At 38.5% G+C, this 57,671-nt stretch carries 48 protein-coding genes and 4 pseudogenes (1 of these 52 running past the window's edge); 25 read left to right on the top strand and 27 right to left on the bottom strand.

Going from position 1 to position 57,671, the window contains the following annotated elements; all coding sequences use genetic code 11:
* Positions 1-580, top strand: a pseudogene (locus tag BIV60_RS03475) (NADPH-dependent FMN reductase); it begins 21 nt to the left of the window's first position.
* An 85-nt stretch (positions 581-665) separates the two neighbouring features.
* On the opposite strand, the gene BIV60_RS03470 reads toward BIV60_RS03475, so the two are convergent.
* On the bottom strand, positions 666-1,118 hold the full coding sequence (locus tag BIV60_RS03470) for an Rrf2 family transcriptional regulator (protein WP_071354323.1): 453 nt from the start codon (positions 1,116-1,118) through the stop codon (positions 666-668).
* Positions 1,119-1,327: 209 nt separating this feature from the next.
* Between BIV60_RS03470 and BIV60_RS03465 the strand changes: the two genes are divergently transcribed.
* Both BIV60_RS03465 and BIV60_RS03460 read left to right on the top strand, forming a co-directional pair.
* Positions 1,328-1,966, top strand: a complete 639-nt coding sequence (locus tag BIV60_RS03465; RefSeq protein WP_071354322.1) for an NAD(P)-dependent oxidoreductase — start codon at positions 1,328-1,330, stop codon at positions 1,964-1,966.
* A gap of 363 nt (positions 1,967-2,329) precedes the next feature.
* Complete coding sequence (locus tag BIV60_RS03460; RefSeq protein ID WP_071354321.1) at positions 2,330-3,520, top strand: pyridoxal phosphate-dependent aminotransferase; 1,191 nt, start codon at positions 2,330-2,332, stop codon at positions 3,518-3,520.
* A gap of 250 nt (positions 3,521-3,770) precedes the next feature.
* On the opposite strand, the gene BIV60_RS03455 is transcribed toward BIV60_RS03460, so the two are convergent.
* The 4 genes and pseudogenes from BIV60_RS03455 to BIV60_RS03440 form a co-directional block, all read right to left on the bottom strand.
* Complete coding sequence (locus tag BIV60_RS03455) at positions 3,771-4,568, bottom strand: AIM24 family protein (RefSeq protein WP_141770394.1); 798 nt, start codon at positions 4,566-4,568, stop codon at positions 3,771-3,773.
* 143 nt (positions 4,569-4,711) lie between these two features.
* A pseudogene (locus BIV60_RS03450) lies at positions 4,712-5,189 on the bottom strand (Uma2 family endonuclease).
* A gap of 247 nt (positions 5,190-5,436) precedes the next feature.
* Entirely contained in the window at positions 5,437-6,765 is a 1,329-nt protein-coding gene (locus tag BIV60_RS03445; protein WP_071354319.1) for a hypothetical protein, read from the bottom strand.
* Positions 6,766-7,265: 500 nt separating this feature from the next.
* A complete protein-coding gene (locus tag BIV60_RS03440; protein WP_071354318.1) occupies positions 7,266-7,757 on the bottom strand; it encodes a hypothetical protein in 492 nt (163 codons plus the stop codon).
* 213 nt (positions 7,758-7,970) lie between these two features.
* On the opposite strand from BIV60_RS03440, the gene BIV60_RS03435 reads away from it, so the two are divergent.
* Positions 7,971-9,161, top strand: a complete 1,191-nt coding sequence (locus tag BIV60_RS03435) for a macrolide family glycosyltransferase (RefSeq protein WP_071354317.1) — start codon at positions 7,971-7,973, stop codon at positions 9,159-9,161.
* A gap of 97 nt (positions 9,162-9,258) precedes the next feature.
* On the opposite strand, the gene BIV60_RS03430 is transcribed toward BIV60_RS03435, so the two are convergent.
* The 7 genes from BIV60_RS03430 to BIV60_RS03400 form a co-directional block, all read right to left on the bottom strand.
* The gene (locus BIV60_RS03430) at positions 9,259-10,824 is read right to left on the bottom strand and encodes an APC family permease (RefSeq protein WP_071354316.1); all 1,566 of its coding nucleotides are present in this window, start codon (positions 10,822-10,824) and stop codon (positions 9,259-9,261) included.
* A 264-nt stretch (positions 10,825-11,088) separates the two neighbouring features.
* Positions 11,089-12,585 carry an aldehyde dehydrogenase family protein gene (locus tag BIV60_RS03425; RefSeq protein WP_071354315.1) on the bottom strand — a complete coding sequence of 499 codons (1,497 nt, stop codon included), beginning with the start codon at positions 12,583-12,585 and terminating at the stop codon, positions 11,089-11,091.
* Positions 12,586-12,689: 104 nt separating this feature from the next.
* On the bottom strand, positions 12,690-13,664 hold the full coding sequence (locus BIV60_RS03420) for a PDR/VanB family oxidoreductase (protein WP_071354314.1): 975 nt from the start codon (positions 13,662-13,664) through the stop codon (positions 12,690-12,692).
* Between the two features lie 56 nt (positions 13,665-13,720).
* Positions 13,721-14,239 carry a dimethylamine monooxygenase subunit DmmA family protein gene (locus tag BIV60_RS03415; RefSeq protein ID WP_071354313.1) on the bottom strand — a complete coding sequence of 173 codons (519 nt, stop codon included), beginning with the start codon at positions 14,237-14,239 and terminating at the stop codon, positions 13,721-13,723.
* A 26-nt stretch (positions 14,240-14,265) separates the two neighbouring features.
* Entirely contained in the window at positions 14,266-15,252 is a 987-nt protein-coding gene (locus BIV60_RS03410) for a heme-dependent oxidative N-demethylase family protein (protein ID WP_071354312.1), read from the bottom strand.
* Between the two features lie 150 nt (positions 15,253-15,402).
* Positions 15,403-16,833, bottom strand: coding sequence for a purine-cytosine permease family protein (locus BIV60_RS03405; protein ID WP_071354311.1), 1,431 nt, complete (start codon positions 16,831-16,833; stop codon positions 15,403-15,405).
* 25 nt (positions 16,834-16,858) lie between these two features.
* Positions 16,859-17,062: a hypothetical protein gene (locus tag BIV60_RS03400; RefSeq protein ID WP_071354310.1), complete on the bottom strand. Its 204-nt coding sequence runs from the start codon at positions 17,060-17,062 to the stop codon at positions 16,859-16,861.
* A gap of 196 nt (positions 17,063-17,258) precedes the next feature.
* Here BIV60_RS03400 and BIV60_RS03395 point away from each other — a divergent pair, with 196 nt between their 5' ends.
* Positions 17,259-19,121: a sigma-54 interaction domain-containing protein gene (locus BIV60_RS03395; RefSeq protein ID WP_071354309.1), complete on the top strand. Its 1,863-nt coding sequence runs from the start codon at positions 17,259-17,261 to the stop codon at positions 19,119-19,121.
* 105 nt (positions 19,122-19,226) lie between these two features.
* Here the strand turns inward: BIV60_RS03395 and BIV60_RS03390 are convergent, their stop codons facing one another.
* From BIV60_RS03390 to xsc, 5 genes are all read right to left on the bottom strand, one after another.
* The gene (locus BIV60_RS03390) at positions 19,227-19,823 is read right to left on the bottom strand and encodes a YitT family protein (RefSeq protein WP_071354308.1); all 597 of its coding nucleotides are present in this window, start codon (positions 19,821-19,823) and stop codon (positions 19,227-19,229) included.
* A gap of 117 nt (positions 19,824-19,940) precedes the next feature.
* Entirely contained in the window at positions 19,941-21,359 is a 1,419-nt protein-coding gene (locus BIV60_RS03385) for an amino acid permease (RefSeq protein ID WP_071354307.1), read from the bottom strand.
* 218 nt (positions 21,360-21,577) lie between these two features.
* On the bottom strand, positions 21,578-22,936 hold the full coding sequence (locus tag BIV60_RS03380; protein ID WP_071354306.1) for an aspartate aminotransferase family protein: 1,359 nt from the start codon (positions 22,934-22,936) through the stop codon (positions 21,578-21,580).
* Positions 22,937-22,974: 38 nt separating this feature from the next.
* Positions 22,975-24,108, bottom strand: a complete 1,134-nt coding sequence (gene ald / locus BIV60_RS03375) for an alanine dehydrogenase (RefSeq protein ID WP_071354305.1) — start codon at positions 24,106-24,108, stop codon at positions 22,975-22,977.
* A 559-nt stretch (positions 24,109-24,667) separates the two neighbouring features.
* Entirely contained in the window at positions 24,668-26,440 is a 1,773-nt protein-coding gene (gene xsc, locus BIV60_RS03370) for a sulfoacetaldehyde acetyltransferase (RefSeq protein ID WP_071354304.1), read from the bottom strand.
* A gap of 521 nt (positions 26,441-26,961) precedes the next feature.
* On the opposite strand from xsc, the gene BIV60_RS03365 reads away from it, so the two are divergent.
* The 4 genes from BIV60_RS03365 to BIV60_RS03350 all read left to right on the top strand — a co-directional run bounded on the left by BIV60_RS03365 (position 26,962) and on the right by BIV60_RS03350 (position 29,667).
* Entirely contained in the window at positions 26,962-27,705 is a 744-nt protein-coding gene (locus BIV60_RS03365; RefSeq protein ID WP_071354303.1) for a GntR family transcriptional regulator, read from the top strand.
* Between the two features lie 254 nt (positions 27,706-27,959).
* Positions 27,960-28,457: a YehS family protein gene (locus BIV60_RS03360; protein ID WP_071354302.1), complete on the top strand. Its 498-nt coding sequence runs from the start codon at positions 27,960-27,962 to the stop codon at positions 28,455-28,457.
* A gap of 421 nt (positions 28,458-28,878) precedes the next feature.
* On the top strand, positions 28,879-29,274 hold the full coding sequence (locus tag BIV60_RS03355; protein WP_071354301.1) for a VOC family protein: 396 nt from the start codon (positions 28,879-28,881) through the stop codon (positions 29,272-29,274).
* 24 nt (positions 29,275-29,298) lie between these two features.
* A complete protein-coding gene (locus BIV60_RS03350) occupies positions 29,299-29,667 on the top strand; it encodes an MmcQ/YjbR family DNA-binding protein (protein ID WP_071354300.1) in 369 nt (122 codons plus the stop codon).
* Between the two features lie 93 nt (positions 29,668-29,760).
* Here the strand turns inward: BIV60_RS03350 and BIV60_RS03345 are convergent, their stop codons facing one another.
* Together BIV60_RS03345 and BIV60_RS03340 are read right to left on the bottom strand one after the other, a co-directional pair.
* Complete coding sequence (locus tag BIV60_RS03345) at positions 29,761-31,152, bottom strand: MFS transporter (protein WP_256218291.1); 1,392 nt, start codon at positions 31,150-31,152, stop codon at positions 29,761-29,763.
* 108 nt (positions 31,153-31,260) lie between these two features.
* Complete coding sequence (locus BIV60_RS03340) at positions 31,261-31,830, bottom strand: cysteine hydrolase family protein (protein WP_071354298.1); 570 nt, start codon at positions 31,828-31,830, stop codon at positions 31,261-31,263.
* Between the two features lie 117 nt (positions 31,831-31,947).
* Here BIV60_RS03340 and BIV60_RS03335 point away from each other — a divergent pair, with 117 nt between their 5' ends.
* The 8 genes from BIV60_RS03335 (at position 31,948) to BIV60_RS30170 (ending at position 39,945) form a co-directional block, all read left to right on the top strand.
* Positions 31,948-32,550, top strand: a complete 603-nt coding sequence (locus BIV60_RS03335; protein ID WP_071354297.1) for a TetR/AcrR family transcriptional regulator — start codon at positions 31,948-31,950, stop codon at positions 32,548-32,550.
* An 856-nt stretch (positions 32,551-33,406) separates the two neighbouring features.
* Positions 33,407-34,204 (top strand): DUF4046 domain-containing protein, encoded by a 798-nt coding sequence (locus BIV60_RS03330; protein ID WP_083402075.1) that lies wholly within the window; start codon positions 33,407-33,409, stop codon positions 34,202-34,204.
* A 105-nt stretch (positions 34,205-34,309) separates the two neighbouring features.
* The gene (locus tag BIV60_RS03325) at positions 34,310-35,875 is read left to right on the top strand and encodes a spore germination protein (RefSeq protein ID WP_071354296.1); all 1,566 of its coding nucleotides are present in this window, start codon (positions 34,310-34,312) and stop codon (positions 35,873-35,875) included.
* 22 nt (positions 35,876-35,897) lie between these two features.
* A complete protein-coding gene (locus BIV60_RS03320) occupies positions 35,898-37,106 on the top strand; it encodes a Ger(x)C family spore germination protein (protein WP_071354328.1) in 1,209 nt (402 codons plus the stop codon).
* Positions 37,103-37,330: a hypothetical protein gene (locus BIV60_RS03315; RefSeq protein ID WP_071354295.1), complete on the top strand. Its 228-nt coding sequence runs from the start codon at positions 37,103-37,105 to the stop codon at positions 37,328-37,330. Before BIV60_RS03320 ends, BIV60_RS03315 begins: the two co-directional genes overlap by 4 nt.
* 126 nt (positions 37,331-37,456) lie before the next feature.
* On the top strand, positions 37,457-38,572 hold the full coding sequence (locus BIV60_RS03310) for a GerAB/ArcD/ProY family transporter (RefSeq protein ID WP_177177208.1): 1,116 nt from the start codon (positions 37,457-37,459) through the stop codon (positions 38,570-38,572).
* A 90-nt stretch (positions 38,573-38,662) separates the two neighbouring features.
* Positions 38,663-39,736 carry a GerAB/ArcD/ProY family transporter gene (locus BIV60_RS03305; RefSeq protein ID WP_083402074.1) on the top strand — a complete coding sequence of 358 codons (1,074 nt, stop codon included), beginning with the start codon at positions 38,663-38,665 and terminating at the stop codon, positions 39,734-39,736.
* Positions 39,737-39,777: 41 nt separating this feature from the next.
* Positions 39,778-39,945: a hypothetical protein gene (locus tag BIV60_RS30170; RefSeq protein ID WP_256218292.1), complete on the top strand. Its 168-nt coding sequence runs from the start codon at positions 39,778-39,780 to the stop codon at positions 39,943-39,945.
* On the opposite strand, the pseudogene BIV60_RS28120 reads toward BIV60_RS30170, so the two are convergent.
* From BIV60_RS28120 to BIV60_RS03275, 6 genes and pseudogenes are all read right to left on the bottom strand, one after another.
* Positions 39,870-40,222, bottom strand: a pseudogene (locus tag BIV60_RS28120) (YeeE/YedE thiosulfate transporter family protein); the annotation flags it as partial. The gene BIV60_RS30170 and the pseudogene BIV60_RS28120 overlap by 76 nt on opposite strands.
* Before the next feature lie 94 nt (positions 40,223-40,316).
* Positions 40,317-41,735, bottom strand: a complete 1,419-nt coding sequence (locus BIV60_RS03295; RefSeq protein WP_071354293.1) for a YVTN family beta-propeller repeat protein — start codon at positions 41,733-41,735, stop codon at positions 40,317-40,319.
* Positions 41,736-41,851: 116 nt separating this feature from the next.
* Entirely contained in the window at positions 41,852-42,586 is a 735-nt protein-coding gene (locus tag BIV60_RS03290; protein WP_071354292.1) for an anti-sigma factor, read from the bottom strand.
* Positions 42,576-43,160: an RNA polymerase sigma factor gene (locus tag BIV60_RS03285; protein WP_071354291.1), complete on the bottom strand. Its 585-nt coding sequence runs from the start codon at positions 43,158-43,160 to the stop codon at positions 42,576-42,578. Before BIV60_RS03285 ends, BIV60_RS03290 begins: the two co-directional genes overlap by 11 nt.
* Positions 43,161-43,274: 114 nt before the next feature.
* Entirely contained in the window at positions 43,275-43,751 is a 477-nt protein-coding gene (locus BIV60_RS03280) for a hypothetical protein (RefSeq protein WP_071354290.1), read from the bottom strand.
* 118 nt (positions 43,752-43,869) lie between these two features.
* Positions 43,870-45,108: a MerR family transcriptional regulator gene (locus BIV60_RS03275; protein WP_071354289.1), complete on the bottom strand. Its 1,239-nt coding sequence runs from the start codon at positions 45,106-45,108 to the stop codon at positions 43,870-43,872.
* 292 nt (positions 45,109-45,400) lie between these two features.
* Here BIV60_RS03275 and BIV60_RS03270 point away from each other — a divergent pair, with 292 nt between their 5' ends.
* The 3 genes from BIV60_RS03270 to BIV60_RS03260 are packed head-to-tail and all read left to right on the top strand — an operon-like array spanning position 45,401 to position 48,278.
* Entirely contained in the window at positions 45,401-45,595 is a 195-nt protein-coding gene (locus tag BIV60_RS03270) for a DUF3311 domain-containing protein (protein ID WP_071354288.1), read from the top strand.
* Positions 45,592-47,064, top strand: coding sequence for a sodium:solute symporter family protein (locus BIV60_RS03265; protein WP_071354287.1), 1,473 nt, complete (start codon positions 45,592-45,594; stop codon positions 47,062-47,064). The genes BIV60_RS03270 and BIV60_RS03265 overlap by 4 nt, the downstream gene beginning before the upstream one ends.
* 38 nt (positions 47,065-47,102) lie before the next feature.
* Positions 47,103-48,278, top strand: a complete 1,176-nt coding sequence (locus tag BIV60_RS03260; RefSeq protein WP_071354286.1) for a M20 metallopeptidase family protein — start codon at positions 47,103-47,105, stop codon at positions 48,276-48,278.
* Between the two features lie 306 nt (positions 48,279-48,584).
* Here BIV60_RS03260 and BIV60_RS03255 read toward each other — a convergent pair whose 3' ends face one another.
* On the bottom strand, positions 48,585-48,977 hold the full coding sequence (locus BIV60_RS03255) for an acyl-CoA thioesterase (RefSeq protein ID WP_071354285.1): 393 nt from the start codon (positions 48,975-48,977) through the stop codon (positions 48,585-48,587).
* 245 nt (positions 48,978-49,222) lie between these two features.
* Here BIV60_RS03255 and BIV60_RS03250 point away from each other — a divergent pair, with 245 nt between their 5' ends.
* A complete protein-coding gene (locus tag BIV60_RS03250; RefSeq protein ID WP_071354284.1) occupies positions 49,223-51,166 on the top strand; it encodes a GTP-binding protein in 1,944 nt (647 codons plus the stop codon).
* Positions 51,167-51,410: 244 nt separating this feature from the next.
* Entirely contained in the window at positions 51,411-53,465 is a 2,055-nt protein-coding gene (locus BIV60_RS03245) for a molybdopterin-containing oxidoreductase family protein (RefSeq protein WP_071354283.1), read from the top strand.
* A 163-nt stretch (positions 53,466-53,628) separates the two neighbouring features.
* Here BIV60_RS03245 and BIV60_RS03240 read toward each other — a convergent pair whose 3' ends face one another.
* The gene (locus tag BIV60_RS03240) at positions 53,629-54,993 is read right to left on the bottom strand and encodes a TrkH family potassium uptake protein (RefSeq protein WP_071354282.1); all 1,365 of its coding nucleotides are present in this window, start codon (positions 54,991-54,993) and stop codon (positions 53,629-53,631) included.
* A 411-nt stretch (positions 54,994-55,404) separates the two neighbouring features.
* Between BIV60_RS03240 and BIV60_RS03235 the strand changes: the two genes are divergently transcribed.
* The 3 genes and pseudogenes from BIV60_RS03235 (at position 55,405) to glsA (ending at position 57,479) form a co-directional block, all read left to right on the top strand.
* Positions 55,405-56,292, top strand: a complete 888-nt coding sequence (locus tag BIV60_RS03235; RefSeq protein ID WP_071354281.1) for a YARHG domain-containing protein — start codon at positions 55,405-55,407, stop codon at positions 56,290-56,292.
* Between the two features lie 31 nt (positions 56,293-56,323).
* Positions 56,324-56,503 (top strand): annotated as a pseudogene (locus BIV60_RS03230) (N-acetylmuramoyl-L-alanine amidase); the annotation flags it as partial.
* Positions 56,504-56,549: 46 nt separating this feature from the next.
* Positions 56,550-57,479, top strand: coding sequence for a glutaminase A (glsA, locus tag BIV60_RS03225; RefSeq protein ID WP_071354279.1), 930 nt, complete (start codon positions 56,550-56,552; stop codon positions 57,477-57,479).
* The last annotated feature ends 192 nt before the right edge of the window (positions 57,480-57,671 follow it).

Here is a 57,671-nt window from a genome sequence, read left to right as displayed (position 1 = left end):
TTTGGGTAGACAAGCCGAGGAGGAAAAAACAATGACTTCAGAAAAATTAAACATTGGAATTATCTTAGGAAGCACTCGTCAAGGACGTGTGAGCCCACAAGTAGGAGAATGGGTAAAAGGAATTGCTGACAAACGTGGAGACGCAAATTATGAAATTGTAGATATTGCTGACTTTAACCTTCCATTTTTAGGAACAACTGATGGAGCAGAGCCAGGAATTGCTGCTTGGAATGAGAAACTGGCAAGCCTTGATGGGTTTGTATTCATTGTTCAAGAATACAATCATAGTATTACCGGTGCGTTAAAAAACGCCATCGATTTTGCCCGTGAAGTTTGGTATAACAAAGCAGCTGGTATCGTAAGTTATGGTTCTACTGGCGGTGCTCGTGCAGCTGAACATTTACGAGGGATTCTTGCAGAACAGAAAGTTGCAGATGTTCGCACACATCCAACTTTGAGTTTATTTACTGATTTTGTTAATGGAACTGAGTTTAAGCCACAAGAATTACATCTAGGTAATGTAAATGCTATGCTTGATGAAGTTGTCGCTTGGAGCGGAGCATTAAAAACCTTACGTTAAACTTAATTTTTATGAATGAACTGTTACAAGAATATCAGACGCAATTTAGGCGTCTGATATTCTTTTTGAAAGGGAATGTCGGTTTCTAATTACTTATCCATTTATTAATCAATTTTTCTTTTTCAATAATACCCTTTACAACGTCCTCAATGGTTACATGTCCAAGTGCTTTTTCTAATGCTGTTTGGGCAATTTCTAAAAGTGGAGCAATTGTATTTTGAATATTTCTGCCAACAGGACATTGAGGATTGGGATTTTCATGTATGCTAAACAATTCCTTCTCCTGGACAACATTAACTGCTTTATATACATCAAGCAAGGTAATATCAGATAAGTCCTTCGCTAAATCAGCTCCTGCTATTCCAGGCCGAACTTTTACCAACCCTGCATTTTTAAGCATTCCCATAATTTTTCTAATGACAGCAGGGTTTGTATTTACGCTTCCAGCTAAAAATTCTGAAGTGCTAACTCCATCTTTATTTATTTCAATTAGAGTCAATATATGAATTCCCACAGCAAAACGACTGCTAATAGACATCATTTCTTCACCTTCTTTAATTCGTTACATCCTTATAGTACACATGTAATTCGTTTTATTACAAGTGTGTTTCCACCTAAAAACATGCACAATTTATTTTTACAAGGAAGGATTTTTAAAGTATTGACAAAAGAATAAAATGTAACTATTATGATTACAGGTAATTATTTTGGTTACAATAAAAATCTTAATTATTGGAGGACTATAAAATGAAAATTGGAATTATTGGGGCAAGTGGTAAAGCAGGAAGTATTATTTTGAAAGAGGCAGTTAATCGGGGACATGAAGTAACAGCAATTGTAAGAGATGCGTCAAAACTTAAAGAAAAAAACGTTGCTATCATTGAAAAAAGTATTTTTGATCTCACATCAGATGATGTAAAAACGTTTGACGTAGTGGTTAATGCCTTTGGTGCTCCTCTTGGTGAAGAGCAGGCACACGTTGATGCTGGACATGCTTTAATTGAGGCACTAAAAGGAACAAATACAAGAGCAATTATTGTAGGTGGAGCTGGAAGTCTTTATGTAGATGAAAACAAAACCGTTAAGGTAATAGATACACCTGATTTTCCAGATATAGTTTTCCCAACAGCTAAAGGGCAAGGGCGAAACTTGCAAGAATTACAAGAAACATCTAATATTACATGGACATTTATCAGCCCCTCTGCGATATTTGATGCGGAAGGAAAAAGAACAGGATCTTATCAGTCTGGAAAAGATCATCTTCTAGTTAATTCAAAAGGTGAAAGTTATATCAGCTATGCAGACTATGCTATTGCAGTATTGGATGAAATTGAAAATCCACAACATATAAATGAACGTTTTACAGTTGTCGGTGAAGCAGAATAAATTTTTGAAATCAAATAAAAATGCAAAGTACCATTAGTGTTCACGCTAATGGTACTTTGCTATTTGAACAACCAACGTCGATAGCCAATTAAAAATAATCTCCATGATGGCGGTATCAATACCTTGAGCAAAATAATTAAATTAGAGTCATCTTTTAAAGCATAGACAATCTAGTCAATAGTCTCTTTGGGAGTTAAAATAAGAATATAGGAAAAAATTAGCGGACTTCTAAGTGAAACAAGGTACATAAGGCAGAAAGAAGCAGTGTTTGAAAATATTAATTGTAGGAATTGTAAATTGATATAATTTTGCCTGACTTGTCCCACTTATGTTGAAATAAATTAACAGACCAGGAGGAGAAAAATGATTTCAGAACAATACAAGAATATGTTAAAAGGTAAATCAATCATTAGAGAACTTGCTGAATTTGCCGCGGCCCGCGGAGAGGAAATAGGTTATGAGAATGTATTTGATTACAGTTTAGGGAATCCATCTGTTCCTGTTCCGGAAGAATTTACGCAGACGATGTTGAATTTGTTGACCAGTAAAAGTCCTGCAGAGCTTCACGGGTATAGTCCCAGTTTAGGAATTCCATCTGTCAGAAAAAAAGTAGCACAATCTTTAAATAGCCGTTTCAAGATGAATTATTCGGAAAATCACATTTTTATGACAAGCGGTGCGGCTGGAGCAATCGCCCATGCAGTACGCTGCGTAACAAAACCTGGCGACGAGGTACTGACATTTGCTCCATTTTTCCCTGAATACCACCCATATATAGATATTACGGGTGCGGTTCTGAAAGTGGTTCCTCCTAATACAGATGATTTTCAGATCAACTTTACTTTGTTTGAAGAAATGCTGACGGAGAAGGTGTCTGCCGTTTTAATTAATTCTCCAAATAATCCATCTGGTGTAATCTATTCAACGGCGACCATTAAAAAACTTGCAGATCTTCTTCGCAAAAAAGAAAAGGAATACGGACACGAAATTTTTATTATCTCTGATGAACCGTACCGGGAAATCGTATTTGAGGGGGAAGAAGCCCTTTATGTGTCAAACTATTATGACAATACACTGTCCTGTTACTCTTATTCTAAATCTCTTTCACTGCCCGGTGAACGGATCGGCTATATTGCGGTGAATCCTGCCTGCGTAGATTCTGATCTTATTGTCAGTATGTGCGGACAGATTTCTAGGGGCATAGGACACAACTGCCCGCCTTCTATTATTCAGCTTGCTGTTTCCGAAGTTGTGGATTTAACGAGTGATATGTCTGTCTATGAAAAAAATATGAACTTAATTTATAACAAATTAATAGAATTGGGATTTACATGTGTGAAACCAGGCGGGACATTCTATATTTTCCCAAAGGCACTCGAGGAAGATGCTAAAGCATTCTGTCAGAAGGCATTAAAATATGATTTAATTCTGGTTCCGGGCGATAGCTTCGGATGTCCGGGGTATTTCCGAATGGCTTATTGCATTGATACCGAAAAAGTGGAACGCTCTCTGCCTGCATTGGAGAAGTTTGTAAAGAGTGAGTATAAAATTTGATCCAATTGCGAGTCAAGATTTATAGGGATCTTAAATGGATTCGCTTATTTTGTATCTAAATATAAAGCGGCACATTTGTGCCGTTTTTTATAGATTAAGAAAGTATAATTTTTCGGCTTCGAGAATTGTCTAGCTCCAGCGCCTAGTCCCTCGAGGTCGTAAGCCAAGCCGCCAAGAAGGTTAAAGAGCAACCTTCTCGTCGACTCGTCTTACGCTATGCCTGAGGCTGATCAAGGCGCTTGCGCTTTTCCTATTTCGATGGAGGCAAAGGATTTAAAACATGAACTAATTTTTCGTAAACAGGTAATGTCGGTGCAATAATGACTTTCCCTGAACCTCTAAATGTTTGAAGTAAACCTTCTCCGGAAGCAACAGAACCGAAAATGCTTTTTGTTGACTTTTCAACAGTAAAATCTATGTTGCCAATCCGGAAAAGTGTGAAGTTTCCATCCACTTGAACCATTTCATTTTGAATTTCAAATTCCACAAGTTCGTCTTCCGGAACAGGTATTTCAAATACACAAAATCCCTTTCCAGAAACTTTTGTTTGAAATAGTCCTTCTCCTCCGGCAATGGCGGAGGAGATATTTTTCATTGCTTGAACAGAAACCGAAACACTGGATTCGCAGCAATAAAAAAGACCTTTATCCGCAATGATTTCTTCGTTGTTAAGTTCCACAATCATGTAGTGTTTGAAACTTGGTTCGAGATAAATAATCCCGCTGCCTTGGTATTGCGGTTTAACCATATGTTCATTTGTTAAAACACTGGAGGCTAGTCCTTTGAAAAATCCTTTGGCTCCATTTCCACCTAAGCTTTTTAATGTAATATTCCCTTTCATAAACTGAAGGGCCCCGGATTCCGCTGTTAAGGAGCTATTTTTTAGTGTAATCCTGACTTGTCTTAATTTGATATTTGACTTTTGGGCAAAATATAATTTTTCAGCGACGGTAAAATTATCATTCCCACCTAAATTTCGGTATTCTAAAATTTCAATTTTTATATTTTGGTTCTCAACAAAACTAATCACTTGATATGCTTCTGACATTCTAATTTCTCCTTCCATTTTTTAAATTATATCAAACAATTTTCGTAATAGTGGGGTAAGAATTGATCGCAGTAAAGCTAATTTGACCATAAGATAAAAGCCGAGAGAAATTCTCGGCTTTTATCATGAAATTGCTTTTTCTTTTAATCAGCATCTCTAAAAATGTTCATTAAATCAATCGAAAATCCCTCAAACAGATGAACTGGAATCTGATCATCTTTAAAATAAATACCAGTATGTTTAAAGGAACCATTTTCTAATAAATAAACGTCAATATTTTCATTGGAAGGGTCAACAATCCAATATTCCTTAACTCCTGCTTTTTGATATCGATTGAACTTCATAAGTTTATCTTTTTTGGCTGTTGTTTTAGAAAGGATTTCAATAACCAAATCAGGAACCCCGACTATTCGCTTTTCATTGATCTTATTTTTATCACAGACAACCACAATGTCAGGTTCAACCCATTCCTTAATTTTCTTAATGTCGTTATCTTCCTCTGAAAAACAAACATCAAGTGGAGAACCAAAAACGCTGCATTTCTTTCCTCTTAAAAAGATTAAATTCAGTCAACAATTCTCTTTGGACAGCTTGGTGCTTGGTGGAAGGGGCAGGGGACATATTGTAAACTTTGCCATCAATAACTTCATATCTTATATCTTCGCCTAATTCCAAATATTCTAAGTAAGTAAGTGTATTATGTTCTTTTGGTATAGCCATGCAATCACGCTCCCAAAACAAATAATCATCTATATATATTATACTTGGAACTTCCTGACAACACCAACTTGCATGAAAATTGCCCGCACCCTTGTCCGAAAAGAAAGACCGCTTCTGCCTGAAACGATCTTTCTTGTAATTCGGTAGATTAAAGGATTGGTCCTCCGGATTGTTGAACCCATTGACAATTACCAAAATTGTCGCAGTCCAATCTAAACCAGTTGGTGTTTCCGGTATTTAAATCAGTCCAATAGATCCACCATTTTTGCTCTGCATCGCTCCACACTAATCCTGAATTTGGCGGGGAGATTAACGAGGCTGCTAACCAAACCTGAGTTCCTGGTTCAATCCAGAAATAGTTGTGTGTTTGCCCGATTGCACCGATGCCCAGAGTCTGTTTCATCTGATTCGTCTCGTTATCAAACACCCAGCCTGTCTGTCTCATACAATTACCAAAAATGTCGGGTTGGTAAAAAGCCCATCCATTATTTTCTTGCCTCCAGCCGGGTTGGCATTGCGCTGGTGTACCTGTGAAGGGGCTGAGTTGTTGGTCTGGTATACCTTTGCCGGGTGGTAACTTATATTGCATCACCAGTAGATTCTTGATCGTTCCATTTGGATCGGTATTAAAATCTCCAGTAAGATTCTGGTAGACCTCAGTCATGGATCCAGTCCTAGATGGTCCATGAGCAATGATGTCCGGGATCGTTCTATTTAGTACATCTTTCAGGTAATAAAGGAATACAATGTAATATCCAGCATACTTGTAGGAGACACCTGGGACGGGAACTTGACCGGTATTTGGATCAGGACCAGGTGCAGCCGAATTCACATAATCGAGCGTAGGACATGAACCCAGCGGAGCACCGCTTACGGAGGAAGCACAGGCAAGGTTTTCTATCGGTCTGTCAAAAGACTGCAGCCATACGTTTTGCCAGTGGCTGTTTACTATATCGGTGTTTTGTAGGAAATTTTGGCGAATCGCTATTTGCTGACCAAGGAAGAGGGACAACCCCTCACCTACGGTACCTTCGGTTCCACATGGTTCTCCAAAGTTTTGACAAGGAAGAAAATTTGATCCAGACCAGCCCTTTTTCTGGTATTGCATAAACACTTCGGTTACTTCGTTGGTTAACTCGACACGAACGTTGTTTATGTCGTTTTGGGGATTCCTGTTTGGAATTTGCGGTACTTGTACAATCATGCGAATATTAGTTGATGTTGCATCTGGGCAAAGACGACACCCCGGACATCCGCACCAAGTTGCACCGCCTTGACCTGGAACTATTTGGACCTGGATGCGAAAAATATTTAAAGGCATGTTATTAATGACACCAGGGAACCACTCGTTTTGTATGACGTTCCAATCCGATTCCGCCAGTTGACATAAGTCATTAGCATTGATCGTAGTTACATTGCTGTCGATATAAAAGTCGTAATGTGTGCTAGAACAGCTTGGACTATTAGGAATAGCCATAAATTATCACCCTTTCAAAAAAGTCTAGAATAATTTATGGCAAGATACCAATGAATGCTTGTCCGTTTGTCCACTGTCTATGTCCATTTTTGTCCAATTCGCCTCACGATGCGATTCTATTTCTTGAAGGGACCTCAGGGCTAAAAGATGGATATTAAAACGAAGCTGTAAAAATAGGTTTTCTTGGAGTTTTTTGCCTAAGTCAATTTCGTCTCTCCCGAATATAGTGTATGGTCAATATTGTTCACGTCCTAATTAGATGTGGTACCGATGATTTAGGTCGTTACGAATGCCTTAGTTAAATAAGTCCTAATGGTGCTTGTACAAACTGCCCACCATGCAATTTCTAATCGTAAGCAAAAAAGCGAACCCTTTCGGTTCGCTTTTTCTTTCAAACTAGTAACTTTTTTGTATCCGTAATGGCATCGGTTGCGATTTCTATTGCTTGTGCGTGGAGGGATACGGTCTGTATCGGTCATATCCCGATACCCAATACCGCCCTAATAATATCCACCATGGTCTTGCAAATAATCCGTTGGCGGCTGATTTATTGTTGGCATAGGTATTTGTGATTGATTCATTGTTGGCATAGGTATTGGTGATTGATTCATTGTTGGCATAGGTATTGGTGATTGATTCATTGTTGGCATAGGTATTGGTGATTGATTCATTGTTGACAAAGGTATTGGTGATAGATTCATTGTTGGCATAGGTATCGGTGATTGATTCATAGTCGGCAGAATTACTGGTGGTGCCTCAGTTTCTGGTGAGCTACTTCTATTAGTATTAAATGCTGGTCCAGACCAAGGGAAAGAGTTGCCGTTATTGGACGGTTCATCCGAAGAAGAACCACCGCATCCACAATCACTGGTATTGTTTACATTAGTGTTGAATGCGGGTCCAGACCAAGGAAAAGAGTTGCCGTTATTTTTTAACGGTTCATCCGAGGAAAAATCACCGCATCCACAGTCATTAGAATTTCTAAAATTCAATATTGCTCACTCCTATAAAAATTATTTTATCCACATTCCCGTTATAAATTATTCAAGGACGGTATATATGGCTTGTACGCTGAAACCTATAAAATGCACATTTTTACATGATTAGGAAATTTTTTGCATCGAATTCGAAATACTTATTAAACAATGATAAAATGATTTATTATAATATAAATACCTAGAATAATTTACCTAGGAGTGGTAGAAATGGCACGTGTTTTATTTATTAATGCTGGATCCGAAGGACATATCAATCCTACGATTGGAGTTGTGCAAGAACTTATTTCACGTGGAGAAGAGGTAGTGTACTTTACGATAGAAGCTTTTCGAGAGCGTATTGAGAAGACGGGAGCAACTGTACGTACATTGGACGGCCAAAAATTTATAAAAGCCTTTATCTCAGGTGGAAGAAATTATTTGCTCGAAAGAATTAACGGTCTTTTACGTACGGCAGATATCGTCATACCTAGCGTTCTTGAACAAATAGAAGGGGAGCATTTTGATTACATCATCCACGATTCTATGTTTGGTTGTGGACGTTTACTTGCCCAGATCCTTAAGCTTCCCGCGATTAATTCCTGCACTTCTTTTGCGCAGACAAAAGCATCATTCGATAACATGTTGGAACAGCTTGTTAAAAAAATTCCTGCAGAAATTTACGATGAATTTCATCTCCTTAGCGCAATGGTGAAGGAAAAATATGATGTGGAGATCCATTCTCCTTATGAAGTTTTTTGTAATCCTGCACCCCTTACAATTGTTTATACCACGAGGGAGTTTCAACCTTTTGGAGATGCATTCGACCAAACCTACAAATTTGTAGGTCCATCCATCTCTTCAAGGTTAACGGAAGAGAACTTCGATTTTACTGCAATTAAGGGAAAAAGCCCCATTTATATTTCACTGGGTACTGTCTTTAACCAAGCAATTGATTTCTATAAGCTTTGTTTTGAGGCATTTGAGAACACTGATCATACCATCGTGATGTCTATTGGAGAAAAAGCTCAAATAGCTGATTTGGGGGAGATTCCTAAAAACTTCATTGTAAAAAATTATGTTCCTCAAACTGAGGTGCTTAAATACACGAAATTATTTATCACACATGGTGGAATGAACAGTACCCATGAAGGTCTCTATTATGGGGTTCCGCTAATTGTCATCCCGCAAAGTGCGGATCAGCCGATTATTGCCAGGCAAGTTGCCAATATTGGAGCAGGTATTCAATTACAAAATCAAGGTTTGACTGCAAAACAACTACGTGAAGCCGTAAATCATATGTTAAGTCACTCATCTTTTCGTAATGCAGTTGCAAAAATTAGGGAATCTTTTCAAAAATCGTGTGGATATCAGCAAGCGGTGGATGAGATTTTTAAATTTAAAAGACAATATGATATCTAACTATTACGGAATGGACCTACATCATTATAAGAAGAAAATGAAGTTGTAAAAAAGCCAAGGGATAATCCCTTGGCTTTGTATGATAAATTCTATTAAGTTACTGTTGCTTTGTTTCAGTTTGTAAGTCAACAGTTATTGACATGTCTTTACGCTCGTAGGAGATATTTTCTTTCGGTATCGCAACATCATATGGTACATCACTATGTCCGTAGCTGCGATGAATCATCATATACACTAATCCAACCCCAACTACCACGACTCCTGAAACAAGCACGATATAGTTATCGTACCAAGGCGCATCTGGCGTTCTAGGCCAACACATGTTGATCATTGCGATAACTCCGTAGACAAGCGCACCAATATTGATGGGCAATCCCCACTTGCCCAACTGATACTTGCCACTTGGCTTCCATCCTTTTAGTCTGGCTCTTAGTGCAGCAAAGACAACCATCTGGAATCCAAGATAAATGCCGAATGCCGCAAAACTGATGATCTTTGTAAGCGCATCTTCAGACACTTTTGAACCAAGCACAATGAGGGCTGGAACAATAGCAGCAAGAAGCAGCGCATAAGGCGGAATATGACGGGCAGCTGAGAATTTCTTTAACAACCGGCTTCCTACAATCATGTCATCACGTCCATACGAATAGGCAAGTCTGCTTGCTGCCGCCTGTAAACTCATTACACATGAAAGGAAAGAAAGCAAAACAATACCTAATACAATCTTCGCTCCAAAAGCACCAAATGCTTCGTTTAGTAATGTATCAACAGGCGTTACGTCCTTACCAGCGATAACGGCTGGGATATCAGCAACGGAAAGTACTAAAGCAAGGCAAACAAAAGTGGCTGCAGCACCGCCAATGTAAATTGTCCGGCGCATCGCTTTTGGGATCAGAACACCTGGATTTGGTACTTCTTCAGCAACATCCCCACAAGCTTCGAAACCATAATATTGAAAAATTCCAATTAATCCGGCTGCTGCAAATGCATACAAATAGCTATGATTACCTTGTGCAGCACCAAAAGAATCAAAGAGGATACCAAGACCATGATGTCTTTGTGTGATTAGCAACCAAAAACCAACTGCAAGCGCACCAATAATTTCAGCGGCAAAACCAATAACCGCTGCAGTTGCGAGAACCTTTGTTCCAAGAAAATTAATGATTGTCGATAGTACAAGAATAACCAGTGCACAAAGAATCGTTGAATTCACCGATACTTCAAAACCAAAAACTTGTGATAGATAAGGTCCAGCTCCGTACGATACACTGGCAATTGTCACGAGTAAAGCCATTAAGTAAACCCAGCCAGTCATCCACGCATACTTGCGCCCCCATAATCTTCGAGCCCAAGGATAAACTCCTCCTGCAACAGGGAATTGCGCAACAATCTCACTGAAAACAAGCGCAACTAGTAATTGTCCGAGTCCAACGATGAAAAAGCTCCAAATCATTGGCGGGCCGCCTTGTGCAAGTGCATAGGCAAATAGTGTGTACACACCTACTACAGGAGAAAGATAAGTGAACCCTAGCGAAAAGTTTGCCCACGGACTCATGTCCCGGCGAAATTCAGATTCATATCCAAGCGCTGCCAGTTGTGCAGCATCACTATCATGATGTTCTGATGCAGAACCACCAGTTGTTTTATTCAGATTTTCTTGCATATTTGAGCCTCCTTAAAATAGTAGATATATTATTATGTGCAATTTCTATGCCGATTCAGAATTATAATAATTTTCGGTAAATTTAACTTATATAGAAGTATATTTAATTCAATTTTGAATTTCATATTCACCAATGAATAAATTAGGAGAGTAGATACGGCTTTATATCAAAATCAACTGCGAAATCGAAAGAAAGGATACTTTAAAAAGAGGTTGATCCAAAATTATATCGAGTCTTTTAAATCAACCTCTCTATTAAATTACTTATTTATTGTTTGAAAACCAGCCTGTTGGTCCTACAGCAAGATTTATGTTAATTTGTTTTACTTCTTGGAATTCATCTAATCCAAATGTTCCAAGGCTTGATCCGATACCACTTTGTTTATATCCGTGCCATGGAGCTTCGTTATAGGTTGGTCCATAGGTGTTGATCCAAGTAATACCAGCACGTACTTCTTTAATTACGCGCATTGCCTTTGCACCATCAGAGGTGAATACGCCGCCTGCAAGACCATAGATGGTGTCATTTGCCAGTTTAATGGCTTCTTCTTCATCTTTGAACTTTTGAATAACGGCAACAGGTCCGAAGATTTCCTCTTTTACAATACGCATCTCTGGTGTTACATCAACGAATACGGTTGGTTCAACAAAGAATCCTTTATCTAAACCATTTTCAGTAAGTCGATTTCCACCGCAAGCTAATGTAGCGCCTTCTTTTTTACCGATTTCAATATAATCTAGAATGGTATTAAGCTGCGCTTCACTTACAATCGCACCCATTTCAGAACCTTCTTTTAATCCCGGTCCTACCTTGATATTTTTGGCGCGTCTTACAAACTCTTCAACGAACTTGTCATAAATACTTTCTTCCACAATAATCCGGCTACCGGCAGAACATACTTGACCTGAGCCATAGAAAATTCCAAGCAAGGCATTATCAACAGCAGCATCAAAATCAGCATCAGCAAAGATAATATTTGGTGACTTACCGCCTAGTTCAAGGGAGATCTTTTTCAAATTGCCTGCAGCATTGCGCATAATGCTTCTTCCTACCTCAGTGCTTCCTGTAAACGAAACCATATCTACATCATGGCTGGAAGCGATTACATCACCAATCACAGAACCCTTTCCTAATACCAAATTCACTACACCTTTTGGAACACCAACTTCTTCAATAATTTCAACTAATTTTGTCGCTGTTACCGGAGTTACTTCAGCTGGCTTATACACAATCGTATTTCCAGCCGCTAATGCAGGAGCAAATTTCCACACACTCATAAGGAATGGGAAATTCCAAGGAACGATTAAACCTGTAACCCCTACTGGTTCACGTACGACCATCGCTTGTACTGGGTCCGCAACATGATAAGTTGCACCATCTGGAGTTCTAATGAGACCTGCATAATAGCGGAAACAAGATGCAGCATCAGATATATCAATATCAGCCTCGGCCTTGATTTTTCCATTATCTTTTACTTCAAGTTCTACTAGTTCATCATGTTTTTCATCAATTTTATCAGCAATTTTTAATAGGTAATCGGCACGTTCTTGAGCACTTAACTTAGACCAAACACCACTTTCAAAGGTTTCTTTTGCAGCTTTAATGGCTTCTTCCGTTTCTTCAATTGTTGCCCGAGGAGCAATAGCAATTAATTCACAATTTGCTGGATTAATAACCTTGTTGGTATCTTGATTACTAGAAAGTCTCCATTCACCATTAATATACATCTTTAATTCTAATACTTGAGTGGCTGTTGTCATTATTATTGCCTCCTATTATATTGAATTTATTATATTGTGGCCTTGATCGTTAGTTACGGACTAAAGAGCATAATTTATGAATCTATTACAGAATTAAGGCTCTATTATAGGTTTAAAATGAGTTCTTTTTCAGATTCTTTTGCTCTTGAACAACAAGATAAAATCACGTTCTTTGTATGTCTTTCTTCATCTTTATAGAAGTGATCACGGTGGTCCACTTCACCTTCAACTACCTGTACTTCGCAGCTTCCGCATCCGCCTACTTTACAAGAATATGGAGCTTCCACTCCCGCTTTTAATAGTGCGTCTAGCAACGTTTCTTCTTCAGAAACTTCCACCTTCTTACCACTGTTTGCTAATTTTACGACAAAAGGATTTTTTGGACCCTCATCAGCTGCAGCAAATAATTCAAAATGAATGGAATGGCTTGGGTAACCGTAGAATTTTGCAGCTTCCCTAAATTCTTTCACCATTGAAAAGGGTCCACAGAAATACACATGTGAGCCAATCTGATGTTCAGCCATTGTTACTGGTGCCATTTTATTAGGATTTTCCATTCTAGAGAAATAGAAGTGGCATTTTCCAGGATATTTTGCATTCAAATCATCATAAAAGGCACAGTCTTCTTTGGTTCTTGCAGCATAATGTAATTCAAATGATTTACCTTCAGCTGTTAAATCTTCCATCATCGTCATAAATGGAGTAATACCAATTCCAGCTGCATAAAACACGTGATGTTTTGCGGCCTGGAAGGCAAGTGGGAAATGATTTTTAGGCCAACTGATTTCTAAGCGATCTCCCACTTTGATTTCATCATGCCAAAATACAGATCCTCCTTTTGAATAGTCATCTTTACGAATGGCAATAGCATATTGAGTACGGTCAGTCGGATGACTAACAAGTGAGTAATTTCTTTCAATTCTTTCACCGCCATTTTTTACAAAAGTTGCGATATGGGAACCACCCGTAAACGCAGGCAGTAATCCTTGATCTACCGGATACAAGTGGAAGCGCTTTATAAAATTTGTTTCCTGTACTATTTTTCCAACGTATACTTCAATATTTCCGAACGATCTCATAAACCTCACTCCCATCGTTATGTCTGTCAACTTATTTATTATTCTTCATGTATTATTTACTTTGATAGTACGAAGGCGGGGTTGTAAGGGTATCCAATATACCCTTTTCGCTCTTTCGAGAAGAAAGGACCAATTTCTAAGCTGATTTGGCAATGATGACAGATGGTATCCGTTTCTTCTGCCTCAACTTCTTGTAAATGAAAACATTTTATGCAATAAACATTTCGTTTCTTCTTGCCAGAAATAATCGTTTGAATTTCATCTTCTGAAAAACCAGCACTAATTGCCGCTGTGAAAATCGTAACGGCATCATCCCATTTAGCTGAAATATAAAGCTGTGTTCCCATTTTTTGACGCTCTAACACTTCGATGACATTCTTTAATTGGAACTCATCATTCAATTCAATTCGTTCATATTCTTTTTGCCCATTTATTTCATAAATAAATGATTGGATGGTTTCTGCTTCTTTTGGTTCAGCAGAAATAATTAGCAATTTTCTTCTATCCTGTCTTACTGTGAATTTTTCAACAATAGTTTCTGATTGATCGAATAATACCGGACTGTTGTATACCACTTTACATACCTCCAATCATTAAGACCCTAGTTAGTTTGCAAACTTACTTTTTCAACTAAGTTTTTCAAATATTCTACTGTTGGTTCAATAAATGGTGTAAATCCTTTATAATCAGCCATAGGCTTCGGAATATCCGACAAAATCGAGTAGGTCTGCTTTAGCCATTCTGGTCTTATTGGCAAATCTTTCATCGCTAGGAATTGAGTGTTTAATACGAATAAAACAGCATTACTTCTTGGCATACGATAGAAAAATTGTTCTTCTACACGAAGTCTTACTAGTTCACCAGCATTTTCTGGAGTGACTAAAAAGCGTGTTGGTCCCCAAGTATCAGATGTTTCATAGTTAACATCCCAACGGTTCGCCATCAGATTCCAGTTAATCCTTGTCCAAGGTTCACCTGGTAAAACATTACGGATTAAGAAATTACGAACTCTTTCAGCTAGAGGTACACCTGTGCGTGACACAAATGGTACAGGTCCGTGAATTTCGTCAAATGACATCCCTTTATTCCAGTGAGGTGAGAATAAGGCTGCATAAGATTCCTGGGCAACTTCCAAATAAAGATTTTCATCTCTCACCACCATTAATACAAAATCAGTAGTGAAATGACGGCCAATTAAATCAAGCGGCTCGAGCTCGATGCTTGAAGCATCACCAAAAATAAAAGATTCCGTTTCATTTAAGATTAAATTGTGAAAAGTCCAATGATTCCCGTTCTTTTCTACTTGAAAGTGCTCCGGATGGGCTTCAACCGCCATATCAATCAGCATTTCTGCTACCTCCCATTGCATTTCCATTGTATGTGGATAGGATTGGAACCTTACTTCAGGTTGTTCATTGAGTAATTCTCTTTTTCTTTTGATTTGTTTTTCATATTCAGGTGTAATTTTAATGCAATTCATTTGATCCTTTTCAAGTTTTCTTAAGTCATTTGAATACCGATAGTTGGTACCTTCCTTAATTGTATGAAAAGGGTATGGAAACAGGTTGAGATTAGTAGATTCGTACATAATAAATGCCTCCTTTGATTTTATTACTAAACATTAATGCAATAATCGTGCCAATTTTGGAAGCGCTTAATCGCTTTATATTTCCTGTTTTCGTAATTTAATTTATATTGTGAATATTTCATTTATAAAATTTCTATTCAATATTGAAATCTATACGATGTCTACTTGCTTTTGTACTGGTTCAACAACCGTTTTACCTATTTCTTTATCGACACTGTATGCAAAGATATATTTAGCTGAAATAAAATAAGTAATGAGTGAAGCAAAATATGCAGGAATTCCAGCTGAAATATATTGGAATAATCCACTAGCATGATCTAATAGCGGGTTATATAGACCCCAATAAACAATGGTTCCCATTATGATACTTGTTATAGCTGAAGGATTTACTCCATGCCAATATCTGTACTTTCCTTTTGTATTGTATAGATCGTATAATGAAATTTTTTGTTTTTTTACAAAGAAAAAGTCAGCAATAACAATACCGCCAGCAATTGACATAATATAAGCTATGACGGTTATAAAAGAGTTAAAGGCATTATAAAATGTTGAGCTTAATATTAGGAATATGGTGGGGATCGTTGTTGACATAGCGACTAGCCAAGAACTTTTTGGAAATATTGTTTTTAAACTAATGACTTGAGAATACATTAAAAAGATCGCTGCAGTTAAATTACCAAGTGTAAGCAGGACAAGCCCTAGTAACCCAAACCATGTACCAGCAATCGTCAACATCCATTGTGTCGGATTTTGTGTACCTACCACTAACGTTGTTAATGCACCTAATACAACCGCAATATTTACAAGGATACCGTAGCTGAAGAAGGTTGCTTTATAGGCAGCTTTTTCACTTTTTACCAAACGGGCATATTGACCAAAATAGGGAAGCCATGAAAATCCTAACCCAACATTTAATTCAAGCGCTGTCATAAAAGACCGTGAAAAGTTTTCATACGGTTCAGCGGGGGTTAGAGTTAAAATTTTATTAAAACCTTGTCCTGCTAAAATAAGGATTAGTAAGCCAACTAATAATATGGCAATTGCAGGTACACCAATCCAATTGAATTTACGAATGGCTAATGGGCCTTTAAACGTTACCACGAAGGCAATCATAAATAATAGAATAGCAAAAAGTGGAACCCCAGTTGTACTTGATGTAAGAAAGGACGGAAAATTGGAAAAACTTAAAATCTTAACAATTGCCTCACCTGCCATGTATAGTGCAACTGCGGTATATCCAAGTGTTATGATTGCAAAAACAAAATAAAAGATTTTTGCACCTAAGTAACCGAAAGAACTTCTAAAGCCAATAAATGTATCTATACCATATCGTGCAAAATAGATTGTAATCGGCACAATTAATAAAATTGGAAACCCCTCACCAAAAAGCATTGCTCCTAAACCTTCGCGTGCATTAACAATCAACCCCGTATATGCACCTGTTAGGATAGTGATACAGGAAATTCCGATTCCAACCTGGATTAAAATAAGATCCCACATTCCAAAGACACGGTCATTCTTTGATGCTGGAAGAAACCCAAAGGCTACATCCTTTGAAATAGATGAATTTTCTTTACCCATACTTTACCTCCTAGACTCTGATTCATTAGCTTATAACAACATAAGCCAAGAATACCGCAATAATCCCTACAACAATAATTGAGCCAATTGCGTCTGAAAATTTCATTTTCTCAATAACGGATTGAGTTTCTTCATAGTCTTTAATTCTGCTATAAAGATCCGTATACATTCCTTTAATGAACGGGTCATTTGATTTCATATTCTCTTTAATTTGATCTTTATTACCCAATTGATATCCTCCTTCCTAAAACTTTGCTTACATAAATATTAGCAATTTTTATGCCAAGTTCAAAAAGTTCACAAAATATTAAAAAATTCATATCTCTTTGTACTTTACAAATTCAAAATTGAAATTTCTAATCAAATATGAAATAATTCACTAAATACTCAAATTATTTAACTTTATATAAGGGAGTGCTAAATAGGTGGGGTCCAACAATTTATCGAATGAACAACTGCTTCAAGCCTATCAATCGAGTATTCTATCTATTTACGATGAAATTATTGTAACGAATTTGCAGGGAACGATTTTATATCGAAATGGAAGATTGAAAAACTTTTGGTCAACAAGCACTGCCTCACTTAAGGGAAGAATGCTTACAGAACTAGAGGAAATTTCATGCTTCGGAGATTCCATTTTACCATTATTAAATAGAGAGGTATATTCTCTTCAATTAAAGGCTTGGAATGGCAGCACTATTCTAATAACCGTGTTTGCATCAAATGGCAATAATGAAGAATTTATGATTTGGGGATTAAAAAGTATTTCCGAAAATGTAATGGAATCAACAGAAATAACCGAATGTCAGGAAACAAACCACACTCCTTCAATTGTCGTCCATAGTCAAAAAATGAAAGATGTACTAAACACAATCGAGATGGTTTCAAAAGTTTCAACAACCGTTCTTCTATTAGGGGAATCCGGTGTAGGAAAAGAAATGATTGCGAAAACCATACATCAATTGGGAAATAGAAGTTCTAAACCTTTTGTTGCCGTTAACTGTGGTGCCATTCCGGAAAATTTATTAGAAAGTGAATTATTTGGTTATGTTGGCGGGGCATTTAGTGGAGCAAACAAAAATGGTGCACCCGGAAAATTTGAACTAGCAAATGAAGGGATTATTTTCCTCGATGAAATTGCAGAAATGCCACTGAATTTGCAAGTGAAGTTACTTCGAATTTTACAGGAAAAAGAAGTCACTCCTTTAGGAAGTTCAAAATCGATTCAGATTGACGTCCAAATTATTGCTGCAACAAATCAATCATTAGAAAAAATGGTCAGAGATGGTCGATTTAGAGAAGACTTATATTATCGTTTAAATGTAGTACCTATTGAAATCCCGCCTTTAAGGGAAAGAATAGAAGAGATCCCTTATTTAATCTATCATTTTATAGATAAGTATAATACTTTATATAATAGAAACATCAATATTTTACCAGATACGATTGATTTATTGTGTATTTACGATTGGCCAGGAAATGTTCGGCAATTAGAGAATACGATTGAACGAATCGTTGTAACGAGTAGAGAAATGAACGTGGACTCTAGCTTAGTTTACAATTACATTCCATGGAAAAAGCCTTCTATAAAGGAACCTCCTGTTATCCAGCACATTTTGCCGCTGCAAGAAGCAGTTGATATGATTGAAGAACAGTTAATTACATTGGCCATGGATAAATTTAAATCGGTTAAACTTGCTGCAAAAGTACTCGATATTAGTCAACCTACGATGAGTAGAAAATATAAAAAAATTCGTGAGAAAATCCAACAAGAAAGTCTTTCTCCTTCCAATAAAAGAAGCATACTGGAACAACATCTAAATAAACAATTACGATCAATGGCTATCGTTACATCTGCTGTCATTCATCCGGAAGATATCTCTGAATTAGTGAATCAGCATGTTTCACCATCCAATCCGACTTTTCAAAAGGTTCAGAAAAAATTAACCCAAATACGGGAACAAGAAGGAATCATTGAATGGGTCTATATTTTTAAGGCAGTAGATAATAACAAACTGTTGAATATTGTAGCCGATGAAGATTTCGTGATTCCGCCTGGAAACTTATATGATGGTCCACCTGAAATGATGGAAGTAGCGTTTGAGGCGATGAATGGAAAAGCAGGAGTAACCCCTTTATATGAAGATATATATGGAGAATGGAAAACAAGTTTTGCACCCTTAACGGATCATTACGGAAAGGTTTTGGCCATTATTGGGTTTGACCATAGAAGAACTTATATTGAAACTGAGTTAAAAAAGATAGAAAATATGTTAAAAACGATTTAGAAGATTATATACTTTCTTTTATGTCGAGAAAATAAGCAAGGGTTCGAGAATCTGTAAAGGAATCTTGAACCCTTCTGTGTTAATATCCTTTATTGCGAAACAAGGTTACACGGAATGTGATAGGGACCTATTCCATGGGTTCCAAGACAATAATTTTCCTAATATATAGGAGTAGACAAAAGTAAATACAATTCCGCTGATAATGGAAGTGAGCCCGTAAACGGATAAGCCAATGAATAGGATAATCAGATTAATACACCGAATGGCAACAGCTATCTCAATTTTTTTATTTTTGTGATGTAAAATCAGTGCTATGACATCATATCCGACTGTCGATGCATTAGCTGTTATACATAGATAATACCCTATTGATAATAGGACTGATGCGATGATAATGATAGCAATTATATTTAAATGGACACTTATTTTGAATGCGTAAAAGAAATTAAAAAATAACATATAACAACAGCTGCTTAAAATAGATTTGAATAAATACTCCTTCCCAAGGAAAACAAAACATAATAGTAGTAATAGGATTGTCACAATATTTGCAAGCACGGCAATATTCATCCCTGTTACAACATGTAAAATTAATGCTGAACTTGTAACGCCGCCATTAATGATTTTATAAGGAACAATCAAATAGGCATATGAAATCGTGATGAAGATATTCCCGAATATGATTTTTATTATATCCTTCATTGAAATCGAAGTCTCCTACATAAACAGAGTCATAGAACGAAAAGAGGAGTCCATTATCCCGCTTTAGCAAGCATAATTGACTTCCTCATTGTGTAATTTTAAGATATGTTATTCAGATTAATTATCTTCATTGACCTGAATTTGATTCAATTCTACAAATTTGGTATTTTGTTTCATTTTGATTTTATAGTATAACCAAAGGAGAACTAACCAGGCGATTCCTCCATAGACCGAAATTTTAGTTAAAGGAGAGGTGGCAATCGCAATTAAGGCCACAGCAAGCATAAATAATCCTATGATTGGAAGAGTTGGCCAAAATGGCATTGGATATTTTAGTGTTTTGTTTTCCCTTTTAGAACGCCGCCGGAAAGCTAATTCACTGATTAATATAACTCCCCATGTCCAAAGTGAAGCAAAGGCGGACGCACTGGTGATCCAGACATAAACATTATTCGGAGCCAGATAAGTAATGATAATTCCAAAGGAAATCATCGCTGCTGTAGCCCAAACTGCCACATGGGGCACGTGGTTCTTATTCAGTTTCGTAAATTTTGCAGAATATAACCCTTTACTGGCCATCCCGAATAGCATTCGGCTGCCTCCGTATAGTCCAGTGTTGCAGGAGGAAAGGCCAGATAAAATGATAATAAGATTTACTAGCCCGGCAGCTACTGGAATCCCAATTTTTGCAAAAAGCAGAACGTAGGGGCTTACATTTTTTGCAATTAAGTAGCTCCATGGAAATGCACAAAGCATGATGAGAATGGAACCAATGTAAAAGATGGAAATCCGAACAGTCACGGTTTTAAACGCTTTGCGCATGGTCGTACCTGGGTTATGAGATTCCCCAGCTTCAACAGCCAAGGTTTCAATCCCGCTGTAAGCTTGTACAACGAGGGAAATAGCTGCCAATACTCCAAACCAGCCATGCGGTAAAAACCCGCCATTAATCCAAAGATTGGTTAACCCCATGGCTTGACCATGGTTGAACATCCCGGTCAGGATGATTAAGGCGCCAAATATCATAAAGGCTAGGACAGCGATTATTTTTAAAACAGCAAACCAATATTCGATTTCTCCAAAAATTTTAACGGCAAGCAAATTTGAAAAGGTAAATAGGAGTAAAGCAATGAGACCAGGAAGCCATGCAGGAAAGGATGGGTACCAATATTGAACCAAAATACCAATCGCAGCTAGTTCTGACATTACGGTAGCAACCCAATAAAACCACCACATTCCAGATGTTAGAAAGCCCATTTGCGGTCCTAAAAATTCACCAGCATATTGGCTGAAGGAACCTGCAACCGGATTTTCCACTGTCATTTCTCCAAGAGCGCGCATGACAATGGCAGCAAGAATGCCACAAAGTACGAAGTCCAATAATACTCCTGGTCCGGCCAATTTTACCGATGTAGCAGCCCCATAGAAAAGACCAACCCCTATAACGCCGCCAATAGCTAACATTTGAATTTGACGATTGGACAAACTTCGATTCAGCCCATCAGAATGATGATTCGAGACATTTTCATTTTCCATAAATGGATAGTGTCCTCCTTTTTTTCTCGGTCATAAAAGGTGCGGAAATCTAGTGTTAATCCTTAAGATGAAAATTCTAGTATTCTATTGATGTTATGGGTCAGACAGGGGTTACATTTAAGGGCTTTAAAATGTCCAATGGGTGGACAGGCGGAATTTTATTAGAAGGAGACAAGATTATGCCCTCCAGCCCATTAGAGTTTTCCTTTTTATAAAAATCAACAGAATTTATGCAATACCTCACTTACAGTATCTACAACAAAATGTAAGTCCGATTCAGTAGAAGAGAGAGGTGGAGCAATGATCAGAACATTGTTATAACCAGGAACCGTATCACCGTTGCGTCCAATAATTAGTCCTTTCTCTTTGCAAGCACTGATAATATTGCCTATTAATTGATCAGATACAGGAGTTTTTGACTGCTTATCTTCTACTAATTCAATACCGAACAAGAAACCAACTCCTCGAACATCACCGACCTTTTGCAAAGATTTTAATTCATAGAGTTCGCTAAGAATCGATTGGCTTAATTGTTCGACGCGTTCAACAATCCCCTCATTTTCAATGATTTCGATATTTTTCAATGCAACTGCACAGGAAGCTGGATGTCCGCCGTAAGTGGAGATGTGTCTGAGGTGGTTCATGGCGCCGTTTTCTTTGAATTTTTCGTAGATTCTGGAACTAACCGCTGTTGCTCCCAATGGCAGGTAGCCGCTGGTCAAGCCTTTTGCCATCGTAATGATATCCGGTTGAACGCCATTTGAATGCATGAAGCCAAACATCTTACCCGTTCTTCCAAATCCGGATACGACTTCATCTATAATGAGAAGTACATCGTGTTTTTGGCAAATTTCAGCCACACGTGCTAAATATTCTTGGGATGGGATAATGACACCACCGCCGGAGATAAAAGGTTCCATGATTACTGCAGCCACGGTTTCGGGTCCTTCCCAATTAATGACCGTTTCAATATAGTCAGCAGCTAAGCGATCGCATTCTGGAACATTTTCCCCAAAAGGATTTCGGTAACTATATGGTGGTGGAACATGAAGGAAACCAGGCGCAGCAGGATCATATTTTACTCTGCGATTGGCCTGAGCGGTCGCGCTCATCGCACCCATTGTCGATCCATGGTAAGCCCGGTATCGAGAAATGAATTTGTATTTTCCAGGATTACCGTTTTGTGCATGATACTGACGGGCAATTTTGAATGCGGTTTCATTTGCCTCAGAGCCACTGTTAGAAAAGAAGGTTGTATATTCTCCACCTAAAAGCTCACTGATTTTGGCAGATAATTCGATCGCTGGAATATGGCTAAGAGTCAGAGGGAAATAGGATAAATTGACCATTTGCTCATATCCAGCTTGGGCGATTTCTTTACGGCCATGTCCGAGATTCAAACACCATAAACCTGAAACACCATCGAGAAATTTATTACCCTCTACGTCGGTAAACCATGATCCTTCACCTGAAACTGCGAGAGTGGGAGTAGCGTTTTCATTATAACGATACATAGCATGCCATAAGTGATCACGATCTTTTTGCGAGAGAGTTTTTGTTTCTACTTGATTTACCATCCTTCTACCTCCTAAAATATAATAATGAAGATTTAAGTTTAAACGGTAACAGCTATATCAGTTAAAACATTGTTAATGTAGTAATATTTGTAGCCGTGAGCTTCTGCAACCGCCTTAAAAGTCACTTTTCCATCAACTACATTAATTCCTTTAGCTAATGTGATATTTTCTAAGGCTGCTTGTTTGTAGCCTTTATTAGCAATTTGCACTCCATAAGGGATGGTTACATTAGTTAAAGCCATTGTAGAAGTTCTGGCAACTGCGCCAGGCATATTCGCTACTGCATAATGGACAACACCAAATTTTTCATACGTTGGATCACTATGTGTGGTGATTCGGTCAATGGTTTCAATCGACCCGCCTTGGTCAATTGCTACGTCCACAATAACAGAACCTGGCTGCATCGTTTTCACCATTTCTTTCGTAACTAAGCGTGGAGCACGCGCGCCTGGAATTAGAACAGCACCAATAAGTAAGTCTGCTTTCTTGACGGTTTCAGCTATATTATAGCTGTTAGATATGAGTGTTTTTAGACGGCCTTGGAATTGATCATCTAATTGGCGGAGACGATCAGGATTGATATCGAGCAGTGTCACACTTGCATTTAGGCCAAGCGCCATTTTCGCGGCATTTGTCCCAACGATTCCACCGCCTACAATGACCACTTCGGCAGGCGCAACTCCAGGAACTCCGCCGAGCAGAACACCTTTTCCTCCTTTAGATTTTTCTAAAAATTGTGCCCCAATTTGAATAGACATCCGTCCAGCTACCTCACTCATAGGAGTTAACAAAGGTAGTGATCTGTTTTCTAATTGAATGGTTTCATAAGCAATGGCGGTCACTTTGGAGTTAACAAGAGCTTGAGTTAATTCAGGTTCCGGTGCTAAATGAAGATACGTATATAGAATGAGTCCTTCACGGAAAAAACGATACTCTTCAGGTAGTGGTTCTTTCACTTTGATCACCATATCAGCAGACCAAGCATCTTTAGCAGTTTGAACAATTTTAGCTCCAGCTTGCTTATAATCTTCATCTATGAAGCCACTTCCAAGCCCAGCTTCTTTTTCAACCCAAACTTCATGCCCATTCGTTTTAAATGCCGTAACACCGGCTGGAGTTATGCCAACCCGATTTTCATTATTTTTAATTTCTTTAGGAACACCAATAATCATGTTACTCACTCCTTTTCTATATTTACTAATGAACGAATGAATTGAAATTTTTAGGAATGGATTTTTTGGATACTTGTAATTTTTAACAAATCTTCACAATCTTCACATAGGGTTTTTGTGAATTTCTTCTTTAAAGTACCCTTAACGGTCTTCCGTCTATATTTTGTATGATAGAACCATTTATCGCCGCAATGTTCACATATGACCTCTCTCCACATGTAGTTTTTTCCTCCCACTAATTAGGAAATAAAGGAGAATTAGATGAGAGTGTTGCCCCCATCTAATTCTTTTATTTAGGCTCTTTTCTAAAAGATTGTTGTTTTTTTTTTAAACGGTTGATTGGAACGGAAGGTGCGAGACTCCATCGGGAGAAGCGGGGCAGGTGAGACCCCGGAGGAGCTGTGCTCCGAGGATGCTCACCGCCCGCCCCGCGGAAAGCGAGCATCCCTACGTTCCAATCAACCACTCCTTATTCAATAGCAACAAAGTTTACGAAAACGGCCTTTATTTAACATTATTTCTTTCAAGCTATTAATTTTTGATAGATATGAGTATAGGTTTACCAGTTGCGGTGATCTAGGTGAGAATATTTTGACAGCAGGCGAATCGGCATTTTTAATGCATCTTTTCTGAATGGAGGAGCTAGTTGTGTACCATCTACTTGAATATCGATGACCGTTGGCTTAGTGGATTGTAACGCTTCCAATACTGCTTCCTTTAAAGCTTCGGGATTATCTACACGTACACCATTGGCACCCATGACGCGAGCTAGCTCGGCAAAGTCAGGGTTATCGATATCAGCACCTACAAAACGGTTGTTGTAATAGTCCACCTGGTTTTTCTTTTCCGCACACCATGCGCCGTTATTGAATACACAGGCAATCACTGGGATATCTTGGTCAACGGCTGTGCTTACTTCATGCAAGCTCATTCCCCATGCTCCATCTCCGACAATGGCAAAGACAGGACAATCAGGATTTGCAAGTTTCGCTCCAAGGGCGGAAGGATATGCGAAACCGGTATTACCGAAAGTTAAGGCCGCAATATGCTTTCGCGGTTGAGTAAAGTGTAGATATGCATTTGCTGTCGAAGATACGTTTCCAATGTCAGTGGATACAATCGCATTTTCCGGAAGAAGTTTGGACATTTCTAGCAATGCTCTTCTTGGATTCATCGGACTGCCATCTACCATCGCCAAATCAACCAATTCTTTTTCCCACACTTTGTTTTCATTTGCAACTTCAGCTAGTCGGTTTTGATCTGGCTTACGGTTTGGATCTAGGGCTTTTATCCGTTTTAGAATTTCCTGACTTGCTTCCCGTGCATCTCCGATTATCCCTACTTCAACTGGATGAGTACGAGCGATATTTCGAGGATTAATATCAATCTGGATGATCTTCGCTTGCTTTGGCCAGTAGTCAATTTCATAAGAAGGAAGGGTGCCGAATACGGAAAGTCGTGTTCCAATCGCTAAAATGACATCTGCCTTTGCAAGAGTTCTCATTGCCGCTTTGGAACCCATATAACCAATCGGTCCGACTGCTAGCGGATGATCTGCAGGAAAAGCATCATTATGCATATAGGAAGTAGCTGCTGGTGCTGTTAAATGTTCTGCGATTCCGATAACAGATTCCCAGCCATCTGCATCGACTGTACCACGTCCGGAGATGATGACTGGATACTTAGCCGAAGCTAGGAGCTCAGCTGCTTTTTCTAATGATTCTAATGAACCGCAACCTCTTGCATCTACACGATATTGATGTGGTTCCAAAATGTAGTCTTCTAATTCACCATAGAAGTAGTCCCGTGGAATGTCGAAAAGTACAGGACCCCGTTCGGCATAGGCAATACGGAAGGCAGTTCTTAAGCAATCAGCAACCCGGCTGACATGAGGTACTTGAACGGTTGCTTTTGTAATCGCTTTAAAAACAGAGACTTGATCACACTCCTGAAAACCATCCCAACCGACTGTAGGTGTTCCTGCTGAAGGAGAGATAACCACCATAGGAGTATGTGCTTGGTATGCTGCAGCTACTGAAGTAACCATGTTGGTGATCCCAGGTCCATTTTGACCGATCACTACGCCGGCTACACCGGAAACACGTGTATACGCATCTGCCATATGGGCAGCGGATTGTTCGTGACGAACAGGAATAAAGCGGATTCCTGCAGAAGGTAGAAGGTCTAGCAGGTCCATGAAAGCGGATCCTAAAATCCCGTTAATATGGGTTACCCCTTCTTTAACTAAAGTCTCTACGATTGCTTCACTCGGGGTCATTTTTAGTTTGGTTGCTTTCTGAGTTACTTGTTCGATTTTTGTTGTTTCTGCCATAATTGAATCCTCCTTGGTAGGTGTATATTTTTTAAGAACATGACATCATGACGTACGGACCACTTTGGAAATCTAGTAATTTGTACTTCCTCGGTTTAGGGGAAGTAGTAAAATAAAACTTACTTATCAATCCGCACATCGTAACGTTCGTACCAGTTCCATGGCTCAATCATATTATTGCTCAGAAAAATTGTCAATAAAAAAATAAAAAATTTTTCGATAATTCTGATATGGATAAAAATCCCCCTATTATTCAATCATTGGGATTGTATATTTAATCATCGTTGAATAATAAGAATTTATTGACAATACCGAAAATACGAATTAACCTTGGCATAACATTCTGTTCTATCATAAATACATGGTAAAAATACTTTAGGGAGGTCATACATACATGAAAAGAAAATAAGAAATTTGTCACTTTACAATACAAAGTTGATTCTAATAATTAGCAATAATATAATGAATGTATGGTTTGGTACGTATGTCATGATCAATTTTACTTTCGCGGAGGGATAGAAATGGAGTTAGATATCAATAACCCGATTCCGTTACATGTACAATTAAAAAATATTTTAGAAAGTCAAATATTGGAGGGATATTACAAAGAGAAAATTCCCAGTGAGAGAGAACTAATGGACATGTATTCCGTAAGTCGGAGTACCATAAGGGAAGCCGTTTCCGCTCTTGTTAGAGGAGGAATCCTGGAAAAGAGGCATGGAAAGGGGACCTTTGTTTCGATTAAGCCTGTACAAGAATGGTTAAAAATGGCGGGATTTACAGAAACCATTAAAAATATGGGGATCAAACTGCTTGACCAAGGTGTGGTTGTAACTCCCGAGAACATTAATAACGTAGATGGCTTTGCGGAAGAATGTTACTACATCAAAAGATTGCGATTAAAAGATGGTGTTCCGATTGCTATTGAAAAACAATATTACCCACTAGAACTAGGTAAAAAATTAGCTGAATATGATTTGCATAAAACTGTCTTATATGATGCGCTTGAGAATGACCTTTCCATTGTTTTTTGGGAGGCAGAACAAATCATTACGTGCGGACTGCCTACTGAGAAAGACGCCAATCTTTTAGGAGTTTCTGAATCTACGTGCTTATTAGTTAACGAGAGAATGATCTGGGATCCAGAAGGAAATATGGTGGAATATTATAAAGGTTTCTTCCGTTCAGATATGTATTCGTTTGTAATGAAAATGTCACGAAATCAACAAAACTCACGGCTCATGGAAATTAATGAACAGACATAAAAGGTGGTTTGTTCATTTTTTTTTTATTCTGGTACGGACATCATGACGTTTTTGATGATTCACTATAAACTAATAATTTAACCAAAATTGCAGGGGGATTTTGAAAAATATATTTATTGATGGCAGCTCCCCCTTGGAAGTTGCCTTTTTACTTTTTGATATTTGATTAACAATAAAGTAATATAGATTAATGAAATGGTGGGTGCTTTTTTGACGGAAAGCACTGGCACCATTTTTTATTTAGGAGGTCTATTGTGGATAATAACGATATTTTAATTCGACTAAGATATGCATTGGAAATAAAAAATAAAGAAATGGCAGAGATTTTTAAACTTGGAGGTGTGGATGTAACCGTACCTGAAGTCATAAAGATTCTCACAAAATCAGACGAGTATGATGCCGACAGTGACAATCAAATTAAATGCAATAATAGTATGTTGGATTCATTTTTAAATGGGTTCATTATTTCTAAAAGAGGAAAACAAGAACCTAAACCGGGGCAGCCGAGCACGCCAGAACCGTCAGTTAAGAAAAATGCAAACATGAATAATCTCCTGTTAAAGAAGGTAAAAATCGCATTAGCTTTAACGACTGAGGAGATGCTGGATATTTTTGACGAAGCAGGAATTACGGTTTCAAAAGGAGAACTCGGTGCTTTGTTAAGAAAGGAAGGACATAAAAATTATAAAGAATGCGGAGATAAATTCGCAAGGAATTTCTTAAAAGGATTGGCAATCAAATACAGGGGATAATGCATTAAAGTATTTTACATGTTAAGACATTAGAAGAAAGTCAGCTGCCCTTTACTTTGGGAGCTGTTTTTTTTAGGCTGTTTTCGTAAAGTTTGTTGTTAATGAACTAAGTGTTGATTTCCACTCCAGGATGCTCGCTTTCCGCGGGGCGGGCGGTGAGCCTCCTCGTCGCTTTGCTCCTGTGGGGTCTCACCTGTCCCGCTGCTCCCGCAGGAGTCTCGCACCTTCCGTTCCAATCAACTTCTTTAGTAACAGTTTGCCCTTTCAAAACCTACTTCAAAAACAACAATCCTTGAGAAAAGAGCCTTTTTTATGATGATTGAATATTTTACCAAGTATTTCGCGATAATGGGGAGGAAAAAGAAAGCGAGACAACGAAGATGATTTAAGGAAAAATTTTTATATAAACTAGGAGGAAATTATGGGAAGATTAGTTCATTTCGAAATTCATGTGGATGATATGGAACGGGCAAAGAAATTTTATGGAGAGGTATTCGGATGGACCTTTCAAGATTGGAGCGAGTATGCGGGCATGCCTTACTTTGGAGCAGTGACTGGCGATGAGAATGAACTGGGAATCAATGGTGCTTTGATGCAGCGCCAAAGTACTCCGCCGGAAGCAAATCAAGCGGTGAATGGCTTTGTTTGTACAATGGGAGTGGAAAACTATGATTTAACAGAATCGAAAATTCTTGAAAATGGCGGTAAAGTTGCATTGCCCAAATATGCTCTGCCAGGAATGGCTTGGCAAGGATACTTTATCGATACCGAAGGGAATATCATTGGAATTCATCAGCCAGATGCGAATGCAAAATAGATTTGAAGATAGGTGAATGACTGCATGAAAACACATGTGACGGCAGGTATGCTTGAGTGTGTCCGGAATATCTGTCTTGCACTCCCTGAAGCGGTAGAACATATCGATGGCTTTGGCCATATTACGTTTAAAATCAATGGGAAATCCTTTGTGATAACAGGGGAAAGCGAAAATGGATTCAGCTTGTCTTTCAAGTCAGATCGGGAAACACAAGCATTATTACTGCAGAAGGAGCAATTTTTCAAAACTCCCTATATCGGTCGTCACGGATGGGTGTCAATTAAAAATCCAAATGGGGAAGACTGGGACGAATTAACCGATTTGATGCAAGAAGCCTATTTGCGTGCGGCGCCAAAACGCTTGGTTAAGAAATGGAATGAATTGCACTTGTAGCGTCGTTGGATAGGATGAAAGATTAGGCAGAGGGGCTCGAGAAGCTATAAAAATTCTCGGCCCCCTCTGCTTTTTCTTTAAACTCTAAACTTCTTATACTTTTTTTAATTGATTTTTATACCCAACTCTGTTTAAGGAACGGTCTAATATGGTGATCACGATAAGAATAAAGCTGATACCACCTGTAAATAGTGCGATTTGGTGAATCCCCATCGTCATTCCATTGGATTTTAAGAGCAGTCCATTTGAAGCAGAAGCAATCATCGCGCCTAGGTACATAAAGGTTCTCAACAAGCCAGCTGAAGCGCCGATTTGTTCAGAAGAAGCTTGAAAGTAGACTGCATTTTGGTTGGCTAAATTCAGTAATCCTTGGGGGATTCCTAGTAGCAGAACAATGGCCATAAGAAAAATAAGATGACTTGTATGATTTGTAAAAAGAAGCAGTGTCATAGCGATAAATTGAACAATACTGCCGACAATCAATTTTAAACGGATGGCAGGACTTTTTCCTGTCAATCTTGAAACAATTATCGCCGTTACAAACATCGGCAAAAGCAGCAAGCCGGCATGAGAAGGAGATAAACCTCTGCCTTTTTCTAACCATTGCGTGTATCCATAAAGGATGCTGTAGGACACAATCGCTGAAAGCAAATTACGAGTATAGGTCAATAATAACGGTGTATTTCCGCTCAATAGCCGAACATCGATAAAAGGATTTTTAATTTTTAATTCAACGATTGCAAAAATAATGGTCGCGATGATCGCAATTATTAACAAATAAATCTTATGAAAACTAGGGCCCATCAAGAAAAGCAGAGCAGATATTAAAGTAATTCCGAAGAAAACAATTCCGGCAAAATCAATGGAGGTTATATTCCTCTTCTCTTCAACAAAATCGCCTGAAAGCCTTGGGAAACGGAGGTGGCCTAAAATAATACAGGCAAGTGACAAAGGAATATTAACGGCGAAGGTGCTTTGCCAGCCTCCAACTTCAATCAGTAAACCACCTAAAGTAGGTCCTATAACGGCAATTGTCTGGTTTGCAATCGCTAGTAGCGTAAGGATACTTGTTGGACTTTCGACACCTGTCCGTTCTGCTTCACTGCGGATCAGATACATGGAAGCGGGATATCCTGCACAGGTCCCAAAACCAAGAATGACTCTTGCTGCGACTAACCACCAAAAATTAGGCGCAAAGGTCGCGATTATGCTAGAGAAGCCTACTAAAGAGGTTGCGATTAAAAAAAGAAGTCTCGGACCGTAAAGATCAATCAGCTTTCCGACAACTGGCTGCCCAATTGCTGTAGCTAGATATAACGCGGAAATAAGCCATGCTGTTTGAGAAGGGGGTGCACCAAATGCATGACCAATTGGAATTAAGGCAACGGCAATAATAGAAGAGTTGATCGGATTTAGAATCGATCCTAAAATCATCGGTGCAATCAGTTTTTGATTAAAATAATATTGGCTTTTAGATTTTGACAAATCTATTCCTTCCTTCTGTAATCCAATAAGGTTTAAAGATTTGCAGAGCGTTTTAAAACAACAACAGATAGGGTCTATTCCGCTTGAACGGAATAGACCCTCTTAGCATTAATCCAATGTATCAATCCAGGAATCGACAGTTAGAACATCAGCTTGACGAGGGAATACCTTCTCAGTAAGAACGCGATGAACTTCAGGATCGCCATCAATACAGGCATCACTCAAAACTGTCAATGAAAAGTCTTTATCCGCGGCTTCCCGTAATGTTGATAGAACGACACCGCTTGTTGAAATTCCACTGAGAATGAGAGTATCGATTTGGCGGGAGCGGAGGATCAATTCGAGTGTGCTGCCGGCGAAAGCACTAAAGCGATACTTGGTTATAATTGGTTCATTTTCCTCGGGCTTAAACAATTCATGGATTTGTGTCGCTTCTTCCGAAGTGGTCATGCCTCCCTGTTTAGCGATGCTAGTAAACGCCTTATTTCGTGGACTAACCTCAGGATATCCTTCGCTAAATCCAACTCGTATAAAAATAACCGGAATATTGTGTTTGCGTGCCGTTGCCAAAGCCTTCTGAATGGGAAGCAGTACCTCCTTGTTTTCCGCAAAACGTGATACAATGCCGTTTTGCATATCCATGACTAATAATGCAGCTTTTTCAGTATGATTTTGCATATGTTGAAAACCTCTTTTCATTAAGTTACTATTAAGCGGAGAATTCTATCACTTATAATAAACGGAGATGTCTCCGTTTGTCAATTTGTTTATCATAGAATGTAGGGAGTGAAATTAATGAAGGATGGGCCCATCATCTACAAACGTACTGAACGTCGAGATGCTGCAGAGAACCGCCAACAAATATTAGATACGGCTTCTAGGCTATTTGAACAATTTGGTGTCGAACAAGTGAGTATGAATCAAATTGCTGCCGAAGCCCGGATTGGTCCGGGGACGCTCTATCGCCGTTACAGAAACAAAGGGGAAGTATGTTTAGATTTAATTAAGGATAATGTTGTTCTATGCTTTGAGGATATGGAAACTTATTTGGAGGAGAACCGGAAGGAGGCACCAAGTAAGCGGTTAAGAGGAATTCTTAGCATATTTATTCGTTTTAGGGAAAGTAAAGCACAATTGCTTAAAGGTGTCGAAGTATTCGAGTCTGCCAAACAATCAAAATCTGGAACACCAGGTCCGTTATATCATGAATTGCATCAATACTTTGTTGATCTATTTGATGAGATGGCTACTCCAACAAAGGAAGGAAAACCTAAAAATGTTTTTAGAGCAGACATGTTACTGGCTGCTATAAAAAGTGATTCCTATTTATTTCAAAGGGAAGTGAGGGGATATTCACCTGAAGAGATTTTAGAACTGCTTTGGGCAACATTTATTTAGTAGAAAAACCTATCCCTTGATGATCTGAATACAAAAATCCCACCATTAAAGGTAGGGATTTTTGTTTGCACATCACAAAATAGAAAACTTACTTACCATAAAAAGTAAGCCACTTGTCATTTTGAAACTTGAAAATCTGGAATGTCTTGACATGGATCCTCCAGAGGTATAATTTTGCTCGAAAGGCAACACCAAGGTGTTTCGAGAAGGAAACGAGCCTATCATACCTCTCACTCCAAATCAAGACGTGCTCAAACTGGAAATTGAGTGGCTCACGATTTCGTAATCGAAGTGGCTCTATTTTAATGAGCAAATACACTAATTATATGAATAATAGGTAATCGAATTTCCAATGTTATAAAAGTATGGATATAACTCCTTAATCTCTATGAGGTAAATCTCCTTTCCATTTGTAAAAGGGGAGCTGAAAGAGAGCAGCAAATAAGTGAATTAGTTCCTAATAAACATTAAAAGCACACGTTCATAGGATGTATAAGTTAAGATTTTAAAAGCACGTATAGGGCATTGGAAGAAGAGAGCAAACAATTAATGAATTAAGTTCAAAAGTTATATGGCAAGCTTTTTTACCTCCTTGGAAAGCTTCCTTATTCGTTCCGAGCGGATTCGTTTGGTCCTACAAATGCTGTAGGCAGAGTGTTATGGGTATTTTTGGACACTGGTATCACTCCCTGTAAAATAATGAATTAAGTTAGATTGCTTTTTATTTGGTCATATTGAACTCGAGTAAATCGAAAAATACAAGTTTTAGGTAGACATATTCATTAATTTTAAAAATGTAAATAATTTTAAATAACAAATAGTCAAAAACAGGTTTACTAGTAAGGAGGTATCGTGTTTGACGGAAAAAGAAATGGTGATTCAAATGTATCGGGACATATTAGGGGGGAGAAGGGCTCGATTTCCTAAAAATTTTTTTGTTGGGGACCAGGGAAAAAAATACTTGGCTTATATTACACGTTTTTTGATTGAGGAGTACTTAGGTATCTCTACCAAACAAATTCCTCGTTTCGTTAGTGCAAAAACATTATGGGACTATCGTTTGCGCCCTCCGGCTCAGGTACATGGGTGGAACTTTATCGATATGATACAAAACGCCTATCCTGGAACATTTTCTCCTTTAGAGTTTAAACAGGTTTCAAATGGTTACTGGCAGGGAGATACGGGACAAAAACGAGTCATTGAAGAGGTTCTTTATGTCATTGAAGAAAAATCTTCTATCGCCCTTCATGAAATTCCGCAGAAGGTCAACCATCATTTTTTTAAACAAAATGGGCTCTTGGGGATTCTTGATATATTCGGGGATTCTCCTTATCTAGTCATTCAGACTATCTATCCTAACCAATTTAAACCGTGGGAATTTGCATCTGTTCCAATGAATTTTTGGAAGAGTAAAGAAAATGTGAGAGGGGCGATGGAGTGGCTCCTTTTTCAAAAAATGGAGTTTTCTTCTTATCAGGAAGCCATTCAAAGATTATCTCGTAAGCATTTTACCATCTATCGAATGACAGGGTTATTTCAAATGGCCTTTGATCAACGATTATACAAGGTAAAACAATGGATGGAAAAACGGATCGAGCAGAGCTCCTCTTGTACACAAGAAAACATACAATCAATGTATTATTTAGAAGGTTAAATAAGTTTCCAGTAAATAGAATATTTTTGATGGATACATCACAAACTAAAGATAGATTTTAACATGATTTTCCAAACTATCTTGAATAATAGGAAGAGGCTCTCAATGTTTACTCGAAACAGACGAAAAAAGTTCCTTAAGGAAAAATTTCTATATACTCAACATCCGCAAGTTGCTGGGCAAGAAGATTCGCTTTCTTCTGATCTGGATGAAAACTTACAGGTTCTTAGCTCTATGTATCAGGATTGTTATGATGTGATTTTCAAAACGTTTTTGATTGGCGGGCAGACAAAAGCCGTCCTTATTTATATCGATGGTTTATCCAATATTGAAGAAATCGATGATCATGTGCTCACCCCTTTAATGGAAGAAACAGATGGAAGAGTTTATAGTTCACTTGATATGTTAGAGAAAAAATTACATATATCAAAGACGAAAGAAATTAAGACATTTAAAGAGTGTATAGAACATATTTCTATTGGCGACCCAATACTTTTAGTTCAGAAAAATGATTGGGGAATCGCCATGGGGTTATGTAAGTGGGAAAAACGTTCGATTGAAGAACCACAGGCAGAGAGTGTTGTACGGGGACCACGGGAAGGGTTTGTGGAAACATTAGCAGTCAATACCTCCCTTGTTCGTCGAAAGATCAAAAGTCCTGCTCTCAAGATGCAACCGATGAAAATCGGTCGCTATACTAATACTTATGTTGTAATTGCTTACGTAGAAGGACTTGCAGATCAAACCCTCATTGAAGAGGTTAAAAATCGTTTACAGCGGATCGAAATAGATAGTGTATTAGAAAGCGGGTATATCGAGGAACTAATAGAAGACAATTCCTATTCGCCTTTTCCTCAACTTATTAATACGGAGCGTCCTGATGTAGCCGCCGCTAATCTCCTGGAGGGACGTGTGTTGATTCTTGTAGATGGTACACCTTTTGTCTTAATTGCTCCTATTACCTTTTTTTCCTTACTTCAGTCACCCGAAGATTATTATCAGCGCTTCCTGATTAGTTCTGTGGTCCGAATACTACGTTTTGTGTTTATGGTGTTTTCTCTTGTTTTGCCTTCTATCTATGTTGCGCTACTAACCTACCATCAAGAGATGGTGCCAACGAACTTGCTTATTAGTGCGGCATCTTCCCGAGAAACGGTTCCTTTTCCAGCGCTAGTGGAAGCATTGATGATGGAGATAACATTTGAAGCATTACGTGAAGCAGGTGTTCGCCTTCCAAAGCAGGTCGGAGCTGCAGTTAGCATCGTCGGTGCTTTGGTTATCGGTCAAGCTGCCGTTCAGGCAGGTCTGATTTCTGCTCCGATGATCATTGTTGTTGCCATTACCGGTATTGCATCTTTTATGGTGCCGCATTATTCGCAAGGAATCTCGCTAAGAATGCTTCGCTTTCCTATTATGTTGCTTGCTGGCTCGCTAGGGTTGCTTGGGATTATGCTTGGTGTGATTACAATCGTCGTCCACTTATGTACACTACGTTCTTTCGGGGTGCCATATCTTTCACCTATCGCCCCGCTGAAAGGTCGTGAATTAAAAGATGCCTTGATTCGGGCTCCATGGTGGAAAATGAATACCCGTCCTCATTTAACTGGCGAATTCAACCCAACCCGACAGTCATCTGGACAAAAACCGGGACCAAGCAAAGGAAAGGAATAGAAAGAGAAAGATGTGATTGAAAATGAATCCCTTTTTAGTTCGAAACATCATAAAAATATTTTCTATTCTTCTCTTTCTCTCTGCTAACTTCCTGCTCACCGGCTGTTGGGACAGAAAGGAAGTAAATGATATGGCCCTGGTGTTAGGCGCCGCCATTGACAAAGCAAAAGGTGAAAACATCAAACTCTCCTTGCAAATTTTAATTCCACGGGCTGTAAGCTCTGGACAACAAGGATCAGGTGGAGGCGGAGGGGAGCCCCAGGTTTTGCTAAGAACCGCTGTAGGAGAAAATATGGCAGATGCTGCCTCAAAGCTTCAGACAAAATTCCCCCGTAAAATCTTCTGGGGACACTGTAAAATATACATTATTGGAAAGAAGCTTGCTAAATCGGGAGGTGTTCGTAAGCAAATAGACTTTTTACTTCGCCATCCTGAACCTCGAGAGCGTGCTTTTTTATTTGTCAGTGATGGAGATGCAGAAAAAATTCTCGAACTACAGCCCCCTTTAGAACGATATGAGGGAGAAGCTTTACGGAAGCTAACCGAGTTGCATATTGGGGTAAAAACTACCGTAAAAGATTTTGAACAAATGGTAATAGGTGATGCCGGAACTGCTCTTCTTCCTTTGATTCAGAAACTGCCGCCCACCCATGGACAAAAACAAGAAGAAACGATTGCAGATATAATCGGAACAGCCATTTTTAAAAGAGATAAAATGATTGGTCAAATTGATACTAAAGTAACAAGAGGAATATTGTGGTTACGAAATGAAATAGAGGTGACTGCAGTTACAATAGATCCCAAAAAGGGCGAAACGATTACCTTGGATCCCATTCGAGCTACAACAAAACTTATCCCTACTATCAAAAATGGAAATTGGAAGATTCTAGCTAAAGTTACTTCGGAAGGTACGATTGTACAAAATGCAAGCAATCTCGATGTTATGAGTCCAATTATTACGAAGAGAGTAGAAAAAGGCTTAGAAAAAGACATAAAACAACGCCTTAACTTGTCCTTAATACAAGTGAAGCAAAGAATGAATGTAGACGCGTTCGGTTTTGCGGATGCGTTTCATCGTAAATATCCTAAAGAATGGGAAAAAGTGAAAAATCATTGGGATGAGGTTCTTCCAGAGGTAGACGTAAAGATCAATATAAAAACACGTGTTCGTCGACCAGGTTTATCAACTACACCGGCAGGCTTAAAGGAAGAAGAGGTAAAAGAGAAATGAAATGGTTAATGATAGCAGGAATCACCTTATGCTTGATTCTTATGGCCTTATTCGAATGGCCAAAAATGAATCGGCATCAGAAAAAGGAGAAAGCCGCCTTTGTAACTATAACAGCAATGGGATGGCTGCTTGCCATCCTCCTTCTTTTCTTTCCAGATATGCCGGGTCCCACGCAGATGATTGACAAGATTTTCAAACCGCTAGGTAAAATGCTCGAGAAATAACAAGTGCATAGGATTTTTAGTAATAATGAAAGAAACTTCCTTCTACTTAAACTGTTTTTTACTAACTAAGGTTCTATTTGTGATTCTTAAGAAAAGGTAAAAGCATTTGAAAAAGGGGAATAGAAAATGATCGAAAAAGGGAAAATTTCCGCTTTTCAGATGGGTGTGATGATGTATCCCTCCATCCTGGCTACAGGCATTGTTACTGTTCCATCCATTACAGCAACATATGCCAAGCAAGATCTCTGGATATCTCCGATATGGAACTGTCCCATAGGTTTGTTGATGGTGTTTGTTGTCCTCCAATTGCACAAGCTTTATCCAGGAGAAAATATCATTCAATATAGCGAGCGTATTATGGGGCGTTTTGTCGGGAAAACACTCGGGATTTTTTATTTGTTTTTTTTTCTTCACAATAGCAGTCTCATTCTACGTGAGTATGCCGAGTTCATCATCACGACCGCACTTCCTAAAACTCCGATTATAGTGGTGATGACCGGTATGGTGCTAGTCTGTGCGTTTGCTGTATATGGTGGAGTGGAAGTGCTGGCGCGCTCAGCATTGGTTTTTCTTCCACTGTTTACTCTTCCTCTTCTGCTGGTGGGGTTGATGCTTTTGCCTGATATGGAACCACGAAACATACTTCCGATCATGGGAAAGGGGTTTCTACCTTCTTTAAAAGGAGCTTTTTTTGTTATTACGTGGTTTGGTGATCTACTTTACCTATCTTTTTTGCTACCGTTTTTGACAGATCGAGAAAAAGTGGGGAAGTGGGGGACGATTTCTATTATGGCTATCATCCTGACCATGGTGGTTACAAATTTGGGTACAGTATTTGTACTTGGCGGGATGACTCAGCAAGAGGTATACCCAGTGATGAGTATTGTTAGGTATATCAGCCTTGCTCAATTTTTTGAGCATGTGGAAGCGATTGTCATGGGAATTTGGATTACTGGTGTGTTTGTTAAGTTTTCGTTTTTTTATTATGCACTTGTACTTGGGACAGCTCAGTGGCTGGATTTGTCTGATTACAAATCGATTGTTCTTCCATTTGGATTCCTCCAAGTTATATGCAGTATATGGGTAACTCCCAATCTTCAATATATGGGTCACTTTTTTTCTACGACTGGCGCTTTTTATTTTCCCTTGGTAGAAATCATGATTCCGCTTTTTCTGTTGTTTGCTGCTCTTATACAAAAAAAATACAAAGAAAAAAGCTCTAAGTCTTCAAACGTCCGATAAAATCCATAATTGTTGTATGTGTATTACCATATCTGTTTTTGCGGTAAGATGTTGATAAATAACCTGTGGGGAAAGGGAGGATACAAGAGAATGATTGAAAAAGGAAAAATTTCATCCTTTCAGATGGCACTTTTAATTGTACCAACGATCATCGCAACTGCTGTTCTCATAGTTCCTGCCATTACAGGCAAATACGCAGGACGTGATATGTGGATATCACCCATTTTGGCATCCCTTAATGGATTTTTTACGATGTTTATTGCATATCGGCTAAATAAGCGCTTTCCGAAGGAATCCATCATCCAATACAGTGGACATATTATCGGCCGTCTTCCAGGAAAAGTGCTTGGACTTGTCTATCTGTTCTTTTTTTTACATGGAAGTGGCATTATATGTAGGGAGTATGCAGATTTCGTTATTGGTTCCTTTCTTCCTAAAACTCCGATGATCGTAGTGGTTGGAGGATTGGTTCTTGTTTGTGCCTTTACCGTACGAGGCGGTGTGGAAGTAATGGGAAGAGCAGCTCAATTGTTAGTTCCGCTATTTTTGCTTCCACCTTTACTGTTTTTTCTACTCATACCGGACTTAAAAATAGAGAGTATGTTTCCAATCATGGAGCATGGTATGATGCCCTCGGTCCTTGGCGCAGTTGTACCGCAGGCTTGGTTTAGCGAAATATTCCTCATCTCTATGCTTCTTCCTTTTTTAACAGATTGTGAAAAAGGAAGGAAATGGGGAATAATCACCATATTTTTTTCCATGTTTATCCTGGTTGTTGTCAATATTGTTAACATTTTTTTGTTTGGAGGAACTGTAAGTACTTTTACCTATCCAGGGTTTAGAGCTTTCCGATACATTAGCTTGGCCAGTTTTTTTGAACATCTTGAGTCAGTTGTTATTGCTTTTTGGGTGTTAGGAGCATTCATTAAAGTAACAGTATTTTATTATGCCTTTGTTCTAGGAACTGCCCAATGGCTTCGTCTTTCGGACTATCGGCCACTTATTTTTCCACTTGGGTTTCTTGTAACCCTATTCAGTATATGGGCATCTTCAAATGGACAAGAAATGGTCAAATTTTTAGGAACCATAAGTCCTTTTTATATACCATCTCTTATGACATTCATTCCAATGTTGCTTCTACTCATTACGTTTATAAGGAAGTAGTGGAAAAATAAACATGAGATCATAATGAAGGAGAAAAGATAATGATCGAAAAAGGGAAAATTTCCGCTTTTCAAATGTACGTAATGATGTATCCGACCATCCTTGCTACAGCCATCCTTACAGTACCTTCTATTCCAGCAACACCAGGCTTGATCTTTTTAGGTTTAAATGTGCCTTGGAAAGCTGCGGAAATAAACGCACCTAAATAGTTCCAAAATTTAAAACACTAGTAGAGTCAGCTAACACTGTATTTTTAAGGACTGCACCATTTGGCCCAGCAAAGTACCCCCAATGAGTAACATCAACACCTGCAGCTATTAGGGCTTTTCCTCCCCAAAGAGCGAAGGCAGAGGTGATTCCCCATGGATTTCCCCTAACCGTTAACGTCAAAGCGTTTAGCACGGCTAATAGAATGGCCGCTGCAAATAATGGCCATGAACCGCGGATGACCTTTTTCCATCCAGTTGTGGTTAGAAGTGGCTTCAGTCATAGAGCAAGCTTAAAGTAGGTATTGCTTAAAGCGAAAAAAACGCAATTATGTCTCAAGGTGAGGGATTACTATTTGTATGACACTCCGCATTTATTTTTCAATTACAACGTTATGCATAACTGTATCCTTATTTATCCACTTTACCTTTGTGCCAGATGCAATTTCAAGTGTTTCCGGTGTATAGGTATAGTTTTTTATTTCTACAGTTTGCTCCCTCATCTTTTTCCCATCTTTAACATTGATTTTCATTGTCATATAAGGATGGGGCGCACAGTGAATGACATATTCTCCGATGCTATTGAACGTATAAGTATAAGACTTGTCCGTTTTTAAAAGTGGGGAACTGATCACAAGAGTTTTTGCCGATTCTGGTTGGGTGTCATCATGTTTATCAGATTCCATTTCATGTGAATGATGTCTTTCTTCCATTGATTTTTTTATAAAATAGGCCGTACCACGGCTACCGATTGTTGCGGTGAAAAATGGGAAAGCATCTGTTTTAATCGTTTGGACCGCTTTATTTGTTTTAGTATCGATTACAACAAGTTTATTTTCTTCTGTTACTGGTATATAAACCTCTTTATTATCAGGTGTGATTGCAATTCCATGTGGACCTTTCCCTACTTGAATGGATTTCAACACTTTTTTTGACTCAGCATCAATAACGGTAACCGTATCATCTCCAATATTCGCGACATAAGCAAATTTTCCATCATTTGTTAAGTCGATTACATGATGACCTTTTCCAACCGGAATCGTTTCAGTCATTTTTCTAGTCTTTACATCTACGATTCCAATGGCGTTTGACTTCGTGAGTGTTACCCAAAGTGTTTTACCATTGGGAGTAATTGTAATATTATGCGGAAAGTCTTTTACCCCTTCAATCGTGTCGGTAACAGATTGACTTTCTGTATCGATAACGGAAATGGAATTTGAAGCTGTATTTGTTACGTAAAATTCGCTGCTATCAGGGCTGGAAATTCCATTGTGTGGGAATCTTCCAGTTTTGATCACCGTTATTATCTTCATTTTGGGTACATCAATTACCGTTACGGAATCCTCTCCTTCATTTATAACATAGGCAAATTTTCCATCTGTTGTAAAATTCACTCCTTTTGGTGATTTTCCTACCGGAATGTTTTTCACAACCTCATATGATTTGGTATTAATGATAGAAACATCTGCTGAACCGCTGTTAACCACATATGCATAGTTTCCATCAGGGGTTACTTGAACGTATGTAGGGTGTTTCCCTACCTTAACCCTCTTGATTATATTACGTGTGGCAGAATCAATAATTTGAACGGTGTTAGAATCCCGATTGTTTACAAATACAGGTGGGGATTGTACATTTTTTGCATTCAAATTCTTATTAACAGTAACGGTTGCATCTTTCTTCTTATTATTGTCATTTTGACTGTTTTGCTCCCCATTACACGCACTAAGGCCCAATAGAAGTAAGATACTAAGAACAAGCATGGAAAAAAATATTAATGGTCTTTTTTGCATGATAAAAATACCCCCTTTTATTCGATCAATTTAAAAAACGATAAATAGGAGGTATCGGTTTGCTGATTTTCCGAAAATAAAACAAAAGTACTACTTAATCCATATATTCTTTAAGGCTAGGAGGTCCCCATTACTTTTTGGCCTTTTGGTTGGGTATGATTAGGGGTTTGTTCTAAAGTAATCCCAATCCCATCAAATAAATAATCCTTTGGCAGACGGTAGGAAAGTAAGCCATTTCCGTTCTGATCAGGCTTTAAAGTGCCGGCATTTTGGCGAATGCCATTCTTCAACAGCCAAACCTGGTATACCTCTTTACCGTTAGTTTGGGGCATGCTGTTTAAGGTAATAACAAGGTTAGTTTCGTGGCCTTTTTGGAGAAGATAGGCAATCCCATTGGCTGAAGAGGCTAAATCCTCCCCTTTTAAATTGTATATTTTAACAACCTGATCAGGAGAAACTTCTTTGTTTTCCAATGCCGAAATGGTGCTTTTTAATTGATTATTATTCCACGATAGCCCAATGAGCATGATAATTAAAATAAAAGTAATTCCTGCTGTTAATGGTGAAAATTGTTTAGCCAAAATAAGCTTTAATCTTTCCAGAAAATGCTGTTTTTTTACAGGTAATTCATTATTTTCTTTAAAAATAAAATCCATGACATCCGTTTTCAGCGACTCAGGAACATCTGTTTCTTCTAAATCGTATGCCAGCGTCTGCCATGCGTTTTGTAAGGAATCTATCTCATATTGGCAGTGGATACATGTTTTAAGATGGTGCTCAAATTGATTTTTTTCATGTTCATCCAGCTCGTTGGTGATATATAAAGACAGGATTTCGCATTTATTTTCCATGACGAACCCCTCCTGTTTCTTTTTCAAAAGAATATCGCAGTTTTTTTAAGGTTTGATGTAGCCGGCTTTTAATTGTACCAAGGGGCTGTTGTTCAAGTTCCGCGATTTCCCTTAAAGAATAACCACCCCAGTATAATAAGTTGATTAGACGCTGCTGCGGTTCGGATAGGTTCTTTTTCGCTTCTTGAATTTGCTGTTTCAATAGATTTCTAGAGACCTGATGCGGTATTTCCTCTGTTTGTTGGTCATGGATTTGCTGCCATTCGTGATGCTCCAAAAGTACCGTTCCCGAATATTTGTTCTTTTTACGAATGAAATCGATTGCGATGTTGCGGGTGATGGTGAGAAGCCAATTAGCAAATTTCCCTTGTGCCGGGTTGTATGTACTTTTTGTTGACCAAAGCCGAAAAAAAACCTGTTGAACAATTTCTTTTGTTTCCTCAGGGTCTCCATTTGTCATTTTAAAGGAAAAACTATAGACAAGTTTTACATAACGGTCATACAACTCTTCAAGTGCAGAGCGATTATTCTGGACAATTAATTCAATCAGTTCTTCATCTGTTTTAGATTTCAATCCTCCATACTCTCCCTTAATAAAAATTTCAATTTACTATAGTATAAAGTATGAACAAGTAAAGTGGAGAGAAAAAAAGAACCGCCAATAAAGGCCAGTTCTTTAAAACTTGTATTAAGGTGTAAATTTTGTTTCACTATTTACAATAAACCAAACACCTTTAACCCCTTGTCCATTTACTTCACCGGAGGTTTTATCTTTTTTAAAGTAGTAAAGTGGATATCCTTTATAAGTTGTTTGTTTTTCACCTGTATCATCGCGAATTATAGTACCAAAGTCTTTTTTGTTAAAGCCTTTCGGAACCTCGAAGTTTTTTGAATAGTAGGGAGGCCAATTTTCAAGACATTCGCCTTTACAGTTTGTTTTATTTATTTTATCTTTTGCAAAGTAGTAAAGGGTTCTGCCTTCTTCATCTGCAAGATATTTTCCTGTTTTTTCATTCTCCATCAATTTCAATGCTGTGACAGGCTTAGTTGAAGCATCTTTTGCTTGATTGGTTCCTTCCGTATTCATGTTATTTTTTTGAGTACTGCAGCCAACAAGTAGTATGCCCGCCAATAAAAATGTAAATAACCAACTCCATTTTTTCATGTTTTACTTCTCCTCCTTAAAACGTTTCTTTTTCAATAAAAGGAAACGAAGGAAATAGGAATCCGGTTTGATTAAAAAAGTAAATTTTTTTCATCTACCTATTTGGAGAGGATTTATTCTATTTGGAAATCAAAAAAGCTGCACTGTACGCCAATAAGTTCATTTTTTCATTTTCATCATGATAAGTGAAATAACTACCGGGATTTTTCGTAAAGCCTGCTATTTCCTTACTGGTGAACTTTAGATGATGTTTTTGCAATTCTGCTTCCAAAAAATTTGGTTGGAATGCATTTGGGTTTGGTGCCGGATAGATGGATTGAATATTCGTCAATGACTTTGAATTTGCCTCATAAAAAATGGTATTCCCGATTATGCAGGAATTATTTTTTAGATACCGTATTAAAATCTGTATCGGTGATTCCTTATATATTAACGAATACTGAGAAAAGGACATACTATCGATGAAAATATCAATAGATTGATGTGCTAACGGTAAATGTAAATCACTATTAACGATATATAAAACCGGTAAATGCGTGTGAAGTTTTTCAATGTTTTTCTTAAAGGTTTTAAGCATTTCAAAGGAGTAGCATGTAAAAATATAGGATGTATTTTTCGAAAGTGTAGAGAGATATTTGGGTAACATCATCGAGATTTCAAGATTTGTTTCTAGTACAATTTTATTTTCCATTTGTTGTTTTAATAATTTGTTATACATCCATAATTTATTCTTCTCTAGTAAACTTATAAAATCAGGATTCCATTTCGCGACATCAATATCATAGATGGAATATTTAAAGGGCGACGATTGAAGATTACCCGTAATCAGGATTCCTTCTTTGATTTCCGCCTGATAGCCGCAGCCACAAGATAGATTGCCTTCAAAGATATGTTGTCCCAGGATAGAAGCATTTTGTAAACTCAATTCACTTTGACAATTCGGACAAGAAAGGATCGGCATAAAAAATAATGGAACACCTGTTGTTTGATGGTTTTGTTCAACATTCTCTATTGTCTTCTTATTAACCTTTGCATCGATGGATTGAATAGCATTCGAAATTTGTTCCTTCTCCTTGATTAACTGCCTTTTCTTTTCAATGAGCAAGTTTGTAAAATAGCTCATATCTTCCTTATCTCTATTGTTCGTTAATCGTTTAAGAGATAAGATTTTGTGAATTTCATTCAAGGAAAAATGATATTGCTTTAGTTCATTAATCAGTGACATATCCTCAAGACAGATAGTATTCAACCTATATTGTGTGTTTACTTTTTCAGGAATCAAGAGTCCCTTTTCAATATAAAAGCGTACCGTATCAATTGAAACATGGAATTTTTTTGCAAACTCTCCAATTTTCATACGATTCCCCCTGCTTCATTAAGAAAAAATGGAGTAACTCCATTTTTTTATCACAAACCCATCAAAATTTACAGTTGCCATAGTGTTAACCCCATTTACTATACTGATTATACAGAAAAATAATAATAGTTTGAAATAAAAGATATAAATAAGGGAGGTTAGAAGGCAGTCGAACAAATTGTTATAAAGGATGAATTAAATACGTTCACAATTTTTTGAAAACCTTTTCACGATTAGAAGTAACAAAAGAATGATAAGGTAGAAAATTTTTAACATTTTGAGGGGGTTATTTATGAAGAAAATATGCATTTTGTTGTCGATTATTCCTTTTATTGGCTCACTGACCGTCATTAATAAGGTGGAGCCATATGTCTTAGGAATGCCCTTCGTCCTTTTTTGGGCTGCTTTATGGCTTGTTCTATCCGCTGTATGTATGGGGATTAGTAATTTACTTTACCCCATAGAAGAGGATGGTGAGGAAGCATGAATATTTCACTTCTCATTATTTTAGTTTTCCTCATTTTATCCATTTACCTTGGAATCCGGTCAACAAAAGGAAAAGAAATGAATCTAGATCAGTGGGCCATAGGAGGCCGAGGGTTTGGAACGATTTTTGTGTTCCTGTTAATGGCCGGCGAAAACTTTACTACATACACCTTCCTCGGTGGAAGCGGTGGAGCATATGGGCTTGGCGGGCCAATGATCTATGTATTTAGTGCAATATGCTATATAGTCGCGTATTGGTTCCTGCCTCCAATTTGGAAGTATGCAAAGAAGAATAATATTTTGACCCAAGCAGATTTCTTTGTCAGTAAGTATAAAAGCACAAAACTAGGTGTTCTTACAGCTATTGTAGGAATTATTTCTCTTATTCCATACCTTGTTTTGCAATTTAAAGGGTTAGGAATTATTGTTTCCGAGGCCTCTTATGGAATGATCTCACCTGCGGTTGCCATCTGGATTGGAGCGATTTCTGTTTCAATCTATGTAACGATTTCAGGGATCCATGGTTCTGCTTGGACAGCGGTTGTAAAGGATATCATGATGCTTGTTGTCATCTTAATTATGTCTATTTACTTACCCTATCATTATTATGGCGGATTTACGCCTATGTTTGAAAAAATTAATGCCGTTAAACCTGACTTTTTAACGCTTCCTAAATCCGGTTATAGTTATTCCTGGTATATTTCAACAAGCATTCTTTTTGCCCTTGGTGCATCTGTTTGGCCACATTTGTTTGCAGCTAGCCTTTCATCCAAAAATGCACAGATTTTACGGCGTAATTCAGCTTTAAGCACACTTTATCAAATTGTCCTCATTTTAGTTCTATTTATTGGCTTTGCCGCCGTTCTAGTAGTTCCGGGATTAAAGGACCCAGACCTAGCCTTATTTGAAGTGGCAAAAAAGTCATTTAGCCCATGGTTTATCGGAATCATCGGGGGAACTGGATTATTAACAGCACTTGTGCCATGTTCAATGCTATTAATGACGGCCTCTACACTACTGGCAAAAAATGTAGTAAAAGTTTTGAAACCGGATACAACGGATAACCAGATTGCACGTATCGCCCGCACGGCTGTGCCAATCCTTGCACTTTTATCAGTTTACTTTACATTTAAAGGCGGGAATATGATTATCATGTTATTAATCATGGCCTATGGATTTGTAGCCCAGCTGTTTCCAGCCTTGTTTTTCAGCTTGTGGAAGAAGAACCCGATTACATTGCCAGGGGCCTTTGCGGGAATCATCGCGGGTGTCTTAACAGTTGCGATCATGACCATTACCAATTCTACTATTGCGACATTATTTCCTCACTGGCCGCAAGCCATTAAGGACCTTGATAGCGGAATCTTAGCGGTGGTGGTTAACCTGCTTGTTACGTTAGCAGTTAGCGTCGTAACAAGAGTAAAAAAGGTTTCAGAAAATCAACTTGAAAATGTGGAAGCTAATTCTTAAATAAAACTAAGTTAAAAAAAGCAAAGGAGTGAGGTTAAGTGACGACCAAACAAATGACGATAAAAGATGAAGTGATTACATGGAGAAGGCATTTACACGAAAATCCAGAACTTTCTTTCCAGGAAGTTCAAACATCGGAATACGTTTATAATCTTTTGAAGGACCTTTCAGGATTCCAAGTAACAAGACCAACGAAAACAAGTGTTTTAGGAGTGCTAAAAGGCGGAAAACAATCGAGTGAAAAACCGCTGACCATTGCCTTTCGCGCAGATATGGATGCACTTCCTATTCAAGAGGAAGCGGATATAGAATTTCGGTCAAAGAATCCGGGAGTCATGCATGCGTGTGGACATGATGCCCATACTGCCATGCTTTTAGGGGCAGCAAAGACTCTTTCCGAAAAGAGAGAGGAAATCAGCGGTGAAATACGATTTATTTTCCAACATGCTGAGGAAATGCCGCCGGGAGGAGCAATTGAGCTTGTTGAAAAAGGAGTGGTGGATGGTGTTGATTATGCCTTTGCTCTTCATGTTACACCATATGAACGTTCCGGCTCTATCTGCATGAGGGAAGGTGTGCTTTGTGCATCGAATGATGATTTTGAGATTAAGGTCATTGGTTTTGGGGGACATGCATCAACACCTGAATTAACCGTTGACCCGATTGCGGTGGGGGTAGAAATTGCGTCCAACCTCCAACATATTGTCTCTAGAAAATTACCAGCCTTACATTCACCGGTTATTTCAATTACGCAATTTCATGGGGGGAGCGCACTCAATATTATTCCAGAAACAGCAGAACTTGGTGGAACCATTCGTGCCATCGACCCTGCCATTCGAAGAAAAGCTAAAAATTTTGTCAACCAAATTGTTAAAGGGATTACAGAGGCACACGGTGCTCATTATGAAATCGTTTGGCATGAAGGCTATGAAAGTGTGGTAAATGATGAAGAGGCTGTTCGTATTACGAGAGACGTTGCAGAAGGCCTTTTTGGAAAGGAAAATGTAATCCATGTTGAGGAACCTTTATTTGGTGGAGAAGATTTTTCAGCCATTGCTCGAAATGTTCCTTCCTCCATGCAATTTATTGGTGTTCATCGTGAAGATTTTGGTGAAGCATATCCACTTCATCACCCCAAATTTAAAATCGATGAGGCAGCATTGCAATATGGAGTCGATTATTTTGTAGGCATTGCCCAAAAAATTTTGGAGTAAATTCTTATGAGGTTTTATAAATGAATTAGGCTGTATTCGTAAAGCATTTTTAATACGGGGATCGCTATTTTCTTATGGGGATCGGCGTTTGCTGCCATTCAAGCTAGTTTACTAGGTGAATTTTAAACTAGTCAATTAAATTCTAATGGTCAATTAAAACTTCCTAATAACATGAAGGGTGTTAGAAAAAGCTGGTTCTATAAAGTCGTCATTTCGCGACCTTCTAGAACCAGCTTTTATATTCTAAAAAAACATGATTTCCTCCAGCCTAATTGAAAAATTTCGGCTTACGATGGCTGTGCCATCCTAATTAAATAAAGCCCGCAATTCATCAGGAACTTCACGACTTTTTCTCGTCTCAGCATCCATCGCTACACAAGTAATTAGTGCATCCGCACACTTGACGCCATGTTGATTAAAAATCTCCTGCAAAAGTACGTAACTGTTTCGTCCTACTTTTTCCGGCCGAGTTATAATCGAAAGCTGATCATTCTGCCTGCATTCTTTCCGGTAATTAATATTGATGTTTACGGTGACGGTTTGGATGCCCATGTTAAGAAATTTGTCGTAAGGGAGATCTGCCTTTTCGTACCAGCCTTCGCGTCCCCACTCAAGGTATTCCAAATATTTTGCATTATTCACATGACCGTTAACATCAATTTCTGTTGAACGAACAACAATCTCCAATACATCCTCCATACTATACACCTACTGTCTTAATCATTTTGTTTTAGTATAACGTATCACCATCTTGAATGGTTATTATTTACTTCTTCATGTGAAAGTATTTTATAAAAACAATCATGCTCTTTGTTTAAGATTAGCTATATTTAATCTAGCAATATAAAAAACAAATTGATGTTAGGTTACAAGTGAAGCCATGATAATCCTGATATAATGGTTATGATGAAAACTGTAGCGAAAGAATAGGAGTACCTATGAATATGAACAAAACTATTGGAATTTTAGCACATGTGGATGCTGGAAAAACTACTTTTTCTGAGCAGCTGCTTTTTCATACAAAGAGCATTAAAAAATTAGGGAGAGTAGACCATCAAGACGCCTTTCTTGATAGTCATGAAATTGAAAAGCAGCGAGGCATCACTGTTTTTGCAGACCAAGGGAGGTTTGAATACCAAAACTCTACCTATTATCTGATTGATACCCCGGGACACGTGGATTTTTCACCGGAAATGGAGCGGGCCATCCAAGTGATGGACTTTGCGATTATCTTGATTAGTGCTGTAGAAGGAATTGAGGGTCATACGGAAACGGTTTGGAATCTATTAAACAAACACCATGTGCCAACCTTCTTATTTATCAATAAAATCGATCGTACCGGGGCAAATGTTGATGGGGTATTGGATGAGATTCGAAGCAATTTTTCGAAGGATATTTGCGATATTTCAACCACCTTCACAGATGAAATGATGTCAGAAGAATTGATTGAATTTATCGCGGAACGGGACGAAGAGGTTCTCGAGCATTATATGGAAAAGGGATATGACCCGGATTTATGGCTCAAAAAAATGCAATCGATGATTCAAGCTTCGCAAATTTATCCTAGTGCAAGCGGGTCGGCGCTGCAGGATATCGGAGTGAAAAGCTTTCTTGAAAAGTTTGATTTACTGACGGTTACAGATTTTAATAGCAGCCAACCTTTTTCCGGAAGGGTCTATAAAATTCGTTATGATGATACGGGTACAAGAGTCACTTTTATAAAAGGGTTAAGCGGTACGTTAAAGGTGCGGGATGAGATTGTTTATGGAAATGAAGAGGTTGAAAAAATAACGCAAATCCGAACGTATAATGGCCGCCAATATAGACAAATAGACCAAGTGGGTGCAGGGGAGCTGTTTGCCGTTACCGGTCTTACCAATTCTTCTGTTGGCGACGGGGTCGGTGCCCTAGAGGAAAAAGCGGTATATGATATGGTTCCAACACTAAGATCCAAGGTGGTATTCGAGCCAGGGGTGAATCCAAAAGAAGTTTTAAAATATTTTTTAATGCTCGATGCCGAGGACCCTTCTCTCCACGTAACGTGGGAGGAGCAACTGCAGGAAATTCATCTACATGTAATGGGAGCCATTCAATTAGAAGTACTGGAGCAAATTGTTTTTGAAAGATTTCAATTAAAGATTGCATTTGAACAGCCGGAGATCCTTTATAAGGAAACGATTGAAAACGAAGTAATGGGGTACGGACATTTCGAGCCGCTAAGGCATTATGCGGAAGTTCATTTAAAAATCGAGTCTGGGAAGCAAAATAGCGGTATTCAATTTGAAAGCAGATGCCATACCGATGAATTAGCGATTGGCCTGCAAAACCTGGTTGGACAGCATCTCTTTGAACGGGGACATCATGGCCTCCTCACCGGCTCACCGCTTACCGATGTAAAGGTAACGCTAGTAACGGGAAGGGCACACAATAAGCATACGCATGGCGGAGATTTTCGGGAAGCCGTATACCGTGCATTGAGACAGGGATTGGAAAAGGCAAATAACATTCTGTTGGAACCCTATTATCATTTTAAAATAATCGTAGCTATCGATCAAATGGGCCGCGTCTTATCAGATGTGCAGGCGGCACATGGCCGTTTTGATTCCCCGATGACAGAGTTAGACAAAGCGATATTAACTGGAATTGTTCCTGTAGCAACCTTTATGACCTACAGTCAGGAACTAGCTTCTTTTACACAAGGGAAAGGGCGGATTAGCCTAACCTTTGCTGGCTATTATCGCTGTCATAATGAGAAAGCGGTAATCGAACGTATTGGCTATGACAAAAGTGCGGATCCGGAATATACTTCCTCTTCTATCTTTTGTTCAAAAGGGCAAGGTTTTACAGTAAAATGGGATGAAGCTGAGGGAATGATGCACTGTTTATAGGTTATCCATTTTAATTAAATAATCAAAGTTCCAACACCAGTCTCTCCACCACTCTAGGTAGAAACATAAATTGATTATTAAGTTTACAATGTTAAAAAACTATGAAAATATTATGTTATATTCAATATACTAAATATAGCGAAAAGTAGGAATCGTCTCAATACTCTTTTAACGCTAAAAAAAGGTTCCTATTTTGTGATATAATTTTTCAATATACTTATAAAAGATGAAGGGGATACGAATGATGCAGTCATATATTACGGTTAAAAACGGTGTTGTCCCTTCTGTCTGTTCGCTAGATTGCCCCGATCAATGCGGGCTGCTTGTCCATAAACAGGACGGGAAAATAGTTAAAATAGAAGGTGATCCGGAACACCCGATTACAAAAGGGAATATTTGCAACAAGGTTCGGAATATGGCGGAACGCTTATACGACAGCAAAAGAGTGCAAACTCCTTTAAAACGTGTAGGGCAAAAAGGGGAAGGGAAATTTGCCCCTATTAGCTGGGAAGAAGCGATCGCTACAATCACAAACCAATGGAAAACACTTATAAAAGAAGAAGGACCAGAATCCATTCTTCCATATAGTTTTTACGGGAATATGGGAAACCTTTCTGCAGAGGGAATGGACCGGCGTTTCTTTAACCGCCTCGGTTCAAGCCAGTTAGACAGGACCATTTGTTCCGTCGCAGGAACGATTGGCTATGACTATACGATGGGCGGGAGTTACGGGACAGACCCGGCAGATATGGAAGAGACCAAATTATTTATCCTGTGGGGAATAAATGCTGTTAGCACCAATATGCATCAAATGACGATAGCCCAGAAGGCCAGAAAAAAAGGCGCGAAAATCATCGTGATTGACGTTCATAAAAATCAAACGGGACGATTGGCAGATTGGTTTATTCCGATTCTTCCAGGTACGGATGCGGCACTGGCTCTAGGAATCATGCATATCCTTTACAAAGAAAATTTAGTCAACCGGCCATTTTTAGAAGAATACACCATTGGGTATCAGGAGTTAGAAGACCATCTCGAGCAATATCATCCACAAATGGTTTCTGACATCACCGGTGTTCCTGTCGAAGACCTTTATCAATTAGCGAGAATGTACGGAACGATTTCTCCTTCTATGATTCGCATTGGCAACGGTCTGCAGCATCACGATAACGGTGGGATGAATGCACGTACCATTGGCTGCTTACCTGCTTTAGCAGGACAGTGGTTAGTGAAAGGTGGTGGGGCCGTCAGAGGCAATGGTGATTTTCTCTCTTTTAATAAAAATGCACTGCAGCGGCCCGATCTGCTCAAAACGAATACGCGTACAATTAATATGAATCAAATTGGTAAAGCATTACTAGAAAGCTATCCCCCAATTCGTTCCTTGTATGTTTATGGCAGTAACCCGGCGATTGTGGCACCGGAGTCCAATAAGGTGCGAAAAGGGTTAGCAAGGGAGGATTTATTTACAGTCGTTCATGACTTATTTCTAACCGAAACCGCCATGTTCGCAGATATTGTCCTTCCGGCAACGTCTTCCTTTGAAAATACCGATTTTTATAACTCTTATTGGCATAACTATCTCCAATTGCAGGAACCTGTGATCCCGCCATATGGAGAAAGCAAATCAAACACTGAGGTATTCCGATTATTGGCTAAGGGAATGGGGTTTGACGACCAAGCCTTGAAGGATACGGATGAGGAATTAATTAACCAGGCGCTGAGAGGTGCATCTAATCCATATTTGCCGGATATTACTTTTGATCAGCTAAAAGAAAAGCGATTCATTAAAGCAAGGAATATGGACGACTTTATTAATAATTTACCAACGCCGAGCGGAAAGATTGAATTATACTCGAAAAAGATGGAAGAGGATGGCTATCCAGCCCTCCCTACGTATATCCCGCTTGTGGAAGAGAAGGATTATCCTTTGCAATATGTACCAGCACCAACTCATAACTTCTTAAACTCGACTTTTGCGAATAATGAAAAACATAGAAACATGGAAAAAGAAGCTAAATTGTTTATTCATCCAAAGGATGCCAAAAGCCGGGGGATTGAAGATCGAGAGAGGGTCCGTATATGGAGCAATCGGGGGGAATGTGAATTAACCGCGGTTGTCGGTGACTATGTCCTTCCTGGTGTGGTCGTGAGCCAAGGACTATGGTCAGATGCCCCTGAGAAAAAGCATCTTGTCAATTCCTTAACGCCAGACCGTGCTGCTGATATGGGCGGAGGAGCTGTATTTTTTTCAGGGCGTGTAAACGTAGAAGCAATGAAAAAAGAGGAAACCGTTTAATTAAAGGTTTGAATCTAACTCTACCGGAAATATTCTATAAGTGTTAAAAGGCAACGCCCGAGTGGGTGTTGCCTTTTGACGTTCAGAAGAGGTTAACAGATGTTTTATAGTATAAGAATTTATAAATTGCTTTGAGATTGGTCTAGCTCCGGCGCTTTTCTTATTAGCCAATAATGATTCTTTCTTTAGGGTATTTAAAATTGGATTTCTTTTGATTGCCGCCAATAATAAATAAAAAGGAAGTTAAACCGATTCTTCCGATGAACATTAAAATCATGAGAACACATTTTCCAAAAATGCTGAGATCGGGGGTAATTCCTAAAGATAGGCCTACCGTTCCGAAGGCAGAACAAACTTCGAAAAGGATGGAAATAAAATCATGCTTGCTGTCGGAGATGCTTAAAGCAATAACTGATAAGAAGCACATGACAACAGCTAATAGCGTTATGGCAAATGATTTCATGACATCATCTGGATGAATCTCGCGATTAAAGATTTTAATATCATGATTCCCTCTGGCAAAATGATAAATAAAGAGCATATTGATTGCAAAGGTCGTCGTTCTTATTCCTCCGCCGACAGAATTTGGGGAGCCGCCAATAAACATAAAGACGCACATAATCAAGAGTGTTGGTATGGAAAAATTGTTAACATCCATTGTCGAGAGTCCGGCACTTCTCGTCGTCGTGGCTTGGAACAAGGAAAAGAAAAAGCTCTCATGCCACGATAAATTTTTAAAATGTTGCTGGTATTCAAGAAAAAAAATAAAAATTGTCCCAATAACGAGAAGACTTCCATATGTGACAGTTGTCAATTTTGTAAATAAGGAAAAGCGAAAAGGAAATCCAGATTTTGTTTTTCTTCTCGATAAAAACTCCTTTATTTCAATTAATACAGGGAAGCCAATAGCACCGAGAATGATCTGAATCATAATGATGAATTGGACAAAATAATCGCCTGAAAAAGGAGATAGGGATTCTCCGGTTATATCCATCCCTGCATTGGTTGTCGCACTGACGGATGCAAACAAACCATGAAGAAAGGCTTCCTTCCAAGTCGGAAAATAGGATAAAAAATATAATCCAAGAATCAGCGCCCCGATCAGTTCGATCAGAAGGATCATCTTGATGATTTCCTTCACTAATATGACGAGTCCCGATAAGGCGAACTGATTATTGTCGACCATTATTAGGCGGCGTTCACGTAAGCCAATTTTACGGCCGAGCAGAATCCAGAAAAATGTGCTGATAGCCATTATGCCAATGCCGCCAAATTGCAGAACAAGCATAATGACAAAATATCCGAATACACTATAGGTTTCGGAAATATTAAAAACAGTTAATCCTGTATCACTGACCACACTTACCGCTGTAAAGACGGTATCTATAAAAGACAATTTGACCCCGGGTTTTCGGACGGCCGGAATGCTGAATAAAAGGATGGATATCGTTACGGCCAGTAAATAGTAACTTGAAATAACCTGGGCGGGTGACCTCTTTTCCATCCAAACACGTACTTTATTCCACATGAATGACTTTTTCCTTTCATTATTTTATTACTTTATTATTTCCTATCTTAATGAAAATGGATGGGTTTTGGAAGAACTATCTCTAATATCTGATAGTGTTGGAGTGATTTAGCATTTTGCTTCCTGCATAATACCAATGGAAATAAAACTGATAAATAAGTAAAAAGTCAGATGAAGGCGATTTTTTAATTAGGATTCTAACATAAATGGAGGACCATTGGTATATATCTTAAGTAGTTTGTTGGGAGGGGATTGTATGCAAAATTGTCATTTATGTGGTTTTAGGAATGAGGAGGATAAAGATATTTGTATACAATGCGGAGCTGTGCTCGTTCATCAGCCTACAAGGGGTGATCGCAGTGGTGACGGTGCAAAAGGAATAAAATCCGCAAAACAAAGCTGCCATTTTTCATGCTGATTGTTGTTATACTAGTAATTGGTGCATTTACTACCTATCAAATATTATCAAAAAAGTTTAGCCGCGAAGCGGTCATTGAACAATTTAAAGGTGCTCTTGCAAAAAGAGATAAGGCGATGTTGAAAGAATTAATTGTACCTGGTGATACTCGCCTGAAAGTGAACAATCAAAGTTTGGATGCTTTGTTCACACTAATTGACCGGGAACCATCCATCATGCAGGAAATTGAAAATTCCTTACTCGATGAAGGATTGGGAAATCATTTATTTTTCTTACGTGAAGAAGGAAATCAGTTTGGCCTATTTCATCGATATGTTATTGATACCCCAAGTTATTTTATTTCCATTAATCATAATGGTGAAGAAACAGCGGTTTATGTAAATGAAAGTGAAATTGGGATTCTGGATGGATCGGAAGAAACGAAAGAATTTGGTCCTTTTCTAGCAGGCTCCTATACGGTGAAAGGGATTCAAAAAACAGGTAAAAAAAGCGAAAAAACATATACTGTGAAATTGGCGGGGACAAAAACAACGGAAAAGATCACTTTATTCAGCCAACCACCAGAAAAAGAAAAACCAGATGTAAAAGAGAAAACAGTGGTAAAAGAAATCATTCGGGAAGTTCCGGCAAGAAATTCCTATTATCTGCTTCCCCAGAGTGACTACGCTTATTTAACATATTCAGATATTGTAGGGTTGTCAAACAGCGAGTTGCGCTTAGCCAGAAATGAAATTTTTGCCCGGCATGGCTATATTTTTAAATCAAGGGATCTGCAAATCTATTTTAATAGCCAAGATTGGTATATTCCTAATCCGGGATATGATGGCAGTTTATCCACTATAGAGAAAAAGAACGTAGAATTTCTTAAATCATTTGAATAGGAGTTAGCCATGAAAGGCCGAAGATATTCATATGAACGCATTTAATTGGTCCCGAGTTCCCGGGGTTTTACCGGAAATTGGTTTTATGACAAACCCCGAGGAGGACAAGAAACTGTCCGATGATACTTATTTAGAAAATTTGATGGAACTATTGGATGCTGGAATTGAGGACTATACGGCTTTTAAACAGAATGAGGATTCAAAGAAATAGAGTGTAATTGCCTTATTATTCGCTCATACTACTATGGGTGATGTATATGCCATGTCAAAAAAATGAAGAATTAAAGCTTTTGGTAAAAGAAGCCAAAGCTTGTACAAAAAACGGTAAGGTAGCGGACTATATACCGGAGTTAGGAAAAGCAAATCCAAATGATTTGTCCATTGCCATTCACTATCCTGACGGGAGATGTACCTCAGCAGGAGATATTGATAAAAAATTCACATTGCAAAGTATCTCAAAGGTTATTAGCCTTGCCCTTGTTCTAATGGAAAGAGGGTCTGCTTATGTGTTTGAACGGGTTGGAATGGAACCAACCGGAGACCCGTTTAATTCAATTGCTAAATTGGAAACAATGGCACCTGCCAAACCTCTCAATCCGATGATCAACGCCGGGGCACTTGTCGTAACACATATGATCAAAGGGGATACCGTTGAAGAGCGCTTTAATCGGCTGTTAACCTTTATTCAAGAATTAGTCGGAGACACTATCATTGGCTATTGTGAGAAAGTTGCCCGTTCCGAATTTGAAACAGCCGATTTAAATCGGGCATTATGTTATTTTTTAAAGCAGCACAACATCATTTATGAGGATGTAGAGACATTACTGGATTTATACACAAAACAGTGTGCCATTGAAATGAACTGTTTAGATTTAGCAAGGATTGGAATGATTTTTGCCATGGATGGAGTGGATCCCTTTACCGGGAAAAAGATTATGCCGGATGATGTAGCGAGAATTTGTAAAACCTTTATGGTAACCTGTGGAATGTACAATGCATCCGGAGAATTCGCCATAAAAATTGGCATACCTGCTAAAAGTGGTGTTTCAGGCGGGATTATGGGGGCTGTTCCTGGTAAATTTGGAATCGGAATTTTTGGTCCAGCATTGGATGAAAAAGGTAACAGTGTTGCAGGGATAAAATTATTAGAACTTTTGTCAAAAAATTATCGATTGAGTATGTTTTGAGGAAGGAACCTACTCTAAATGGTCTCCTATGTAGACCATATTCATCACGCATATAAAGAGATTTAGTCTTCATATCTCTAATGAAGACCATTTCCATCAGGTGTCCTAAGAGATATGGTCTTCATGCCTTCTATGAAAACCAAATCCGGCCAGAGCCTAAAGAGATATGGTCTTCATGCCTCCTATGAAAAC

It is taken from the genome of Bacillus sp. MUM 116 (assembly GCF_001866655.1).
Lineage (GTDB): Bacteria > Bacillota > Bacilli > Bacillales > Cytobacillaceae > Neobacillus.
The sequence above is the reverse complement of the archived record's forward strand: the minus strand, read 5'-3'. Positions and strand labels throughout refer to the sequence as shown.

Excerpts from the sequence above, each read along its gene's own strand:
- BIV60_RS03470 (WP_071354323.1), bottom strand. The coding sequence starts at position 1,118 with ATGTCTATTAGCAGTCGTTTTGCTGTGGGAATTCATATATTGACTCTA.
- BIV60_RS03465 (WP_071354322.1), top strand. The coding sequence starts at position 1,328 with ATGAAAATTGGAATTATTGGGGCAAGTGGTAAAGCAGGAAGTATTATT.
- BIV60_RS03460 (WP_071354321.1), top strand. The coding sequence starts at position 2,330 with ATGATTTCAGAACAATACAAGAATATGTTAAAAGGTAAATCAATCATT.
- BIV60_RS03455 (WP_141770394.1), bottom strand. The coding sequence starts at position 4,568 with ATGTCAGAAGCATATCAAGTGATTAGTTTTGTTGAGAACCAAAATATA.
- BIV60_RS03445 (WP_071354319.1), bottom strand. The coding sequence starts at position 6,765 with ATGGCTATTCCTAATAGTCCAAGCTGTTCTAGCACACATTACGACTTT.
- BIV60_RS03435 (WP_071354317.1), top strand. The coding sequence starts at position 7,971 with ATGGCACGTGTTTTATTTATTAATGCTGGATCCGAAGGACATATCAAT.
- BIV60_RS03430 (WP_071354316.1), bottom strand. The coding sequence starts at position 10,824 with ATGCAAGAAAATCTGAATAAAACAACTGGTGGTTCTGCATCAGAACAT.
- BIV60_RS03425 (WP_071354315.1), bottom strand. The coding sequence starts at position 12,585 with ATGACAACAGCCACTCAAGTATTAGAATTAAAGATGTATATTAATGGT.
- BIV60_RS03420 (WP_071354314.1), bottom strand. The coding sequence starts at position 13,664 with ATGAGATCGTTCGGAAATATTGAAGTATACGTTGGAAAAATAGTACAG.
- BIV60_RS03410 (WP_071354312.1), bottom strand. The coding sequence starts at position 15,252 with ATGTACGAATCTACTAATCTCAACCTGTTTCCATACCCTTTTCATACA.
- BIV60_RS03405 (WP_071354311.1), bottom strand. The coding sequence starts at position 16,833 with ATGGGTAAAGAAAATTCATCTATTTCAAAGGATGTAGCCTTTGGGTTT.
- BIV60_RS03390 (WP_071354308.1), bottom strand. The coding sequence starts at position 19,823 with ATGAAGGATATAATAAAAATCATATTCGGGAATATCTTCATCACGATT.
- BIV60_RS03385 (WP_071354307.1), bottom strand. The coding sequence starts at position 21,359 with ATGGAAAATGAAAATGTCTCGAATCATCATTCTGATGGGCTGAATCGA.
- BIV60_RS03380 (WP_071354306.1), bottom strand. The coding sequence starts at position 22,936 with ATGGTAAATCAAGTAGAAACAAAAACTCTCTCGCAAAAAGATCGTGAT.
- ald (WP_071354305.1), bottom strand. The coding sequence starts at position 24,108 with ATGATTATTGGTGTTCCTAAAGAAATTAAAAATAATGAAAATCGGGTT.
- xsc (WP_071354304.1), bottom strand. The coding sequence starts at position 26,440 with ATGGCAGAAACAACAAAAATCGAACAAGTAACTCAGAAAGCAACCAAA.
- BIV60_RS03365 (WP_071354303.1), top strand. The coding sequence starts at position 26,962 with ATGGAGTTAGATATCAATAACCCGATTCCGTTACATGTACAATTAAAA.
- BIV60_RS03355 (WP_071354301.1), top strand. The coding sequence starts at position 28,879 with ATGGGAAGATTAGTTCATTTCGAAATTCATGTGGATGATATGGAACGG.
- BIV60_RS03350 (WP_071354300.1), top strand. The coding sequence starts at position 29,299 with ATGAAAACACATGTGACGGCAGGTATGCTTGAGTGTGTCCGGAATATC.
- BIV60_RS03340 (WP_071354298.1), bottom strand. The coding sequence starts at position 31,830 with ATGCAAAATCATACTGAAAAAGCTGCATTATTAGTCATGGATATGCAA.
- BIV60_RS03335 (WP_071354297.1), top strand. The coding sequence starts at position 31,948 with ATGAAGGATGGGCCCATCATCTACAAACGTACTGAACGTCGAGATGCT.
- BIV60_RS03325 (WP_071354296.1), top strand. The coding sequence starts at position 34,310 with ATGTTTACTCGAAACAGACGAAAAAAGTTCCTTAAGGAAAAATTTCTA.
- BIV60_RS03320 (WP_071354328.1), top strand. The coding sequence starts at position 35,898 with ATGAATCCCTTTTTAGTTCGAAACATCATAAAAATATTTTCTATTCTT.
- BIV60_RS03315 (WP_071354295.1), top strand. The coding sequence starts at position 37,103 with ATGAAATGGTTAATGATAGCAGGAATCACCTTATGCTTGATTCTTATG.
- BIV60_RS03310 (WP_177177208.1), top strand. The coding sequence starts at position 37,457 with ATGATCGAAAAAGGGAAAATTTCCGCTTTTCAGATGGGTGTGATGATG.
- BIV60_RS03305 (WP_083402074.1), top strand. The coding sequence starts at position 38,663 with ATGATTGAAAAAGGAAAAATTTCATCCTTTCAGATGGCACTTTTAATT.
- BIV60_RS30170 (WP_256218292.1), top strand. The coding sequence starts at position 39,778 with ATGATCGAAAAAGGGAAAATTTCCGCTTTTCAAATGTACGTAATGATG.
- BIV60_RS03295 (WP_071354293.1), bottom strand. The coding sequence starts at position 41,735 with ATGCAAAAAAGACCATTAATATTTTTTTCCATGCTTGTTCTTAGTATC.
- BIV60_RS03290 (WP_071354292.1), bottom strand. The coding sequence starts at position 42,586 with ATGGAAAATAAATGCGAAATCCTGTCTTTATATATCACCAACGAGCTG.
- BIV60_RS03280 (WP_071354290.1), bottom strand. The coding sequence starts at position 43,751 with ATGAAAAAATGGAGTTGGTTATTTACATTTTTATTGGCGGGCATACTA.
- BIV60_RS03275 (WP_071354289.1), bottom strand. The coding sequence starts at position 45,108 with ATGAAAATTGGAGAGTTTGCAAAAAAATTCCATGTTTCAATTGATACG.
- BIV60_RS03270 (WP_071354288.1), top strand. The coding sequence starts at position 45,401 with ATGAAGAAAATATGCATTTTGTTGTCGATTATTCCTTTTATTGGCTCA.
- BIV60_RS03265 (WP_071354287.1), top strand. The coding sequence starts at position 45,592 with ATGAATATTTCACTTCTCATTATTTTAGTTTTCCTCATTTTATCCATT.
- BIV60_RS03255 (WP_071354285.1), bottom strand. The coding sequence starts at position 48,977 with ATGGAGGATGTATTGGAGATTGTTGTTCGTTCAACAGAAATTGATGTT.
- BIV60_RS03250 (WP_071354284.1), top strand. The coding sequence starts at position 49,223 with ATGAACAAAACTATTGGAATTTTAGCACATGTGGATGCTGGAAAAACT.
- BIV60_RS03245 (WP_071354283.1), top strand. The coding sequence starts at position 51,411 with ATGCAGTCATATATTACGGTTAAAAACGGTGTTGTCCCTTCTGTCTGT.
- BIV60_RS03240 (WP_071354282.1), bottom strand. The coding sequence starts at position 54,993 with ATGTGGAATAAAGTACGTGTTTGGATGGAAAAGAGGTCACCCGCCCAG.
- BIV60_RS03235 (WP_071354281.1), top strand. The coding sequence starts at position 55,405 with ATGCTGATTGTTGTTATACTAGTAATTGGTGCATTTACTACCTATCAA.
- glsA (WP_071354279.1), top strand. The coding sequence starts at position 56,550 with ATGCCATGTCAAAAAAATGAAGAATTAAAGCTTTTGGTAAAAGAAGCC.